The organism is Minwuia thermotolerans (genome assembly GCF_002924445.1).
Classification (GTDB): domain Bacteria; phylum Pseudomonadota; class Alphaproteobacteria; order Minwuiales; family Minwuiaceae; genus Minwuia; species Minwuia thermotolerans.
The window spans coordinates 54,905-110,183 of sequence record NZ_PIGG01000037.1 but is presented as its reverse complement, the minus strand read 5'-3'; the positions used below and the strand labels follow the sequence as shown (position 1 = coordinate 110,183).

Here is a 55,279-nt window from a genome sequence, read left to right as displayed (position 1 = left end):
GGCGGGGGCCGATCAGAACGATCCGCGCCTGGACGGCCTGTTCGGCGAGCTGCAGAGCATCGAGGGGCCGGAAGCCCTGAAGGTGCAGAACCGGATCTGGGGCGTCTGGCACGAATCCGGCTCCGACACCGTGGACCTGCTGATGGTCGACGCCGCCGAGGCGATGCAGCGCGGCCTGCACGAGCAGGCCGAGGCGCAGTACGACGCGGTGATCGATCTGGCCCCGGAATTCGCCGAGGGCTGGAACCGGCGCGCCACCCTGCGTTTCATCCGCGGCGATTATCGCGGCTCGATCGAGGACATCCAGCGCGTCCTGGATCTGGAGCCCCGCCATTTCGGCGCCTATTCGGGGCTCGGCATGATCTATGACCGGCTCGATCAGCCCGAAGCCGCCCTCAAGGCGTTCGAGCGGGCGCTGCTGATCAACCCGCACATGGATCAGGTGCGCAGCCGCGCCGACGCCATCGCCAAGGAACTCAAGGACAGGGAAATCTAGGCGCACCCCCTTGTGCCGCGGCGGCTGCCGTCCTTTGATGGCGCCATGACGGAACCCGCCGACACATTCGCGTTCGGCGCCGGCGCGGACCGCGACTGGCGCACGGCGGTGAGCGCCTGCCTCGACCAGCTGGAAGCCAGCGGCGCCGCCGGCTGCCGCCTCGGCTTCGTCTATCTCACCGACCATTTCTCGGCCCACGCCAGCGACATCCTGACCGTGCTGCGCGGCCGCACCGGCATCGACGACTGGGTCGGCACAACCGGCATCGGCGTGGTCGCCGGCCGCCGGCAACTGTTCGACGAACCCGGCGTGGCGGCGATGGCGATGGCCGCGCCGCGCGCGCACTACCGCCTGCTGCGCCGCGCCGAGGATGACATCGAGGGGATCGAACCCTGGTTCGGCGTCCTCCACGCCGACGCCCGCGCGCCCGACCTGCCCGAGGGCGTGGCGGAACTGGCGGAGCGGCTCGGCGGCTACTGGGTGGGCGGCATCGCCGCCTCCCGCGCCGCTTGGCCGATGATCGCGCGCGGACTGGCGGACACGCCGCTGAGCGGCGTCGCGCTTTCCGCCGACATCGGCGTCCGCACGGCGCTGAGCCAGGGCTGCTCGCCCATCGGCCCGCCGCGCGAAATCAACCGCGCCGAGAAGAACGTGGTCGTCGAACTGGACGGGCAGCCCGCCTTCGAGGTCTTCCGCGAGGAGGCCGGCGAGGTGCTGGCGCGCAATCTGGAGCGCGTGCCGGGCTTCATCTTCGCCGGCCTGCCGGTCAGCGGCGCCGACAGCGGCGACTATCTGGTGCGCGACATCACCGGCCTGGACCCGCAACACGGCCTGGTCGCCGTCGCCGAGGAAGTCGAGGTCGGCGGGCGGCTGATGTTCTGCCGCCGCGACGGGGCCAGCGCGGCCGAGGACATGACGCGGATGCTGGACAAGCTGGAGCGCTCGCTGGACGGCAGACGGCCGCGCGGCGGGCTGTACTATTCCTGCCTGGGCCGGGGGCCGAACATGTTCGACGCCGACCGCACGGAGCTGGACATGATCGCCGAGCGCTTCGGCGACTTCCCGCTGACGGGCTTCTTCTGCAACGGGGAAATCTCCAACGCCCGGCTCTACACCTATACGGGCGTGCTCTCGCTGTTCATGTGACCAGGTCGGCGCGCCTTCCGAATTAGGCTGACGTTGTCCCGCCGCCTGCGCGCCGGCCTCAGAGGTCCGGCAGTACCCGGTCGGGCGGGGCGTGGCCGTCGACGAAGGTCTTGATGTTGATCAGCACCTTCTCGCCCATGTCGACGCGTCCCTCGATGGTGGCCGAGCCCATGTGCGGCAGCAGGACGACGTTGTCCATCTCGATCAGCTTCGGATTCACCGCCGGCTCGTGCTCGAAGACGTCGAGGCCGGCGCCGGCGATGTCGCCGGCGCGCAGCATCCGCGTCAGCGCGTTCTCGTCGATCACCTCGCCGCGCGAGGTGTTGACGATGTAGGAGGTCGGCTGCATCAGCTTCAGCCGCCGGGCCGACAGAAGATGATAGGTCGCCGGGGTGTGCGGGCAGTTGACCGAAATGATGTCCATCCTGGCCAGCATCTGGTCCAGGCTTTCCCAGTAGGTCGCCTCCAGTTCCTGCTCGACGGATTCGTGCACGCGGCGACGGTTGTGATAATGGATCGAGAGGCCGAAGGCCTTGGCGCGGCGGGCGACGGCGGTGCCGATGCGCCCCATGCCGATGATGCCGAGGCGCTTGCCCCAGATGCGGTGACCCAGCATGTGGGTCGGCGACCAGCCGCTCCAGTCGCCCTCGCGCAGCTTCCGCTCGCCCTCGGTCAGCCGCCGCGGCACGGCGAGCATCAGCGCCATGGTCATGTCGGCGGTGTCCTCGGTCAGGACGCCCGGCGTGTTGCAGACGGTGATGCCGCGCTGGCGGGCGGCGGCGAGATCGATGTGGTCGACGCCGGTGCCGAAGCTGGCGATCAGCCTGAGATCCGGATTGGCCTGGCTGAGAATGCCCGCGTCGATGCGGTCCGTCACCGTGGGCACCAGCACGTCCGCGACCTTCACCGCCTCCATCAGTTCGGTCTTGGACATCGGCTTGTCGTCCAGGTTCAGCCGCGTGTCGAACAGCTCCATCATCCGCGTCTCGATCGCGTCTGGCAGCTTCCGGGTGACGATGACCAGCGGTTTCTTCTGCGAACTCATAGGCGGCTTCCCCTCGAAGGGACTCATGGACGTGTGAGGGTCAGTAGCAGCGGGCCCAGGCCTTGTCCAGCATGCGCCGCGGCCGGGTGCTGCGGGGCGGCGATTCGGCCTTTGCGGGGCATGGCGCTTGTGACTATGCTCCGCCGCCGCCAGGGCAATCAGGAGGAGAACGGTCGCAATGTCGGAGGAAGCGCCGGCAGGTCTGGACAAGCTGCGCGAGGACATCGACCGCATCGACCGGGAGCTGCACCAGCTCCTGCGCGAGCGGGCGGCGGTGGTGCGCCGCATCGGCCTGGCCAAGCGGACCGCCAGCGGCGAGCGGGCCGCATTCATCCGCCCGGGACGCGAGGCGGAGCTGATGCGCGGCCGGATCGGCGACCATGACGGCGCGCTGCCCGCCGCCTCGGTGGCGCGCATCTGGCGCGAGATTCTCTCCGGCGCCTGCCAGATGCAGGCCCCCTTCGGCGTCGCGCTCTATTCGCCGGAACGCTCGATCTCCCACTGGGATCTGGTGCGCAACCATTTCGGCAGCCTGACGCCGATCCGGCTCTGCGCCAGCGCCCAGCGCGTGCTGCAGGAGGTCGGCCAGCAGAACACCATCGGCGTGCTGCCCTGGCCCGACCACGAGGAGGCGCAGCCCTGGTGGCCGAACCTGGCCAGCGAGGACGCGCGGGCCGTCAACATCGTCAGCGCCCTGCCCTTCTACGAAAGCGCCACGGGCCGCTTCGAGAGCCGTCGCCTGATGGCGGTGGCGACCTATCCGCCCGAACCCTCCAGCGACGACGTCAGCTACATGATCGTCGACACCCACCCGGAGCTCAGCCGCACGCGCCTCGGCGCGCTGCTCAACCAGGCGGGGCTGAAGGGCGGCGTGATGGCCACCTATGGCCGGGAGGGCCTGATGAAGCAGTTGCTGGAGCTGGACGGCTTCATCGGCCGCCAGGACGAGCGGCTGGGCCGCCTGGTCGGCGGCAGCGACGGCGCGATCACCCGGGCCGCCGTCATCGGCGCCTCGGCGCGGCCGCTCGGCGTGCTGGACACCGAGTAGAGGACTTCCCATGACCAACCCGACGCCGCAGCCAGGCCTGATGGACATCACGCCCTACAAGGGCGGCGAATCCGAGATCGAGGGCCAGAGCCACGTGCGCAAGCTCTCCGCCAACGAGACGCCGCTCGGCCCCAGCCCGAAGGCGATCGAGGCGTTCCGCGCCATGGCCGACCGCATCGGCCAGTATCCGGACGGCGGCGCCACCCGGCTGCGCCGCGCGCTGGGCCGCCGCCATGGCCTGGACCCAGACCGGATCGTCTGCGGCAACGGCTCCGACGAACTGATCGGGCTGCTGGTCTCGTCCTATGCAGGTGCGGGCGACGAGGTGCTGTTCAGCCGCCACGGCTTCCTGATGTACGCCATCGCCGCCAAGGCAAACGGCGCCACGCCGGTGATGGCGCCGGAGACGGACTACACCGCCAGCGTCGACGCGCTGCTGGCCGCGGTGACCGAACGCACGCGGCTGGTCTTCCTGGCGAACCCCAACAATCCGACCGGCACCTTCGTCACAGCCGACGAGGTCGCGCGCCTGCGCGCGGGTCTGCGCGACAACATCCTGCTGGTGATCGACGCCGCCTATGCGGAATACGTTTCCCGCAACGACTACGAGCCCGGCGTGGAGTTGGTGAACGCGAACGACAATGTCGTCATGACCCGCACATTCTCGAAGATCTACGGGCTGGCGGGGCTGCGTGTCGGCTGGGCCTATGCGCCTGCGGCAGTCATCGACGTGCTGCAACGCGCCCGCGGTCCGTTCAACGTCAACCTGGCCGCGCAGGAGGCCGCCCTGGCGGCGCTGGACGACACCGCCCACATCGACGCCGCGCGCACCCACAACGACGTCTGGCTGCCGAAGCTGACCGCGGCGCTGAACGGGCTCGGCCTGGAGACCACCGCGTCGATCGGCAATTTCGCGCTGGCGCGTTTTCCCGGCGGCGCCGAGCAGGCGCTGGCGGCCGACGCCTTCCTGAAGGCGCGCGGCATCATCGTCCGCCCGGTCGGCGCCTATGGCCTCCCCGACTGCCTGCGCATCACCATCGGCACCGAGGACGACAACCTGGCCGTCATCGATGCGCTGAAGGCCTTCCTGGAAAGCTGATGGCCGACGCGCAACCCTTCCGCAGGCTGTGCCTGGTCGGCATCGGCCTGATCGCCTCTTCCATTGCCCGGGCGGCGCGCGAACACGGCCTGGCCGAGACCATCGTCTGCGCCTCGCCGGACCCGGCGCACCGCGCCGAGGCGCTGGCGCTGGGCCTCGCCGACGAAGCCTTCGCCTCGAACGCCGAAGCCGTGCGCGGCGCCGATCTGGTCATCCTGTGCACGCCAGTGGGCGTGATGGGTGCCGTGGCGCGCGAAATCAGCGGTGATCTGGACGAAGGCGCGATCCTCTCCGACGTGGGCTCGGTCAAGCAGGGCGTGATCGACGCCGTCGCGCCGCACCTGCCCGACCATGTGCGTTTCGTGCCCGCCCACCCCATCGCCGGCACCGAGAATTCCGGCCCCGCGGCGGGTTTCGCGTCGCTGTTCCGCGGGCGCTGGCTGGTCATCACGCCCAATGGCCTCTCCGACGACCAATCGGTGGCGCGGCTGACGGCCTTCTGGACCGCAATGGGCGCAGAAGTGGAAGTCATGGACGCCGGTCACCACGACCAGGTGCTGGCGATCACCAGCCACATCCCGCATCTGATCGCCTACAACATCGTCGGCACGGCCGACGACCTGGAGACGGTGACCAAGTCGGAGGTGATCAAGTTCTCCGCCGCCGGCTTCCGCGACTTCACGCGTATCGCCGCCTCGGATCCGACCATGTGGCGCGACGTCTTCCTCAACAACCGGGAAGCCGTGCTGGAGATGCTGGCGCGCTTTTCCGAGGATCTGACGGCGCTGCAGCGCGCCATACGCTGGGGCGACGGCGAGACGCTGTTCCAGCTTTTCACCCGCACCCGCGCCATCCGCCGCGCCATCATCGATGCCGGTCAGGACTCCGCGGCGCCGAACTTCGGCCGCGATGTCGACGGCGCTGGCGACGACTGACACAGGCGACCGATCGACCCGCCGGTGTCATGCCCGCCTGCGTGCGGGCATCCCGTCAATTCATTGATTCGCGGCGCAGCCGCACCGGGCCCCCGCACAAGGCGGGGGTGACAGGATGTGAAACTGAAATTCAATCGTGTCGAACGTCGGGCCTACTGGTTCCGCACGATGACCCTGATCGGCTCGGAGACCAGCGGCGGATCGTGGGGGATGTGATTGGCGTCGCCCATGATGAGCTGGAGCGTGTGCGGTCCGGACGGCAGCCTGAGCTCGACGGCGGTCTGGCCCTTGCCGAAATGCACCAGGCTGTCTTCGGCCGGCAGGGAATACTGCAGGTCCTCGCCGGCCGGCACGATGCGGTCGATCAACAGGTGATGATGGCCGGATCCCGGCGTCTCGTCGCCGGCGGGCCGGACGGCCACGCCCTTGACGCCGAACACCACACGGAACGGGCTGGAGACGGTGTCGCCGTCCTTCGGCGAGACGATGTAGAGTTCGGCGTCCGCCGGCCAGGGCGAGGACTCGGCCAGGGCCAGGGCAGGCGCGGCAAGGATGGCGAGCGCGGCGATCAGCGATTTCATTGTTGTTGGCCTCCTGGATGATCACTGCCGGTTGATATCAGGCTTCGGCGCGCGCGCGGCAAGCGACGGCCATCAATAAAGCGGCGGCGCCTCGAACAGGCCGAATTCGAGCAGGCGGATACGGCCATTCTGGATCGAGAAGGGCGCCCGCACGACAGCGCGCCCCTCCCTGTCGCGTTCTTCCAGCGCCTTGATGGCCAGCTTCAGGCCGAGTTGCGCACCGCCGGAAAGGTCGCCCGCCGCCGCCAGCGCGTCGACGAAGGCCTCGGCGCCGAAGACCTGCAGCACGCCCGCGCCCTCCGGACGGCGCGCCGCGTCGAGGGCGAAGGTGCCGTCGCCGGTGACCGCCAGCTCCCCGGTGCGGACATGCAGCGCGTTGACCTCCAGCACCCCGCCCCGGTCGCGCCAGGCGTCCAGCGCCGCCGGCGCGGTCGATTCCGGCATGGGCGCCAGGGTGACGGCGATCCGCGCCAGGTCGACGGCCTCGCCCAGGGGACTGACCGCCGGGTCTACCCGCATCTCGTCGCCCCGGAAGGTCAGCTCCAGCGCCGGCGGACCGCCATCCCCGGCGTCGGCCAGCCGGCCATGGCTCTGCAGCCGCGCCGCGCGCCTGAGCGCGAGATCGCCCGAGGCCTCCACCTGGACCAGATCGGCGTCATAGCGGGTGATCCGACCCCGGTCGGTGAAGCGCACGGAGGACAGCGCCCGTTCCGCCACCACGGTGGCGCGGCGCTGGACCCCGCCATCGATCCAGCCCAGCTTCTGCGGCCCGCGGATTTCGGCGATGGCATGACCGCGCTTCCAGGGCTGGAAGTAGATCACGGCCTCGTCGGCCGACCATTCCGGCGCCATGTTGAGGCGGGGCGCGGCGATCTCGGGCTGGGCGACATGCAGTTCCAGCCGATAGGGGAACCCGGTCACCTCTACGGCGCCATGGCGGACCGAGACGCCCTCGGCGCGGCGTTGCTCGACCCAGCGGCCGAAGCCGCGTTCCAGGCCATCGGCCAGCGCATTCCAGTAGAACCAGTAGCCCACGCCGGCGGCGACCACCGACAGCAGGATGATGGGACCGATCCAGCGCGCGACCTTGCTCATGAGGAACTCCGGGTTCGAATCAGGCCCCTTATATGAGGTCCGGCCTTGTCCGTCTGCCCCCGCCCGGCTATGGCAGACCGATGACCGCGCCCGCGCAGACCCCGTCGCCCGGATTCGTCGCCGCCGTGCTGATGCCGGCGGTGTTCGTCTTCCTGTGGTCGACCGGTTTCATCGGCGCCAAGCTCGGCCTGCCCTATGCCGAGCCCATGACCTTCCTGGCGCTGCGTTTCGCCCTCGTCGTGGCGATCCTGGCGCCGCTGGCGCTGCTGATGCGGGCGCCCTGGCCGGACCGCGCGGCCGACGTGGGCCATATCGCCATCGTCGGCGTGCTGCTGCACGGGGTCTATCTGGGCGGCGTCTTCGCCGCCATCAGCCTGGGCGTGGAGGCCGGCACCGCGGCGCTGATCGTCGCCCTGCAGCCGATCCTCACCGCCATCCTGGCCGGGCCGGTGCTGGGCGAGCGCGTCAGCCTGCGCCAGTGGATCGGCTTCTTTCTCGGCCTCGCCGGCGTCTTCCTGGTGGTCTACCGCAAGCTCGATCAGGGCCTCGGCACCCCGGAAGGCATGGCGCTGGCGGTGATGGCGCTGTTCGGCATCACCATCGGCACGCTCTACCAGAAACGCTTCTGCACCCAGATGGACCTGCGCACGGGCAACGCCATCCAGTTCGCCGCGGCCGCGGTCGCGCTCGGCGTCATCGCCTTCGCCATCGAGACCCGCGAGATCACCTGGTCGGGCGAGTTCGTCTTTGCGCTCGGCTGGCTGGTCCTGGTGATGTCCATCGGCGCCATCACACTGCTGATGATCCTGATCCGCCAGGGCGCGGCGTCGAAGGTCTCCAGCCTGTTCTTCCTCGTGCCCGCGTCCACGGCGCTGATCGCCTGGCCCCTGTTCGGCGAGACCTTCGGGCCGGCCGCCATCGCCGGCATGGTTCTGGTGACCGTGGGCGTGGCCATGGTAAATCTCGGCGGCCAGCGACCGGCACGGAGGGCGGCAGGATGACCAGCGGGACCGCGCGGATCTTTCCCGTGCTGCTCTCGGGCGGCGCGGGGACACGGCTCTGGCCGCTCTCGCGCAGCCTCTACCCCAAGCAGCTCCTGCCGCTGGCCGGCGAGGAGACCATGCTGCAGGCGACGGCGCTGCGTGTGCCCGGCGACCCCGCCTACGCAGCGCCGCTGGCGATCTGCAACAACGACCACCGCTTCATCATCGCCGAACAGCTCCGCGCCATCGGCCGCGAGCCGCTGGCCATCATGCTGGAGCCGGTTGGCCGCAACACCGCGCCGGCGGCGGCCGCGGCGGCGCTCTGGTGCCTCGCGCGCAACCCGGAGGCGGTGATCGCCCTGCTGCCCGCCGACCACGTCATCCGCGACGTCGAGGGCTTCCGCCGCCTGCTGGCGCGGGCGGTGGAGATGGCCGACGCCGGCCACATCGTCACCTTCGGCATCCGCCCGACCGAGCCGCACACGGGCTATGGCTATATCCGCCAGGGCCAGGCCATCGCCGATGGCGTCTTCCATGTCGACCGGTTCACCGAGAAGCCCGACGCGGCGACGGCGACCGGCTATCTCGCCGATGGCGGCTATTCCTGGAACTCCGGCATGTTCGTCGCCCGCGCGGACACGCTGGTCGAGGAGATGCGGCGCTTCCGTCCCGACATCGTCCAGGCCGTGGAGCGGTCGCTGGACGGCGCGAAGCGCGATCTCGACTTCCTGCGCCTGGACGAGGCCGCCTTCGCCGCCTGCCCGGCGCAGTCGATCGACTTCGCGGTGATGGAGAAGACCGAACACGCCGCCGTCATGCCCTGCGACATCGGCTGGTCGGACATCGGTTCCTGGACCGCGCTGTGGGACATCGCCGAGAAGGACGCCAACGGCAACGCCGTCCAGGGCGACGTCATCCTGCGCGACGTGAGCAACAGCTACATCCGCACCGAAAAGACGGTCGTCGCCGCCATCGGCGTCTCCGACCTCACCATCGTCGAGACCTCCGATGCGGTGCTGGTCGCCCGCCGCGACCGCACCCAGGAGGTCAAGGAGGTGGTCGAGATGCTGAAGGCGGACGGCCGCGCCGAGCACGAGAGCCATGTCCGCCATTACCGCCCCTGGGGCTACTACGAGCCGCTGGATTTCGGCGCCCGCTATCAGGTCAAGCGGCTGGTGGTGAACCCCGGCGCGCAGCTCTCCTACCAGCTTCACCACCACCGCGCGGAGCACTGGGTGGTGGTCTCCGGCACCGCGAAGGTAACGACCGGCGAGAACACCGTGCTGCTGTCGGAGAACGAATCCACCTACATCGCCATCGGCACGGCCCACCGCCTCGCCAATCCCGGCAAGGTGCCGCTGGAGGTCATCGAGATCCAGTCGGGCAGCTATCTGGGCGAGGACGACATCGTCCGCCTCGACGATCCCTACAACCGCGCCGACCACGAGACGAAATAGGCGCATTCGCCGGGGCTGTAGTGATGCAGGTCGCCCCTGCCCTCTCCTGCCGCCCTTGGACTTGATCCAAGGGCCCAGCCCTGCAGCACCGCCCCTCTGGGTCCTGGGGTCAAGCCCCAGGACGCCAACGGATCTAGTGTCGTTGCAGATCGTCGCGTCACGCGTAGGGCTTCGCCAGCGCGCGTTCGACCATCTCCAGACGGTCCTGGCCGTAGAACATGTCGCCGTCGACGAAATAGGTCGGCGAGCCGAAGATGCCGCGCTCGATCGCCTCGCGCGTGAAGCGGTCGTAGATCTCGCGCATGGCCGGGCTGTCGGCGGCCTCCAGCAGCGGTTGCGGCTCGACGCCCGCTTCCCGGCCGAGACGCAGCAGCGTCGCCGGGTCGGCGAGATCGGCGTCCTCCTTCCAGTGCGCTTCCAGCAGGCGATGCGCCAGTTCGTCGATCACCAGCCCCTGCTCCATGCCGGCGATGAGGAAACAGTTGGGCAGGCCGATGTCGTGGTGGTGAAAGGTGGGCGTCCGGCCCAGCACCGGCGCGCCGCGCTCCTCCGACCAGCGTTGTATCTCGCGGCCGAAGAAATACCGGACATGCGCCTTCGAGCGCTTCGGGAACGGCGTCGCGCCGGCTTCCGCCACCACCAGCCGCAGGTCCACCGGCCGGTGGACGATCCGCCGCCCGGCCTTCGCCGCGATCTCCATGAACCGCCTCGAGCCCAGATAGGCAAAGGCCGAATGGGCCGCATAGAAATATTCGATCACGCCATCAGCGGACATGGCCGCTCCTCCCCCTGTTTCATTCCGGCCGAGCTATAGACCGCCCGGCGCGGCAAATCGAATGCACAAAGCCTTGATCGGCGCACCCGCCGGAAAGCCTGCCCGCCCGGGGGAAATTCGTCTAGGTTCGGCTCATGAAGGGGGAAATGCGGGCGCTTGCCAGATGATCAACCGGGTGCGGCTCTATTCGGGGCTGGTGCTGTTCGCCTTCCTGGCCACGCATCTGGTCAATCACGCCCTGGGCATCGTCTCGCTGCAGGCGATGGACGGGGGCCGCGAGATATTCCTGTTCGTCTGGCGCTCCTGGGCCGGCACGGCGGTGCTGCTGACCGCGACCATGGCCCATGTCGCCACCGGCCTCGCCTCGATCTACCGCCGGCGGACCTGGCGCGGCATCACGGCGGCCGAGGTCGTGCAGTACATCACCGCGCTGGCGATCCCGCCGCTGCTGGTGCTCCACATCCTCGCCAACCGGGGCCTGCACGAACTGCACGGCCTGGAGGACACCTACAGCTGGGTGCTGATGGGACTGTGGCAGCTCGACCCCTTCGAGGGCCTGAAACAGGCCGCGCTGACGATCATCGCCTGGATCCATGGCTGTCTCGGCGTCCACATGTGGCTCAGGCTGAAACCCCGCTACCGCCCCTGCGCCCCGGCGCTCTACACCGCGGCGCTGATGGTGCTGGTGCTCGGCCTGGCCGGCTTCGTCAGCGGCGGCCAGGAAGTGAGCCTGCGCGCCCAGGATCCGGTCTGGCTGCAGGCCTATACGCAGCGCACCGCCCTGCCGGCCGAGGCGGCGGCCTGGGTCTACGAGACGCGCGACGCGACGTGGACGGCGATGATCGCCTTCATCGGCTTGCTGGGCGCGGCGCGCGGCGCGCACTACCTGTGGGAGCGGCGGCGCAACCTGGTCACCATCCGCTATCCCGACAACCGCCGCGCCATCGTCGAACCCGGCGTCACGGTGCTGGAGGCCAGCCGCCGCGCCGGCATCGCCCACGCCAGCGTCTGCGGCGGCCGCGGGCGCTGCTCCACCTGCCGTATCCGGGTGCTGGAAGGCTGGGAAAAGCTGCCGCCGCCGGAAGACGCAGAGCGCCGCGTGCTGCGCCGGATCGGCGCGCCGGAAGGGGTCCGGCTGGCCTGCCAGCTCCGGCCCGAGGCCGACCTGCGCGTCATCCCCCTGGTGGCGGAGCCGGCGGAGGTCCGCGACGCCTATGGCCGCAACGGCTACGCCCAGGGCGCGGAACGGCGAATCGCCATCCTGTTCGCCGACCTGCGCGACTTCACCCGCTTCGCCGAGGGCCGCCTGCCCTATGACGTGGTCTTTGTCATCAACCAGTATTGCCGCTATATGGGCCGCGCAGTCGAGGCCAATGGGGGCCGGCTCGACAAGTTCATCGGCGACGGGGTGATGGCGCTGTTCGGTATCGAATCGGGACCCGAGGACGGGGCAAGGCGGGCGCTCGCGGCGGCGCGCGACATCTCGGTGGCGCTCGATCGCATGAACCAGGCGCTGGCCGACGATCTGGGCCAGCCCATGCGCATCGGCATCGGCGTCCATGTCGGCGACGTCATCGTCGGCGAGATGGGCTACCGCGATACGGTCTCGCTGACCGCCATCGGCGACGCGGTGAACACCGCCAGCCGGCTGGAGGCGGCCAACAAGGAATTCGGCAGCCAGCTGGTGCTGTCGGCCGAAACCGCGGCGACTGCGGGGCTGGACATGAGCGGGCGGACCCGGCGGCAGGTCGCCATTCCCGGCCGCGACCGCACCGTCGACGCCTTCGTGCTCAACTCGGCCGCGGACCTGCCGGAGAGCGGGGGCGGGACGAAATCGTGAGCGGACCGACGGAGACGTTCCGCGGCGTGGTCCGCGCCGAGCAGTGCGACCATTTCGGCCACATGAACGTGCAGTTCTACGACGCCGCGCTGAGCGACGCCTTCCTGCACATGCTGTCGCTGATCGGGCTGGGACCGGCAGTGGTAAAGCAGCGCCGGCTCGGCCTCGCCGCCGTCTCCATGGAACTGAAGTTCCGCCGCGAGCTGCGGCCCGGCGATCTGTACATGGTCGAGACCGGCTTCCTGGAAGTGACGGAGCGGCAGGTCCACACCGCCCACCGCATGACGCGGCTGACCGACGGCGTGCTGGCGCTGAACGCCCATTCGCTGGGCTTCCCCTTCGATCTCGAGGCGCGCAAACGGACCATCATGCCCGATGACATTCTCGCCGCCGCCCGGACCTTCGTCGCCCCGAAGGAGGCGTTCGGCCTGTGAGCGGGGATGCGGTCTACTGGCGCGGGGTGTTCAACCAGTGGCAGCGCGGCCTGGGCGGCCACGTCAACATCCAGCACTACGCCAACGCCATCGAGGAAGCGCGCCGGGCGCACGCCTTCGAACTGGGCCATGACCCGATCGAGATGCGCGCGAAGGGCCTTGCCGTCCGCCCGCTGAAGGAACGCATCGACTTCCGCCGCGAGCTGGCGCCGGGCGACGCCGCCTTCATCGAGGGCGCAGGCGGGCTGGACATTGACGGGGAAACGACGCTGGCGGGCCGCATGCTGCGCCCGCATGACGACGCGCCGGTCATGCGCTTCGAGACGAGCTGGGCCATCCACGACGTCGACCGCCGGGTGTCGGTGGATGGGACAACGCCGGACCTGCCGCCGGTGGAAGCGGAGGCGCGGCTCCGGCCGATCCCGGAACCCTGGACGCCGGCGCACCCGCCCGAGCACGCGCTGCTCGCCTGGCGCGGCACGGTGGAGGTGCGCGACTGCGACGAGCACGAACTGCAGTCGCCCCGGGCGATCTTCGACATCGTCACCCGCGCGCTCTGGGCGGTGCAGGTCCCGCTGGGCGGCCATCGCCGCGAGATGGGCCAGCGCGGCGCGGCCGGCGCCATGACCGCCGTCCAGGTGCGCCACGGCCGGCCCGCGCGCATGGGCGACCTGCTTTCCGTGCGGGTGGCGACGCTCGGCTTCGGCGAGACCTCGGTCCGCTTTGGCCAGATCATCGCCGACGAGACCGACGGGGAGATCGTGGCCCGGGTCGAGTACGTCATGAGCTTCTTCGACCGCGCCAGCGGCCGGCGCAGCCCGCCCGATGCCGCCGCGATGGAGGGATTCCGGGCCCTGCTGGCCCTGTGACCGCGGTCCTGGAATCGGTCGTCCCGCTGTTCGCGCTGGTCCTGCTCGGCTTCGCGGCGATGCGCTTCCGGGTGCTCAGCGCCGAGGGCCTCGCGGGCCTCAACCGCTTCGTCTACTACTTCGCCCTGCCGGTGCTGCTGTTCTTCATCTTCGCCCGCGCGCCGATGGGTGCGCTGTCGGACTGGCGGCTGGTCGCGGCCTATTCCGGGGCCTCGGTGATCCTGTTCTTCGCCACCCTGCTGCTGGGCCGCGCCGTCTTTCCGGGGCGGAGCCTGGCCGAACGCACCGTGGTCGCCGGCGGCGCCGCCTTCTCCAACATCGCCTATCTCGGCGTGCCGCTGGTGATCGGCGCGCTGGGGCCCGCGGCGGGCGCGCCGGCGGGCCTGATCCTGCTGGCCGACAACCTGATCCTGATCACCCTGATCATGGGTTTCCTGGAGGCCGCCTCGGCGCCCAGCTTCCGCCCCGCGCGGCTGGCGCTGAACGTGCTGAAGGGCTTCGGGCGCAATCCCTTCATGCTGGGCATGGTGCTGGGCGTGGTCTGGGGCCTTCTGGCCCTGCCGCTGCCGGGACCGGTGGAACGCTTCGGCGACCTGCTGGGCGGCGCCGCCGGCCCCTGCGCCCTGTTCGCGCTGGGCGGCAGCCTCTACGGCCGCCCCATCGCCGAAGGCCGCGCCGAGGTGGGCTTCGCCACGCTCTGCAAGCTTGCCGTCCATCCGGCGCTGGCGGCGGTGCTGGCCTTCCTGGTGCTCGACCTGCCCCCCGACCTGGCGCTTCTGGTGGTGGTCATCGCCAGCCTGCCCACCGGCGCGAACATCTACGTGCTTGCGGCCCAGTACGACGCAGCGGTCGCCCGCGCCTCGACCATTGTGCTGCTGACCACCGGCCTCGCCGTGCTGAGCGTTTCCGGCCTGCTGATCGCCGCCAGCTGACGGAAAATGCGGTCGGCACTCAGGCTATGCGTCTGGCGCAGCCCAAGCGGGAACCATGGGCGCTGGTTCGCGACTGAATGTAGGACCATATTACCCTGACGTGCATCCTATACGGGATACCGCATGGTCCGAAAGGTCCGGGCATGAGTTACCGCGTTGCGTCCGCGTTCGAAGCGATCCGGCTGTTCCGGCGCCACTGGGTCGCGATACCCCTGATTATCCTGACCTTTGCCGGGGCCTGGCTGCTGGTGCACGCTGACGGCGGCACGAAATACGTCCACCTGCACGTCATCTACTTCCCGATCCTGCTGGCCGCCTTCCGTTACGACGAGCTCGGCGGCTTCGTCGCCGGTCTCGTCGGCATGATCCTCATGGGGCCGCTGATGCCGCTCGACGTCGCCACGGGCGAGATGCAGCCGGCCTCGAACTGGCTGTTCCGCGGCGTCTACCTCTGCGCCATCGGCGTTGTGATCGGCCTGCTCAACCGCATCGTCCTGCGGGGCCGGGAAGAGCGCTTCCGCCTTGCCAATTACGATGCGAGCACCGAACTGCCGCTCGCCGGACCGCTCCGGCGTCATATCGCCCAGACCCTGGAGGCGGAGGGCGGCTCCAGCGGCCAGCACGCCGTCATCCACCTGAGCCTGACCAATGGCGACGACATCCATTCCTCGTTCGGGGTCGACGCCTACGAGACGCTGATGCGCTCCTGCGCGCGGCGCATCGCCGGGGCCCTTCCCGACGACGGCTTCCTGGCGCGCGGCGGTCAGGCGCGTTTCCTCTGCTTCCTGATCAACACGCCGGAAACGGACGCGGTGGCGGTCGGCCAGGATCTGCGCTCGGCGCTGCGCGATCCGCTGGACATGGGCGGCCTGCCGGCGCTGGTGGACTGCGAGATCGGCATCGCGACCTATCCGGACCACGGCGATGAGCCGGAGGAATTGCTGCGGGCGTCCTTCGCCGCCATCGCCCGCGCCGGTCAGGCCCCGAACAGGTCGGTGCATCTGTTCGACTCCGGGCAGGACGGCGCACAGCGCGACAACCTGCGCCTGCTGTCGGACCTTCGCGGCGCCATCGACGGGCGGCTGCTGGTCTTCCACGCGCAGCCGAAATTCGCCGTGGACGGTTCGCTCCGGGGCGCCGAACTGCTTGTCCGCTGGGCGCATCCGGAAAACGGCTTCATTTCGCCCGCCCGTTTCATCCCGCTGGCGGAAAAATCACGGCTGATCTTCGACCTCACCCGCTTCGGCTTCGAGACCGCGAAGCGCCACGTCCTCGAGGTTCGCGGATTCGCGCCGCAGTCGGCGTTGCGGTTCTCTGTCAACGTCTCCGGCAGCGACGTCACCGATCCGCGCTTCCCGGACATGCTGCGCGAGGCCTTCGGCGACGATCCCGCCGATCTCGCCCTGCTCGAGCTCGAGATCACCGAAACCGCGATCATCGAGGATCTGGAGCGCCTCGTTCCCGTCCTGGAGCGCGTGCGCGAAACCGGCGTCCGCATCGCCATCGACGACTTCGGCACCGGCTATTCGTCGCTGGTCTATCTCAAGAGGATTCCGGCCGACACGCTGAAGATCGACCAGTCCTTCGTCCGCGACGTCATGAGCTCGGAACGCGATGCCATTCTGGTCCGCCGCACCATCCAGATCGGCAAGGACCTGGGCATGGACATCGTCGCCGAGGGCGTCGAGACGCAGGAGATCGCCGACTGGCTGGTCGCCAATGGCTGCGACCGCCTGCAGGGCTACTTCTTCTCCAGACCGTTGCCGCCGCCGCAATGGCGCGACCTGGCGATGGCGCGCCTGGGCGGCCCGCCGCCCTTCCCGGCCTCCAAGTAGCCGTCCCGGCCGGCCTCAGGCCTCGTTCACGATCGGGTTGATCAGCACGCCGACATTGGTGATCTCGACCTCGACCGTATCGCCATCCTTCATGAACACAGGGGGCGTCCGCTTCATGCCCACGCCGCCCGGCGTGCCGGAAACGATGACGTCGCCCGGCTCCAGTTCCATGAAGCTGGTGATGTAGGAGATCAGGAACGGCACGTTGAAGATGAGCTGATCAGTATTGGCGTGCTGCATGACCTCGCCGTTGAGGCGGGTGGTCAGCGTCAGCCGGGAGGGATCCGGGATCTCGTCGGAGGTGACCATCCAGGGCCCGAAGGCGCCGGTGGTGGTGAAGTTCTTGCCCGGCATGAACTGGTGGGTGTGGGCCTGCCAGTCGCGCACCGAGCCGTCATTGTAGCAGGCATAGCCCGCGATGTGCTTCAGCGCGTCGTCGCGGCCGACATGGCGGCCGGCCTTGCCGATGATCACGGCGAGTTCGCCCTCATAGTCGAACTGGTCGGAATTGCGCGGCTTCACCATGGCCTGGCCGTGCCCGACCTGGCAGTTGGCGTAACGCGGAAACAGCACCGGGTAGCCGGTCGGATCGCGGCCGGTCTCGATGCGGTGATCCTCGTAGTTCAGGCCGACGCAGACGATCTTGCGGGGATCGGGGATGACGGGCAGGAAGGTCACGTCCTTCAGCGCATGATCGGGCTTGCCCTCGGAGCCGGCCTGGATGGCCTTGCCAAGCGCGTCGTCGGCGAGCACCTCGCGCAGGCTGTGGTACTTCTGGCCCAGCAGCGGGAAGAGGTCGATCACCGCGTCGCCCTCGACGGCGCCGAAGCTCGTCTTCCCGTCGATCTCGAAGCTCATCAGCCGCATGACGTGTCCTTCCCCTTGCCCGATTGTTCGTTGGCCGAACCCTAGTGCGGAAATCCGGCTTCTTGAAGATACAAATTTCCCGCCGGTTCCCCGCGCTCAGCCGAGATAGCGGGCCGCCAGATGGGTCCGGAACGCCTCCGCCGAGAGCGGCGCGCCGGTGGCGTCGGCCAGCACTTCTTCCGTCGTCGCGGAAAGACCGCGGCGGTGGACCTTTTCCCTGAGCCAGCCGGTGAAGGCCGCGAAGTCCCCGCCGGCGACGCGTTCGTCCAGATCAGCGACATCGCGCCTGAGCGCCGCCATGAGCTGCGCCGCCGCCAGCGCGCCCAGCGTGTAGGTCGGGAAATAGCCCACCGCGCCGTCCATCCAGTGGATGTCCTGCAGGCAGCCGTCGCGGTCGTCGGGCGGGCGGATGCCGACAAGCTCCGCCATGCCGTCGTTCCATGCGCCGGGCAGGTCGCCGACGGCGAGATCGCCCGACAGCAGCGCCTTCTCCAGACGGTGCCGCAGCACGATATGCAGCGGATAGGTCGCCTCGTCGGCGTCGACGCGGATCAGGCCGCGCGCGACGCGGGTGACCAGCCGGTTCAGATTGTCAGGGTCGAATGCCGCCTGGGGCCCGAATGTTTCCGCCAGAAGGGGCGAGAGCCAGCGCAGGAAGGCCGGCCCGCGGGAAAGCTGCATCTCGCAGATCAGGGACTGGCTCTCGTGCAGCGCCATGCCGCCGGAGCGGCCAACCGGCTGGCCCCGCCACTCGACGGGCAGGCCCTGTTCGTAGAGGGCGTGGCCGGTTTCGTGGACAATGCCCATCAGCGCCTCGGCGAAGCCCTCGGGCGCGTAACGCGTGGTCAGGCGGACGTCGTCCTGCACGCCGCCGGTGAAGGGGTGAACGCTTTCGTCCAGCCGGCCCTGCGCGAAGCGGAAGCCGAGCGCCGCCATGACCCGCTGGCCCAGCGCTTTCTGGCCGGCGAGGGGAAAGGGGCCGCGCGGCGGCGCCGGTTCGGGGGCCTCGGCCTGACGGGACAGGATGTCATCGATCATGTCCGGCAGCCAGACGGCCAGATCCTCGAACACCGGCGCGACCGTGGCCTCTCTCAGGCCCGGCTCGAAGAGCTCGAGCTGGGCGTCATAGGGCGCGAGGCCGAGCGCCTCGCCCCGCGCCGCCGCGGCCTGGCGCACCAGGGCGAAGACCTTCTCCAGATGGGGCTGCTGGCGGGCGAAGTCGTTGGCGGGCCGCGTCTCGCGCCAGCACATCTCGGAGGCCGCGCCGGCCCGCTGCAGCGCCTCGACGAGGTCGGTGGGCACGGCGGTGGCGAGCAGGTATTCGCGGCGCATCAGTTCCAGATTCCGGGCCTGCCAGCTCTCCAGCCGGTTCCGGTCGGCCTCGGCGCAGTCCAGCAGCTCGGCCGTTTCCGGCGCGATCAGGATCTCGCGGGCGATCAGGCTGAGCTCGGCGATCTGGTCCGCGCGGCCCTCCGCCGACCCGGACGGCATCAGCGTCGCCCGGTCCCAGTAGAGGATGCCGAGCGCGTCCTCGACCCGGCCGCGCCGGCGGAAACGTGCGACCAGGGCCGCATAGGCGTCCATACCGTTCACCGGCGTCCCTCCCGTCCGCGCCTGAAACCCATGATCAGCCAGATGACCGCCAGCACTGCGGCCAGGGAAAACCAGGTCAGCGCGTAGTTCAGATGGGTGTTGCGCAGGTTGAGGTCGGGCCGTTCCGCGCGGGGCCATTCGCTGCCGTTCTCGGCGACCACGTACCATGCCGGCGCTTCCAGCCCGGACATCGCGGCCATGGCCGGGGGATCGACCGCGAACCAGGTGCGGCTCGCCGCGTCGGGTCCCGGCGTGAAGATGGTGTCGGGATCGGGCAGGCGCAGGACGCCGGTCACCGTCACCTCGCCGCGGGGCGGCTCGCCCGGCCGCGCCGCGGGATCGCGGAAGCGGCCCGGCACCCAGCCGCGCTCGACCATGACGACCTGGCCGTTGTCCCGCACCAGGGGTGTGAAGACGCGGTAGCCGATCTCGCCGTCTTCCGGCCTGCCGGCGCGATAGACCTCGCCCTCATGGCGGAACACGCCGCTCAGTTCGACGCGCCGGAAGCGCCATTCGGCCGGATCGGCGATCGCCTGGGGCAGGGGCCGTGCAGGCTGGCCCATGCGGGCGGCGATCTGCTCGATCAGGCCGGTCTTCCAGGCGCGCCGCTCCAGCTGCCAGTAGCCGAGACCGCAGAGCACGGCGAAGGCCATGGCGGCAAAGATCGTGAGCCAGAGAGAGGGACGAAAACGCAACGCGGCTGTCCTGCGGTTCTAGATATCGACGTCCTGCGTCGCCCGGTTGCGGAACTGCAGCGCGATCAGCAGCGCCTTGGCCGGACGCAGCAGGATGAGCGAGCCGCCGATCACGACCGGCAGCAGGTAGAGCGGATGGACCCAGACGGGCGGCGCGAAGCTGAACTCGACCCAGAGCGCCAGGGCCGCGGCGACCGCGCCGATGATGAAGATGATGAAGACCGCGGGGCCGTCGCCCGAATCGACCTTCGAATAATCCAGGTCGCAGACGTCGCAGGCCCGCGCCACCTGCAGGAAACCGCTGTACAGCCGACCCTCCCCGCAGCGCGGACAGCGGCAGCCGAAGCCGGCCCGGAATGGCGAGACAAAGCCTTCTTCCATCATTCCGGGCCGGCGATCAGGCGATCACTGGTGGATGACGCCGCCGGAGCCGCCCCACCAGTAGATGCAGACGAACAGGAACAGCCAGACCACGTCCACGAAGTGCCAGTACCAGGCCGCCGCCTCGAAACCGAAATGGTGGTCGGGGCTGAAGTGGCCCTTGATCGCCCGCACCAGACAGACCAGCAGGAAGATGGTGCCGATCAGCACGTGGAAGCCGTGGAAGCCCGTCGCCATGAAGAAGGTCGAGGCGTAGATGCCGTCCCGGAAACCGAAGGGCGCATAGGCGTATTCATAGGCCTGCACGCAGGAGAACAGCGCCCCAAGCAGGACGGTGCAGATCAGCCCGTTGACCAGGCCCTTGCGGTCGCCCTCCCTGAGCGCGTGATGCGCCCAGGTCACCGTGGTGCCGGAGAGCAGCAGGATGACGGTATTGACGAAGGGCAGATGCCAGGGATCGAAGACTTCGATGCCCTGCGGCGGCCACTGCCCGCCGATCCCCTCATTGGGATAGAGCGCGGCGCCGAAGAAGGCCCAGAACCAGGCCACGAAGAACATCACTTCGGAGGCGATGAACAGGATCATGCCGTAGCGGTGGTGCAACTGGACGACCGGCGTGTGGTGGCCCTTGTGCTCGGCCTCGTCGATCACGTCCCGCCACCACACGATCATGGTGTAGATCACGCCGAGGAAGCCCACGGCGAAGACGATGACCGGGATGATCGAGCCATCGGTGTTGTGGCGCGGGATCGAGAGGATTCCGCCCACCGCCATGAGAAAGGCGGCGATGGCGCCGATGATCGGCCAGGGGCTCGGATCGACGAGATGGTAATCGTGGTTCTTGGCGTGAGCGTCAGCCATGCTCTCACTCCCTCCTTGCCGCGCCGTCCCCACCGGCGGCGCTGACCCTGCTGTCCGGCTCGCCCTTGGCGGGCTTCGCCTCGAAGAACGTGTACGAGAGCGTGATGGTGCGCACCTCGTCCGCGTTGGGATCCTGCTCGATGGCGGGATCGACATAGAACTGTACCGGCATGTCCGCGGACTCGCCGGGCGCGAGCGTCTGCTCGGTGAAGCAGAAGCACTCGATCTTGACGAAATACTGCCCGGCCTTCAGCGGCGCGACGTTGAAGCTCGCCGTGCCCGTGATGGTCCGGTCGGTCGGGTTGGTGGCGCGATAGAAGGCGAGCCCGGTCTCTCCGGTGCGCACCGTCATGCTGCGCTGCACGGGCCGGAAGGTCCAGGGCATGCCGCGCGCCAGGGTTGAATCGAACTCCACCTTCATCGTGGTCTCGCCCAGCATCTCCGACCCGGCCTCGGCCTGCTGGGTGGTGCCGGCGAAGCCCGTGACCCGGCAGAACAGGTCGTAGAGCGGCACGGCGGCGTAGGACAGGCCGACCATGCCCGCCACCATGGCGAGGCAGACGACGACGACCCGTCCGTTGCTGCGGCCGCTAGCGCTGGACACCGACATCCCCATTCATGACGGGCAGATCGCCCTGGCTCATCTTCACCAGCGAGCCGGCGAAGACCAGTCCCACGAAGGCCGCCAGCGCCAGCGCGACGGCCAGGTTGCGGCCGCGGCGGCGTTTCGCCTCCTGCTCGTTCAGCGGCTCGAAGCGGTCCATCAGGCCCACCCCGCCGCATGCTCGATCCCCAGCGCGGCGAACAGCGTGAAGAGATGCACGATGGAATAGCCGAACAGCCGCTTCGCGCCCTCGTAATAGCCCGTGGGCTGCCGCCAGACGACGGCGGCGAGGGCAATGAATACCAGGCTGCTCACCACGGCGACGGCAAGGTAGAGCGCGCCGCCGACGCCCAGCACCCAGGGCAGGATCGCCACCGGCGCCAGCAGGACCGCATAGACCAGGATCTGCCGCCGCGTCGCCGGCTCCCCCGCCACGACCGGCATCATCGGCACGCCCGCGCGGGCGTAGTCGCCGCTGCGGTAGAGCGCGAGCGCCCAGAAGTGCGGCGGCGTCCACAGGAAGATGATGGCGAACAGCGCCCACGCGCCCGGCGCGGCGAGGTCGCCCGTCGCCGCGGCCCAGCCGATCACCGGCGGAAACGCGCCCGCCGCGCCGCCGATGACGATATTCTGGGGCGTCAGCCGCTTCAGCCACATGGTGTAGATGACGGCGTAGAAGAAGATGGTGAAGGCCAGCATCGCCGCGGCCGCCAGGTTGACCAGCAGGCCCATGGTGAAGACCGATGCTGCGGCCAGGAACAGGCCGAAGACCAGCGCGTCTCCGCGTCCGACGAGCCCCGCCGGCACGGGCCGGGCGGCGGTGCGGGACATGACGGCGTCGATGTCGGCGTCGAACCACATGTTGATGGCGCCGGAGGCGCCGGCGCCGACGGCGATGCAGATCACCGCGATCAGCGCCGTGACCGGATGCACCGAGCCGGGCGCGGCCAGCAGGCTGACGGCGCTGGTGAATACCACCAGCGACATCACCCGCGGCTTGAGCAGACGCATGAAGTCGACCGCCCGGGCTTCCGTGGCCCGGGCGGCTTCGTTCTTCGCAGCATATGCGGCGTCGCTCATGGCGTTGCGGTCCTCAGCCCTGCTGACGCTCGCGGACCACCGGCAGGTCCTCGTACTGGTGGAACGGCGGCGGCGACGGCAGTTTCCACTCCAGGGTGGTGGCGCCCTCGCCCCACGGATTGTCGCCAACGCGGCGCTTGGCCATGTAGGCCTCGATCACGCCGAACAGGAAGACCAGCACGCCGACGCCGGAGAGATAGGCGCCCCAGGACGATATCTCGTTCCACGGCGCGAACTCCGCAGGATAGTCGGGGATGCGCCGCGGCATGCCCTGCAGGCCCAGGAAGTGCTGCGGGAAGAACAGCAGGTTCACGCCGATGAAGGTGACCCAGAAGTGCAGCTTGCCGACGAACTCGGAGTACATGTAGCCGGTCATCTTCGGGAACCAGTAGTACCAGGCGCCGAAGATCGCGAACACCGCGCCCATGGACAGCACGTAATGGAAGTGGGCCACGACGTAGTAGGTGTCGTGCAGGTAGTTGTCGAGACCGGCATTGGCCAGCACCACGCCGGTGACGCCGCCCAGGGTGAACAGGAAGATGAACCCGATCGCCCAGATCATCGGCGTGCGGAAGCTCATCGACCCGCCCCACATGGTCGCGATCCACGAGAAGATCTTGATGCCCGTGGGCACCGCGATGACCATCGTCGCAGCCGTGAAGTAGGCGCGCGCGTCGAGGCTGAGGCCCACCGTGTACATGTGGTGGGCCCAGACGACGAAGCCGACGACACCGATGGCGACCATGGCGTAGGCCATGCCGAGATAGCCGAAGACCGGCTTCTTCGAGAAGGTCGAGACGATATGGCTGATGATGCCGAAGGCCGGCAGGATCAGGATGTAGACCTCCGGATGGCCGAAGAACCAGAACAGATGCTGGAACAGGATCGGGTCGCCGCCCATCGAGGCCTCGAAGAAGGCGGTGCCGAAATTGCGGTCCGTCAGCAGCATGGTAATGGCGCCGGCCAGCACGGGCAGCGACAGCAGCAGCAGGAACGCCGTCACCAGCACAGCCCAGGCGAAGAGCGGCATGCGGTGCAGGGTCATGCCCGGCGCGCGCATGTTGAAGATGGTGGTGATGAAGTTGATCGCGCCCAGGATCGACGACGCGCCGGCCAGGTGCAGCGACAGGATGGCGAAGTCCATGGCCATGCCCGGATGGCCGAGCGACGACGAGAGCGGCGGATAGATCACCCAGCCGGTGCCGACGCCGTCGCCGCCGGGACCGCCGGGAACGAACATCGACAGCACCAGCAGTCCGAAGGACGGCGGCAGCAGCCAGAACGAGATGTTGTTCATCCGCGGAAAGGCCATGTCCGGCGCGCCGATCATCAGCGGCACGAACCAGTTGCCGAAGCCGCCGATCAGTGCCGGCATCACCATGAAGAAGATCATGATCAGGCCGTGGCCGGTGATCAGCACGTTGTAGAAGTGATGGTCGCCGCCGAGGATGTCCGCGCCCGGGCTCTGCAGCTCCATGCGGATCAGCATGGACATCACGCCGCCGATGATGCCCGCGATGACCGCGAAGATCAGGTACAGCGTGCCGATGTCCTTGTGGTTGGTCGAATAGACGAAGCGCTTCCAGCCCTTCGGGTTGCCGTGGGCGTCGACCGATTTGCCGAGATAGCTCATGTCTGGCTCACTTTCCTGACGAGAGGTTTCAGCGACGGCCGGACTGCGCGACCTTCAGGTCGCCGCCGTCCAGGCCCGCGGATTGCTGCTGCGCCCAGGCTTCGAACTCGTCCTTGCTGACGACCTCGACCATGATCGGCATGAAGCCGTGCAGCATGCCGCACAGCTCCGAGCACTGGCCGAAATAGGTGCCTTCCTTTTCGAAGTAGATGGGCAGCTCGTTCAGATGGCCGGGCCAGCCGTCGACCTTGCCGCCCGCGGCGGGCATGGCCCAGCTGTGGCCCACGTCGGCGGCAGTGACCTGGACCTTGATGTTGGTCCGGGCCGGCAGCACGACGACATTGTCGGTCTTCAGCAGGCGCAGCGCGGGGTCGTAGCCCTCCTCGCCCTCGTTGATCATGTTGGCCACGAAGGAGAAGCCGCCGTGGTCGGGATACTCGTACTCCCAGTACCACTGGTAGCCGGTCGCCTTCAGCGTCATCTCCGCGTCCTCGACCTCGTGGGTGTTGATCAGCAGCTTGAAGGACGGCACGGCGATGACCAGCAGGATCAGGATCGGGACGATGGTCCAGACGACCTCGACCAGCGTGTTGTGGGACGTCCGCGACGGCGTCGGGTTGGAGCGCTCGTTGTAGCGCACCATGACCCAGATCAGCAGACCCAGCACGAGCAGGGTGATCAGCGTGATGATGACCAGCAGGAGGTTATGGAAATCGACCATTTCCTCCATCAGGGGAGAGGCCGCCCCCTGCATGTTGAGTCCCCAGGGTTCCCCCTGGCCCAGCCGCCCCTCCTGGCCGAAGCCCGCCGTCGTCATCGACAAGAACGCCGCGATCGCGAGAAAGATCCGCATCATTTCCGTTCCGATCCTCGATACCTGTAACCCGTCCGCGGCGCCCCGGCCGCAGACCCCCCTTATAGCTGCGCCGGAACCTACCCTCCAAGCGAGCCGCGCCACAGGGGCGATAATGTCGCAATTGAAGCTGTACTATCCGGTTCCGGGCGCCGCCGGACCGTCGAGCGCCGAGCGGCCGGCGGCGACATGACCCGCCGCTTCCGCGCGCCCGCGCAGTTCCTTCGCCCACTTCCGGCTCTTGGCCGCCATGACCTCCGGCGGCACGCCGAGCTGGACCATGGCCGCGGCGCCGTTCGCCGTCTCCCGGTAGCTCTCGATCAGGCCGTCCTCGCCGAAGATGAAGATCGAGGTGCCTTCCAGCAGCACGTGATTGCCCGCGAAGGCCGGCATGGTGGAGATGAAGCTGAACAGATAGCGGGCATAGCCGGTGCGCCCGTCGCAGACCGGATCGATCATCTGCCAGCTGAAATCCTTCGCATCGCCCCAGAAATGGTTCGACAGCATGTGGGCGATTCGCTCGCGGCCCTCGAAGGGTCCGTAGATATAGTCGTGATAGACGCCGTCTTCGGCGAACAGGGCCGCCAGCCCCGCGCCGTCATTGGACTCCACCGCGTCGGTGAAGCGCTTCAGCACCTTGTCGAAATCCACCATCTGGCATCTCCCCCGGTCTTTCGGCCCATGCTACAGCAGGGTGACGCTGCGCCGCGACCGGAACATTTCCGAGTCGCATTTCCGGAACAGGCGCGAACGAAAGGGGACAGGCCGGTGAAGGCGGAACGAATCGGGGGGCGCCGATTCGTTCCCGCGCCGGCGAGCGAGGCCGGGGAGGGCCCGAAACGATGATATTCCGCGATCCGGTCCACATGACCGAAGAACTCGGCATGCTGCGCGACACCGTACGCCGCTTCGTCGCTGAGGAAGTGACGGGCAAGGGCGACGCCTGGGAGAAGGAGGGGCGCACGCCGAAGTCGGTGCTGAAGAAGCTGGGCGATCTCGGTCTGCTGGGCGTGCGCTATCCGGCCGAATACGGCGGCTCCGAACTCGACACCCTGGCCACCGTGGCGCTGCACGAGGAACTCGGCCGCTCCACCTATGGCGGCTTTCACGCCATGGTCTCGGTCCACACCGACATGGCCTCGCCGCATCTGGCCCGCTACGGCACCGACGAACAGAAGCAGAAGTACATGCCCGCCATCGTCGCCGGCGACATCCTGACCGCGGTCGCGGTGACCGAGCCCGGCGCGGGTTCCGACGTCGCCGGCATATCGACCAAGGCCGTGCGCGACGGCAATGGCTGGCGGCTCAACGGGCGCAAGATCTTCATCACCAACGGCGCCACCGCCGACGTGCTGTTCGTCGCGGCCAAGACCGACAGCTCGGTCAAGGGCAGCCGCGGCATCTCCATCTTCATCGTCGAGCGCGACACGCCGGGCTTCGAGACCGCGCGCACGCTCGACAAGACCGGCTGGCGCTCCTCGGACACCGCGGAACTGGTCTTCGAGGACGCACGCCTGCCCGCCGACGCCCTTCTGGGGCAGGAGAACCGGGGCTTCTACGCCATCATGGACAATTTCCAGAACGAGCGTCTGACCCTCGGCGCGGCCTCGGTGGGCATGGCCATGGCCGGGATCGAGCAGACGCTCGACTGGGTCAAGCAGCGCCGCGCCTTCGGCAACCCGCTGTGGGATCTCGGCGCGGTGCGCCAGCGCATGGCGAAGGCCGCCGCCGAAGTCGAGGCAGCACGGCAGCTGACCTGGCACGCGGCCTGGCTGGACGCGCAGGGCCTCGACTGCACGCGCGAGGTCTCTATGGTGAAGGCGCTGACCGGCGACATGGTCAACCACGTGCTCTACGAGTGCACGCAGTTCTTCGGCGGCATGGGCTTCATGACCGAGAACCCGGTCGAGCGCATGTACCGGGATGCGCGGGTGATGTCGATCGGCGGCGGCGCTTCCGAGGTGATGCTGGAGGAGGTGGCGAAGCGGCTCTGATCAGCGCTCGCCGCCCAGTCCCAGCACGTCGACCATGCCATAGAGGCCGGGCGGGCGCCCTTCGGTCCACATCGCGGCCCGCACCGCGCCGGCGGCGAAGATGGCGCGATCGGTCGCGGTGTGGCTGAGCGTCACCCGTTCGTTGTCGGTGGCGAAGATGATCGAATGCTCGCCCACGACATTGCCGCCGCGCAGCGCCGCATAGCCGATCTGACCCTTCTTCCGCGCGCCCGTATGGCCGTAGCGCCCGCCCACGGCGACCTTGTCGTGGTCCTGTCCCCGGCCCTCGGCGGCGGCCCGGCCCAGCATCAGCGCGGTGCCGGAGGGCGCGTCGATCTTCCAGCGATGGTGCATCTCCACCACCTCCACGTCCCAGTCGAGGCCGAGGGCGGCGGCGACCTGCTTTGCGGTCTGCATCAGCAGGTTGACGCCGAGCGACATGTTGCCCGCCTGGACCACGGCGACCTTCTCCGCCGCGCGTTCGATCCCGGCCTGCTGGTCCTTCGACAGCCCTGTGGTGCCGATCACCATCGCGCAGCCGGTCTCGGCGGCGGCCTTCGCGTTGGCGACCGTCGCCTCGGGCACGGTGAAGTCGATGACCACGTCGGCGGCGCCGAAAACCGCGGCCGGGTCGTCGGAGACGGTGACGCCGACCGGCTCCAGCCCGGCCAGCCGCCCGAGGTCCTCGCCGACCGCGGCGGCGCCCTTCGCCTCCAGCCCGCCGGCGATTTCCGCGCCCTCGGTTTCGCTCACCTGCTTCAGCAGCATCCGTCCCATGCGCCCGGCGGCGCCCGCAATTGCGATCCTCATGCTTCCCTCCGGCTTCCGCCCTGACGTGAAAGGCCATAAACTCACGGCCATGCATTTGAAATCAAGCTGGATGGACGCGGCCGCCACCGGCCGCCTGCGCGAGCACGCGGCCCGCAACCTGGCGGGCTTCGAGCGGACGCCGCCGAACCGGGAGCCGGCCAAGCGCGCCGCAGTCGCCTGCCTCATCACCCATGACGATGACGGCATTCCCTGTTTCGTCATCACCCGGCGCTCCTCGAAGCTTTCCAGCCACAAGGGGCAATGGGCCCTGCCCGGCGGCCGGATCGACCCCGGCGAGAGCGTGATCGAGGCGGCGCTGCGCGAGGTGCGGGAGGAAATCGGCCTGCACATTCCCGATGCGGACGTGCTGGGCCGGCTCGACGACTACGTCACCCGCTCGGGCTACTGCATCGCCCCGGTCGTGGCCTGGGCGGGGGAGCGCCCGGCCTTCACGCTCAACCCGGCGGAGGTGCAGGAGCTGCACATGCTGCCGCTGGCGGACCTGGACCGGGAGGACTCGCCGCAGTTCGTGGAGATTCCCGAAAGCGACCGGCCGGTGATCCGCCTGCCGCTGATGGACAACCTGATCCACGCGCCGACGGCGGCCGTGCTCTACCAGTTCCGGGAGGCGGCGCTGCACGGGCGCCCCACCCGCGTCGCCCATTACGAACAGCCGGTCTTCGCCTGGAAATAGGAGGGCGGCGGACGGATGCCAGGCTCCCGGCGGGCCTTGCGCGCCCACTCCTCCGCTCTTGAACGCAGCCCGGTTCCGACACTAGATGATGTACGTACATTCTGGCGCTGCGCGCCGCGTTCCCCCGACCTCCACGAAATCAGGATCTTCATGCCCGACACCGCCCGCACCGCCGACGACGCCCTCGAACTGCTGGACGACCTGCTGAAACGGGCGCTGGCCCACGGGGCCGACGCCGCCGACGCGGTGATGATCCAGAGCGATTCGGTCGGCGCCTCCTGGCGCATGGGCAAGCCCGAAGACCTGGAGCGCTCCGAAAGCCGCGATGTCGGCCTGCGCGTGATCCGGGGGAAGAAGCAGGCGACCGTCGCCTCGACCGACCTGAAGCCGTCCATGCTGGAGGAACTGGCCGAGCGCGCCAACGCCATGGCCAGCGTCAGCCCCGACGACCAGTGGTGCGGGCTGGCCGACAGCGCGCTCTACGCCCGGGAGGTGCCGGACCTGGACCTGGACGACCATCCCGACCCCGATCCGGAAAGGCTGATCCAGCGCGCCCGCGCGGCGGAGGAGGCGGCGCTGGCCGTCGACGGCGTCAAGCAGTCGGAGGGCGGCAGCGCCGGCATGGCCCGCACGCGCATGGCGCTCGCCATCCGCGGCGGCGACCGGCCCTTCGCCGCCAGCTACACCACCTCCAGCCATTCGGTGTCATGCTCGGTCATCGCCGAGGATGCGCAGGGCCACATGGAGCGCGACTACGATTTCTCCTCGGCGCGCCATTTCGCGGACCTGGCGAGCCCCGAAGAGGTCGGCCGGCAGGCGGCGCTGAACACGGTGCGCCGGGTCGGCTCCCGCAAGATGGGCTCCAACAGGCTGCCCGTGGTCTTCGACCCGCGTGTCGCCAACGGCCTGCTGGGCCACTTCGCCGCCGCCATCAACGGCACGGCGATCGCGCGCGGCACGTCGTTCCTGAAGAACCGCATGGGCGAACGGGTCTTCGCCGAGGGCATCCGCGTGGTCGACGACCCGCTGCGCCCGCGGGGCCTGCGCTCCCGCCCGGTGGACGGGGAAGGCGTCGCCGTCCGCCGCACCGACCTGATCGAGGACGGGATACTGAAGACCTGGATGCTGGACAGCGCCACGGCGCGCCAGCTCGGCCTGCAGACCACCGGCCATGCCGGCCGCGGGGCGGGAAGCTCGCCCTCGCCCGGGCCCAGCAATCTCTACCTGGAGCCGGGCGAGGTCTCGCCCGAGGAACTGATCGCCGACATCACCGAAGGCTTCTACGTCACCGAGCTGATCGGCTTCGGCGTCAACGGGGTCACCGGCGACTACAGCCGGGGCGCCGCCGGGTTCTGGATCGAGAACGGCCGGATCGGCTTCCCGGTCTCGGAAATGACGGTCGCCGGCAATCTGAAGGACATGTTCCTGAAGCTCCGGCCCGCCAGCGACCTGGTCTTCCGCTATGGCGCCAACGCGCCCACCGTCCGCATCGACGGCATGACCGTGGCCGGGAACTGACGCGCGTGAGCAACCGGGAGCTACGGGCCGATCACAGCCTGCTGATGTCGACGGTCCGCCAGGCCGGCGCGCTGGCGCTCGAATTCTTCGATACCGATCTCAAGACCTGGGACAAGGGCGGCGACAACCCGGTCACCGAGGCCGACATCGCCGTCGACGACCTGCTGCGCACGAAACTGACCGCGGCCCGGCCCGACTATGGCTGGCTCTCCGAGGAGACCGCCGACGATCTCGGCCGGCTGGAGAAGCGCCGGGTCTGGATCGCCGATCCGATCGACGGCACCCGCGCCTTCATGCGCCGCGTGCCCGAGTTCACCGTCTGCGTCGCCCTGGTCGAGGACGGCCTGCCCATCCTCGGCGCCGTCTACAATCCGGCCAAGGACGAGTTCTTCGAGGCCGCCCTGGGCGGCGGGGCGCGCCTCAACGGCCGCCGCATCCGCCCCTCCGAACAGCACGACGCCGGCGAGGCGCACTTCCTCACCGCCCGGCGCAACATGACCTATTTCGACTGGCCGAAACACGGCGACGACATGAAGTGCACCTGGATGAACTCCATCGCCTACCGCATGGCGCTGGTGGCCTGCGGGCGCTTCGACGCGGCGATCTCCATGGCCGGCAAGCACGACTGGGACATCGCCGCCGCCGACCTGATCCTCACCGAGGCCGGCGCGCGCTGCACCACCACGAAGGACCTGACGTTCCGCTACAATCAGGAACGTCCGCGCCATCCCAACGTCATCGCCTCGGGGCCGAACCTCCACGACGAGCTGCTGCGCGTCCTGGGATAGGCTGCAACCACCCTCTCCCGACCCGCTGACGCGGGCCACCCTCCCCCTTCGGGAAGGGGGAGGACAGGGAGGGGGATGCGCCGGCGCCTGATTGAATCGCCACTGGAGGTTCGGTGTCATGCCCGCCTTCCTGCGGGCATCCGGTCAATCCATCGACTTGCGGCGAAGCCGCTCCGGCCCCCCGCACAGGGGCGGGCGCGAAAAGCCGGGTGGGCGGCGATTCCGTCAGAAAGCCGCGCTGTCTGGATCGGGCGCCGCACGGGCGCGCCCGGTGGCCGCGGCGTTCAGCCCTGCGGCTGCTTCACGTAGCGCAGATAGGGCTTCACCGTCTTCCAGCCGTCGGGGAACTTGTCCTTCGCCGCCTCGTCGGAGACCGCGGGGACGATGATGCAGTCCTCGCCGGACTTCCAGTCCACCGGGGTCGCGACCTGGTGTTTCGCGGTGAGCTGCATGGAATCGATGACCCGCAGGATCTCAGCGAAGTTCCGCCCCGTCGCCATGGGATAGGTCAGGACCAGCTTCACCTTCTTGTCGGGGCCGATGACGTAGACGGAGCGGATGGTCTGGTTGTCGGCGGCCGTACGGTCCTTCGCCGGCCCCGAGGCTTCCGGATGGATCATGTCGTAGAGCTTGGCGACCTTCATGTCCTCGTCGCCCAGCATCGGGAAGTTGGGCGCCGTGCCCTGGGTCTCCGCGATGTCCTTCGACCAGGCCTTGTGGTCGTCGACCGAATCCACGCTGAGGCCGATCAGCTTGACGTTGCGCTTGTCGAATTCCGGCTTCAGCCGCGCCGCCGCGCCGAGCTCGGTGGTGCAGACGGGCGTGAAGTCCTTCGGATGGGAGAACAGCACCGCCCAGCTGTCGCCGATCCAGTCGTGAAAGCTGATCTCGCCCTCGGTCGAGTTCTGCTTGAAGTCGGGGGCTTCCTCGCCAATGCGCAGGCCCATCGCGTTCCTCCACGTTCGTGATGTGTGAATTCGGAAGTTTAACACATAGAGCGCTGTCTTCCTGTGACAATACGGAAGGCGACCGGAATCTGCGGCGTGGTTTACGCGGGCTTAAGAATAGGCGGGTAGCTATGCTGGGTTCGCGCCAGACAGGGGAGCTCCCAGCTGCGATGACCAGCCAGAACGACCGCCCTGCGCCGGCGCCGGCCGAGAGCGCGTCCCGCTCCGCGGCCGAGGAGGCGCAGCGGTTCCGGGACTTCGCGGAGGCGGCGTCGAACTGGTTCTGGGAAATGGATTCCGGACTTCGCTTCTGCTGGTTCTCCGACAGTTTCGAACGGATCTCGGGCGTGCCGCAATCGCACCTGCTGGGCCGCTCGCGGCGCGACATGCTGGCGCTCGCCGATCCGGTCACCGACGAGATCACCAGCCTGCAGGACTGGTGGGACCACATCGCGGTGCTGGAAGCGCACCGGCCATTCCGCAATTTCATCCATCCGCGCATCCATCCGGACGGCCACAAGGTCTACCTGTCGATCAGCGGCAAGCCGATCTTCGACGCGGCGGGACGCTTCGCCGGCTATCGCGGCACCGGCGCCGACATCACCGACCGCATCGAGATCGAGCGCCGGCTGCGCGAGGCGAAGGAGATGGCGGAGGTCGCCGACCGCGCCAAGTCGCGCTTCCTGGCGACGATGAGCCACGAGCTGCGCACGCCGCTCAACGCCATCATCGGTTTTGCCGAGATCATGGACGGGCAGCGCTTCGGCCCGATGGGCGAGCCGCGCTATCAGGGCTATGCGCGCGACATCCTGTCGTCGGGCCGGCACCTGCTGGCGATCATCAATGACATCCTGGATCTCGCCCGTCTGGACGCCGCGCAGATGGAGCTGGACGACGCCTGGATGCCGGTGGAAGAGGTGATGGACGACGCCGGCCGCCACATTGCGCCGGTCGCGGCCGCCGCGGGGATCAGGCTGCGTCTGGTGGCTCCGGAAGCCGCCGCCGAAGTTCTGGCGGACCAGCGGCGCATGCGCCAGGTGCTGCTGAACCTGCTGTCGAACGCGGTCAAGTTCTCGCCGCGCGGCGGCGTCGTCACCCTGGCCTGGCGTCCGGACGGGCCGCGCGGGCCGGCCCTGGTGGTGACCGATCCGGGGCCCGGCATGACGGAAGACGAGATCCGTCAGGCGGTGGAGCCCTTCAGCCAGATCGCCCATCACCGCACCCGCCATCACGAGGGCACGGGGCTGGGCCTTTCGCTGGCGCGGCGGCTGTGCGAACTGCACGGCGCGCGCCTGGAGCTGGAGAGCGCGCCCGGCGAGGGCCTCACCGCGAGCATCGTGCTGCCCGGGAACCGGGTGCGGCGCGGCAACGCCTGAGCGGCGCCCCGGCCGGTTTCAGTTCAGCGCGGCGCCATGCGGATGGCGCCGTCCAGGCGGATGGTCTCGCCGTTCAGCATCTGGTTCTCGATGATGGTGCGGGCCATGTGGGCGTATTCCGACGGATCGCCGAGGCGCTTCGGGAACGGCACGGAGGCGGCCAGCGCGTCCTTGACGTTGTCCGGCAGGCTGGCCAGCAGCGGCGTCATGAACAGGCCCGGCGCGATGGTGCAAACGCGGATGCCGTCATTCATCAGGTCGCGCGCGATCGGCAGGGTCATCCCGACAATGCCGCCCTTCGAGGCCGAATAGGCCGCCTGGCCGATCTGGCCGTCGAAGGCCGCGACCGATGCGGTGTTGACGATGACGCCGCGGTCGCCGTTCTCGTCCGGCTCGCCGGCCGCCATCTCGGTGGCGGCCAGTCGGATGCAGTTGAAGGTGCCGATCAGGTTGACGTCGATGACCTTCCTGAAGGCGTCGAGCGGATGCGGCGTCCCCTTCGAGGTGGTCTTGGTCGCCGTGCCGATGCCGGCGCAGTTGATCAGCACCCGGCAGGGCCCGTGGGCATCGCTGGCGGTCTTGAACGCGGCCTCGGCGGAAGCCTCGTCGGCGACGTTGCACTTCGCGAACACGCCGCCGATCTCGCCGGCGATCTTGTTGCCCAGATCCTCGTTGAGATCGAAGATCGTCACCTTCGCGCCGGCGGAAGCCAGCTCGCGCGCCGTGGCGCCGCCAAGACCGGAAGCGCCGCCCGTGACGACGACCGCTGCACCCTTCAGTTTCATTGTCTCTCCCCCCGCGCCAGGACGGCGCCGCTGTCTGGAATGGTCGCCGTCATTAATCACAAGTCGCCGGGGCGCGCAAACCCCGCCGTGCGAGTGTCCCGGCCGCATCCGGGCCGAGTTCCCTTGCGGAATGCTCCGCCGCCGCGTAAAAGCGCGCGGTCGTAACGCAATCTCAACGCTCGGGCCGGTAGAACCGGCATTGGGGGGATCGGCGCCATCGGGCGCGGGCGAAGCCACCGGACATCGCGACCGGATGGCCTGGGCAGCATTGGAATCGAACCATGCCACTGGCATCGTGGAAGAGAAGCTCGGTTCGCTCGCTCTCCATCTGGTTCGTCGCGCTGAGCACCATCACCCTGGCTGTCGCGGTCACGCTGTCCTTCCTGCTGATCCACCTTCAGGATCGCAATTCCCGCTCCGTCTCGGAAAGCCTCGTGCGCGGCGACATCGACCGCCGGATGAGGGAGCTGAACCAGCTTCTGCTCGATTACGGCTACTGGGACCAGGCGGTCGCCAACATCGTCCACGACTTCGACCCGGAATGGATCGACAGCGAGTTCGGCGAGTATCTCCACCGCCAGGGCGGCATCGATGTCGTCCAGGTGGTGGACGGCCAGGACCGCACCGTGCTGCGCGTGACCGCCGGCGTGCGTCAGGATCCGGCCGCGGCGGCGGCCCCCGGACCGGACCGGATGGCGCTCGCGCGGGCGGCGCGGGCGAGCGCGGACGACGCCGAGCCCGAACCGGCCGCCGGCTTCACCTTCGAGGACGGCGCACTGTCGATGACGGCGGCGCTCAGGATGACAAGTTACGACGCCGAGAACGACTACAGCACCGACCACGTTCTGCTGTTCTCGCGCCTCGTGGACGAGGAGATGCTGGCGAGCCTGGAGGCCGCCAACCTGGTCCGGAACATGCGCATTTCCCGGCAACCGGCGGAAGGCGCCGAGACCTCCATCCCTCTCGCCCACTACGGCGCCGGCGCCGACCCCCATCTGATCTGGCGACCGGCCCTGCCCGGCCGGCGCATGATTCCGGCCGCAATCATCGGCCTGACGGTCTTCGCCTGCGTGCTGGCGGTCATCGGATTCGTCTTCGCCCGGCAGCTCGGCGCCCATGCGCGCCAGCTGACCGAGGCCCGCGCCGCCGCCGAAGCGGCCAACCGCATGAAGTCCGATTTCCTCGCCGGCATGAGTCACGAGCTGCGCACGCCGCTCAACGCCGTCATCGGCTTCTCCGACATCATCAGGAACCAGTATCTCGGGCCGGTCGGCAATCCGCGCTATCTGGAATATGCAGGCGACATCCGCGAATCGGGGGCGCATCTGCTCTCGCTGGTCGACGATCTGCTGGACCTCTCCAGGATCGAGGCCGGCAAACTGGAACTCCGCTCGGAACCGCTCGACCTGGAGGACCTGACCCGTCAGGCCATCCGCTTGGTCGGCCATCTGGCCGAAGAGAAGGACATCGAGCTGAGCTGGTCCGCCGACGACGACGCGAAGACGGGACAGGGCGACGCCAAGGCGGTGCGCCAGATCCTGGTGAACCTTCTCAACAATGCCCTGAAGTTCACGCCCGAGGGCGGCCGCGTGCGTTGCGCCATCACCCGCACCGGCCCCGCGGCGATCGAGATCGCCATCAGCGACAACGGCATCGGCATCGGCGAGACCGACATCCCGCGTGTCCTGGAGCCGTTCGTGCAGGTCGACGCCGTCGCCGACGGCAAGCTGCGCGGCACGGGGCTGGGGCTGCCGCTGGCGCAAAGGCTGGCCGTATTGATGGGCGGCACGCTGCGGCTGGAGAGCGAACTGGGCGCCGGCACGACGGTGCGGGTCGGCCTGCCCGCCGCCGAGGCCGGCTCCGGCGAACGCGGCCAGACAGCCGCCCACAGCGCCTGAACGCAGCCGCCGCCGTCAGCCGCCGCGGGCGGCCTGGGGCGGTCCCTCCCGCACCGTCTCCGGCGACGAGCCGCCGGCCGGCCCGTCGAAGGTCGCGGTCGTCGGGCGCGAGCCCGGTTTCAGACGGGCCTCGCGGCGGGCGATGTAGATGGTCGACGCCACGATGATCAGCGCGCCGGCGACGGTCCACAGATCCGGGATCTCGCCGAACACCAGGAAGCCGGCGACCCCGGCGTAGATCAGGCGGCTGTAGTCGAACGGCGTCACCGCGGTCGCCTCGCCGGCCGAGTAGCCCCGGATCAGCATGGACTGGCCGATGGTGCCGCAGACTGCCAACGCCACCAGCATCAGGAAGACCTCCAGGCTGGGCATGCGCCAGTAGACCAGCGCCGGGGCCAGCGTGACCACGCTCAGGATCAGGCTGGACCAGAACACCATGGTGTTCGGCGAATCCGTGCGCGAGAGGATCTTGATGAAGATCGTGATCACCGCGACCAGCGCCGCCGCGCCCAGGGCGATGAAGGCCACGGGATCGGTCTCTCCGCCGGGCCGGAGCATGACGATGACGCCGCCGAAGCCAACGATGGTGGCGACGGTGCGCCGGAGCCGGATCGTCTCCCCCAGGAACAGCACCGCCAGCGGGATCAGGAACAGCGGCTTGGTGAAGCTGAGTGCAGTGACGTCGGCCAGCGGCAGGTGCGCGACCGAGTAGAACATGGCGAGCAGCACCACGCCGCCGATCAGCCCGCGCACCAGGTGCATGCCCGGGCGGGTGGTGCGGACGCCGGACAGGCCGGTGCGGAGTGCGAAGGGCACGATCACCAGCAGGCCGAAGAAGGCGCGGAAGAAGGCGACCTGGAACGGGTGCAGTTCCTCACTGGCCAGCTTGATGAACACGCCCATGGCCGACAGGAACACGCCGGCCATCAGCAGCCAGAGCGCGCCGCGGACATTGTCGGGCAGCGAATTGAACTTGTCGGTCACGCGGACTCGCGGTGAAAGGGTAACGGTCGCTGACCCTTAAACCATGAAGCGGTTGAGGACACGTGAAGAAGCCGCATGGGGCCTGCGCGGTTCCGGCGGCGGAACGTCGTCTGTTCCGCCCGCCGGAGCGGCGGCCGCCGGGTCACAGACCGCGGGCAATGATCTCCTTCATGATCTCGTTGGTGCCGGCGTAGATGCGCTGGACGCGGGCGTCGGCGTACATGCGGCTGATCGGATATTCGGTCATGAAACCATAGCCGCCGAAGAGCTGCAGGCACTCGTCGATCATCCGGTTCTGCATGTCCGAGGTCCACCACTTGGCCATCGACGCGGTCTCGGCGTCGAGCTCCTCGCGCAGCAGCTTCGCCATGCAGTCGTCGACGAAGGCGCGGGCGACGCGGGCGTGGGTCTTCACCTCGGCCAGCTTGAAGCGGGTGTTCTGGAACTCGATCAGCGGCTGGCCGAAGGCCTTGCGCTCCTTGCAGTACTCGACCGTCAGATCCAGCGCGGTCTCGATCGCCTGGGCGGCCGAGATGGCGACCTGCAGCCGCTCCCAGGCCAGTTCCTGCATCAGGTACTGGAAGCCCTTGCCCTCCTCGCCGAGGATGCGGTCGGCGGGAATGCGGACATTGTCGAAGAACAGTTCCGAGGTGTCCTGCGCCTTCAGCCCCAGCTTCTTCAGCCGCCGGCCCTTGTCGAAGCCCTCGTCGCCGCGCTCCAGCATCACCAGCGAGGTGCCCTTGGCGCCCTTGCTGGGATCGGTCTTGGCGACGACGATGACCACGTCGGCGTGCCAGCCATTGGTGATGAAGGTCTTCTGGCCGTTGACCACCAGCTCGTTGCCGTCCTTCAGCGCCGTGGTCTTGACGCCCTGCAGGTCGGAGCCCGTACCCGGCTCCGACATGGCGATGGCGCCGATCATCTCGCCGCTCGCCATCTTCGGCAGGTACTTCTTCTTCTGCTCCTCGGAGCCGTAGCGCAGGATGTAGGGGGCGACGATCTCGTTGTGCAGGCCAAAGCCGAGGCCGGTCAGGTTCAGCTTCTGCACTTCCTCGAACAGGATCATCGAATAGAGCCTGTCCGCGCCGGAGCCGCCGTATTCCTCGGGCATCGACATGCACAGGAAGCCCAGCTCGCCCGCGCGCTCCCAGGCGTCGCGGTCGACATAGCCCTGCTCCTCCCACTTCTCGTGGCGCGGCGCCAGTTCCTCGGCCAGGAACCTGTGCATGGAGCGGCGGAAGATCTCGTGATCCTCGGTGAACAGCTCGCGCGGCTGGCCCATCGTCATCTCTCCCCGGTATGGCGTGGTCTCTGGCGTCCCGTTATAGCGCAGGCCGTCGGGCCGTCACTTGGCGAATTTCGTCTCGGGCCGCGCCTCGGTCTTGCCGTCGACGGCGATGTCGACCTTTTCATTGAAGAAGCAGAGCAGGCCGCGGATCGGCGCCGCCTCCCGCACCGGGCTCTCGTAGCTCCAGACCAGGTCCTCGTACCGGACCCCGCCGACATCGACGTGGTAATAGCTCGCCTCGCCCTTGTAGGGGCAGGCCGTGCGCCGGTTCGACGGCGTCAGCGCCGCGGTGACGTCGTCGCGCGGAATGTAGTACCGCGTCGGCAGGCCGGTCTCGAACAGGAACTGCGCGCGGTTCGTCTTCGCCAGCGTCTCGCCGTCCAGCGAAACCTCGACCGTGCGCGAGGACGGCAGGATGTCGACGCGGACATGCGGGTCGCGCGGATGGACGAAGATCTGCTCGTCCTCCTCGAACCAGCGGTCCATCTTCTTCCAGTAGAAGGCCCCGTAGCCGGCCAGCTCGGGCACCGCGCTGATCGGCTCCGGATAGGACCAGACGGCGTTTTCCGCGCGCTTCTCGCCGACCACCACGTCCCAGTAGACCGCATCGCCCTTGAACGGGCAGTGGGTCGAATGTTCGGAGCGGTGCAGGAACTCCGCCCGGATGTCCTCCAGGGGGATGTAGTAGACCGGCGGGATCGGCGGTTCGTAGAGGTAGATCGCGCCGGTGGTGTCGGCGACGGTCTCGCCGTTGAACTCGACGCGGATGCGCTTGCAGCAGGGCTCGGTGCTGACGCGGTGCGGCGCGGTGTCGGCCATGGCTCGCTCTCCCGGAATGGATGTCTTGCCGGAATGGTAGCGCAGCTGTGCGCGGGGTCGAGAGGGAGGTAGCGGCGCCGGCCTTGCCGCCTGGATTCCGGGCAGGTCCCGGCTCGCGCCCCACGCCGTTCGCCTTGGCGGGGATGACACCTTTGTTTGGGCGACCCCTGGTGTCATCCCGGGCGAAGCGCAGCGGAGACCCGGAACCTCAGCTCGGCCTCAGCGCCGCCTCTACCCCGGCGGCGATGTCGAACAGCTCCCGGTCCAGACCGTTGTGGCCCATCAGCATGAGCCCGACCGGGGCTTCGCCAGGTTCGTGGCAGGGCAGGCTGATCGACGGGCGGTCGAGGAAGTTGGCGACCGACGGGTTGCGCAGGCAGAGCAGGTTGAGCCGGGCATAACTCTCGTCGTCCTCGAATGCGGAGAAGGGCGGCGGGACGATGGGCACCGTCGGCATCAGCACGGCGTCGAAGCCGCCCATGGACTGGGCGCTGGCCGCCTGCATGGCGCTGCGCGCGTGCATCAGGTCGATATAGTCGGCCGCCGAGATCATCGCGCCCCGCTCGATCCGGGAGATGACGCGCGGGTCGTAGAGCCCGCCCTTGTCGGCGATCAGCGTCCGGTGCCAGGCCCAGGCGTCGGCGGCGGCGAAACCGCCGGCGGCGTTGAGCGCGGGCAGGGCGTCGATCTCGGGGAAGGCCGTCTCCACCACCGCCGCGCCGGCGTCGCGGAGCCGCTTCAGCGCGGCCTCGTAGCCGGCGGCGACGGTACCGTCCATGTCGACGGTGACATAGTTGGTCATGGCCGCCAGCCTGAGCCCGTCCGCCGGCCGCGCCATCGCCCCGGCGCCGGGACCGCCGGCCATGATGTCGTCCAGGATGGCGCAGCAGCCGACCGAGTTGCCCAGCGGGCCGACGGAATCCAGCGAATGCGAGAGCGGCGTCGCGCCGGCGCGCGGAATCCGCGCCATGGTCGGCTTGAAACCGGTGATGCCGCAGAACGCCGCGGGGATGCGGCAGGAGCCGCCGGTGTCGGTGCCGATGGTGGCCGCGGCCATGCGGTCGGCGACGCTCACCGCCCCGCCCGAGGTGGAGCCGCCGGGAATGCGGCCCGTCGCCCGGTCCCAGGGCGCGGCGGGCGTGCCGTAATGCGGGTTGAGCCCGAGGCCCGAATAGGCGAACTCGGTCATCACCGTGCGGCCGGTGATCACGAAACCCGCACGCCGCAGCCGGTCGACGATGGGCGCATCCAGGTCCGCAGGCGCCGCGTCGGCCAGCGCCTTCGATCCGGCGGTGGTGACGCGGCCGGCCTCGTCGAACAGGTCCTTGATCGAGATCGGAATGCCGGCGAAGGGCCTGGCCTCCCGCCCCGCCTTGCGCAGCCCGTCGAGGGCCGCCGCCTCGGCCCTGGCGCGGTCGGCATATACCTGCATGAAGGCCGTCGGCCCCTCGCCCTCGGCGCTCGCCGCCAGCGCCCGGCCGGTCAGTTCCGCGCTCGTCGTCCGCCCCGCCGCCAGCGCTTCGGCCAGCGCGGTCAATCCTGTCTCGAGCATGCGCGCGCCCCCTTCCCCTGAATGCCGCCTGCCCGGTACAATAGGCGGACGCTTGGGGAGAACAACATCATGGATCTGACACTGACACCGGAGGACCGGGCCTTCCGCGACGAGGTGCGGGCGTTCCTGGCCGAGAACCTGACCGAGGAGATGCGGGAGGCCGGGCGGCTGACCTGCGGTCCGTTCGCGGAGTTCGAATACGGCCAGCGCTGGTTCGAGACCCTGGCGAAGCGCGGCTGGTCGGCGCCGGCCTGGCCGAAGGAATATGGCGGGCCCGGCTGGACGGCGATCCAGCGCTACATCTTCGACGTCGAATCCGCCGCCGCCAGCGCCCCGGCCTTCTCCATCATGGGCACCCGCATGGTAGGCCCCGTGGTGATGAAATACGGCACCGACGAGCAGAAGCAGAAGTACCTGCCGCGCATCCTCTCCGGCGAGGACGTCTGGTGCCAGGGCTATTCCGAGCCGGGCTCCGGCTCCGACCTCGCCAGCCTGAAGACGCGCGCGGTGCGCGACGGCGACGACTACGTCATCAACGGCTCCAAGATCTGGACCACTTTCGCCCACCACGCCAACCGCATGTTCTGCCTGGTGCGCACCTCGAACGAGGGCAAGCCGCAGGAGGGCATCAGCTTCGTCCTGATCGACGATTTCGACGCGCCGGGGATCACCGTGGAGCCGATCATCCTGATGTCGGGCGACCACGACGTGAACCAGGTCTTCTTCGAGGATGTGCGCGTGCCGGTGGCCAACCGCGTCGGCCCGGAGAACGAGGGCTGGACGGTGGCCAAGTACCTGCTGGAGTTCGAGCGCGGCGGCGACACCTACAGCCCCGGTCTGCACGCCCACATCGCACACCTGAAGCGGGTCGCGGCGGCCGAGCGCGGCGATGACGGCGGCCGGCTGATCGACGATCCGGGCTTCCGCCGGCGCATCGCCGACGCCGAATGCGACATCATCGCGCTGGAGCATGTGGAGAAGCAGATCCTCTGCGATCTGGCCGCCGGCCGCCAGCCCGGTCCCGCCTCCTCGATGATGAAGGTGGTGGGCTCGGAGACGCTGCAGAAGGCCGCGGGGCTGACCGCGGAGGCCGTGGGCTACTACGCCTGGCCGGACCAGAAGCCGGCGCGCCATGTCGGCTCCAACGCGCCGGCCGTGGGCCCGGACCACGCCATGACCGCCCTGCCCTCGCACCTCAATCACCGCGCCGCGACGATCTATGGCGGCTCCAACGAGGTCCAGCGCAACATCATGGCCAAGCTGGTGCTGGGGCTTTAGGAACGCCTGCAGTCCGCGCGCCCTTCCGGGGTCAGACGAAGACCCCGTGCGGATCAGGCGGATCCTCGGCCTGGCTGGGCCAGAAGAACAGCGTGAGCATCGCCAGCAGCCCGATCACCGGCACGGCCATGGCGAAGGCCAGCGCCCGGCTGCCGATCGCGTCCCGGCTGCGCCGCGCGGCGATGCGGAAGTAGAACCAGCCCACCACCGCCATCAGCAGCAGTGAGACGATGGTGACGGTCAGGCCGATATTCGGCGCCCAGTGCGCTGCGGCATACTCGGCCAATCGCTCCAGCAACCCCCCGACGATCCACGCCGCCACGGTCAGCCCGAAGAACGCGGCCCGCGGCATGCGCTGGCCGGAGCGCTCCGTCGCCACCGCGACCACCGCGACTCCGATCAACGCCACGACCGGCGCCCAGATCCAGATCCCTTCCATCACTGCCTCCGTGAACACATCTTTTCCGTGAACATTGAAACATGAACGCTACCTGACGTCCAGTTTTGTTCATGGCGCGTTCACGCAGAGGGGAGGCAAGGGGATGGGCCCGTCGGTTGGTCCACTGGCCTGAAGGAGTCAGAAGACCCGCCGGCCGGCCGGACAGGTTGGCGCGCAGGGGATGGGCCGGTCGGCCTGCGCGCCTTCTGTCGAAGTTCTGTGCCGCGCCCCGTGCCGGCCGAGCCAACCCACGGGACAAGAGAGATATGGAGGACGGCGGGATGGCCGGCCCAGCCATCCCCATCCCGCCTGCTTCGACCTAGTTCTTCGACTTGTCGACCAGCGCCTTCTCGGAAATCCACGGCATCATGGCGCGGAGCTTCTCGCCCACATCTTCGATCGGGTGCTGGGCGTTCCTGGCGCGGGTCGCCTTGAAGCTGGTCTGGTTGACCTTGTTCTCCAGCATCCATTCGCGGGTGAACTTGCCCGACTGGATATCGTCCAGCACGCGGCGCATCTCGGCCCTGGTCTCGTCGGTGACGATGCGCGGGCCGGTGACGTACTCGCCATACTCCGCGGTGTTGGAGATCGAGTAGTTCATGTTGGCGATGCCGCCCTCGTAGATCAGGTCGACGATCAGCTTCACCTCGTGCAGGCACTCGAAATAGGCCATTTCCGGCGCGTAGCCGGCCTCGACCAGGGTCTCGAAGCCGCCGCGGATCAGCTCGACCAGGCCGCCGCAGAGCACCACCTGCTCGCCGAACAGGTCGGTCTCGCATTCCTCGCGGAAGGTGGTCTCGATGATGCCGGCGCGGCCGCCGCCGATGGCGCAGGCGTAGGACAGGCCCACGTCCAGCGCGTTGCCGGAGGCGTCCTGATGCACCGCGACCAGGCAGGGCACGCCGCCGCCGCGCTGATACTCGGAGCGCACCGTGTGGCCCGGGCCCTTGGGCGCGATCATGAAGACGTCGAGGTCCTTGCGCGGCTCGATCAGGTTGAAGTGGATGTTGAGGCCATGGGCGAAGATCATCGCCGAGCCTTCCTTCAGGTTCGGCTCCAGTTCGTCTCGGTAGAGTTCGCCCTGCAGTTCGTCCGGGGTCGCCACCATGACGACGTCGGCCCAGGCGGCGCCTTCGGCCGCGGTCATCACCCTGAAGCCGGCCTCCTCGGCCTTCTTCCGGGTCGACGAGCCCTCGCGCAGGCCGATCGCCACGTCCTTGACGCCGCTGTCGCGCATGTTCATTGCATGGGCGTGGCCCTGGCTGCCATAGCCGACGACCATGACCTTCTTCGACTTGATCAGGTTCAGATCCGCATCGCGGTCGTAGTAAACGCGCATTTCTTCTATCTCCCTCCGATTGGTATCTCGCGGCGCGACCGGGTCGACTCAGGTGCCGGCGACCGGTCGCTGAGTGTCACCCCCGATTCATTCGGGGGTCCGGTAGGGTGTTTCTTCCTGTTTGGCAAGTGCCGGAGGGAACGCCACCCCGGACCCCCGCACAGGGCGGGGGTGACGAGTGATGATCGACAGGCTCCTCAAAGTTCGTCCGGGCCGCGGCTGATGGCGGCGATGCCGGTGCGGCTGATGTCGATCAGACCGAGCGGCCGCATCAGGTCGGCGAAGGCGTCGATCTTCTTCGTCGAACCGGTGATCTCGAACACGAAGCTGCGGTCGGTGGCGTCCACCGCCTTGGCCTTGAAGATATCGGCGATGCGCAGCGACTCGACGCGCTTCTCGCCCGAGCAGCGCACCTTCAGAAGCGCCAGCTCGCGCTCGATGTGTTCCCCGTCGACGGTCAGGTCGGCCACCCGGTGCACCGGCACCAGGCGGTCGAGCTGCGCCTTGATCTGCTCGATCACCATGGGCGTGCCCGAGGTGACGACGTTGATGCGGGAGAGATTGTTCTCCCGGTCGACCTCGGAGACGGTCAGGCTCTCGATGTTGTAGCCACGGCCGGAAAAGAGACCGATCACGCGCGCCAGGACGCCGGCCTCGTTGTCGACCAGGACGGCGATGGTGTGGGTTTCGACTGTATCGTGCATGCTTCCCGCGGACCCGGCCGGGCCAGGTCCGCCCCTCCTTCGGAATGTCGGGGTGACGAAGGGGTCAGACCAGGGCGAAGCCCTTGTCCGTCACCTTCGGCGAATCCTCCGAATTGGCCTCGTTGCCCAGGATCATCTCGTTGTGGGCGGCGCCCGAAGGCACCATCGGGAAGCAGTTCTCCTCCCGGTCCACGCGAATGTCGGCGATCACCGGCCGGTCCACGGCCAGCATTTCGTCGATGACGCCGTCCAGATCGTCCGGCTTTTCGGCGATCAGCCCGACGGCGCCGAAGGCGTCGGCCAGCTTCACGAAGTCCGGCAGGCTGTCGACATAGCTCTCGGAATAGCGCTTGCCGTGCAGCAGTTCCTGCCACTGGCGGACCATCCCCATCCACTGGTTGTTGAGGATGAAGATCTTCACCGGCAGCCGGTACTGGGCCAGCGTCGACATTTCCTGAATGTTCATCAGGATCGAGGCCTCGCCGGCGATGTCGATGCAGAGCCGGCCGGGATGGGCCACCTGCGCGCCCATGGCGGCGGGCAGACCATAGCCCATGGTCCCCAGCCCGCCCGAGGTGAGCCAGCGGTTGGGCTGCTGGAAACCAAAGAACTGCGCCGCCCACATCTGGTGCTGGCCGACCTCGGTGGAGATGATCGGATCGCGGTCCTTGGTCTTCTCGTAGAGCGCCTGGATCGCCCGCTGCGGCTTGATGATGTCCGCCGTCTCCGCATAGGCGAAGCCGTTGCGGCCGCGCCAGCGTTCGATGTCCGCCCACCAGGGCGCCAGCCGCTTCCTGTCGGCCTGACGCGCCCCGGCCTTCCAGACCCGCATCATGTCCTCCAGCACATGGGCCACGTCGCCGATGATCGGCACGTCGACCGCCACGTTCTTGTTGATCGAGGAGGGGTCGATGTCGATGTGGATCTTCTTCGAATGCGGCGAGAAGGCGTCGAGGCGGCCCGTCACCCGGTCGTCGAAGCGCGCGCCGACACAGATCATGACGTCGCAGTCGTGCATCGCCATGTTGGCTTCGTAGGCCCCGTGCATGCCCAGCATGCCCAGGAACTGCGGATCCGCGGACGGATAGGCGCCGAGCCCCATCAGCGTGGAGGTCACGGGATAACCGGTCTGGCGCGCGAACTGGGTCAGCAGCATCGACGCCTTCGGCCCCGAATTGATGACCCCGCCGCCGGTGTAGAAGATCGGCCGCTCCGCTTTCGCGATCAGGTCGACCGCCTTGCGGATCGCCTCCAGGTCGCCCTTGACCTTCGGACGGTAGGACTTGTGCCGGCCCTGGTCGGGCCCGGCATAGACGCCGGTGTTGATCTGCACGTCCTTCGGAATGTCGATGACCACCGGGCCGGGCCGGCCGTTGGTGGCGACATAGAAGCCCTCGTGAACCACGCGCGCCAGGTCGTCCGTCGATTTCACCAGGTAGTTGTGCTTGGTGCAGGGCCGGGTGATGCCGGTGGTGTCGCACTCCTGGAAGGCGTCGTTGCCGATCATGTGCGTCGCCACCTGACCGGTCAGACAGACGACGGGAATGGAGTCCATCAGCGCGTCGGTCAGGCCGGTGACGGCGTTGGTCGCCCCGGGGCCGGACGTGACCAGCACGACGCCCGGCTTGCCGGTGGAGCGCGCATAGCCCTCGGCCGCATGCACTGCACCGCCCTCCTGACGGACCAGGATGTGGCGGATGGAGTTCTGCTGGAACAGCGCATCATAGATGGGTAGTACCGCGCCGCCCGGATATCCGAATACCGTGTCCACGCCCTGATCGACGAGTGCCTTGATCAGTATTTCAGCGCCGGTCATCGTCTTGGTCGACATTGGTCTGTCCCATCTGTCTTGCGTCTCGGGTTCACAAACGAAACGCCCCGCCGGGGCGGCCGCGAATTGACCGCCCGCCGGCGGCGGAAAGTCCGCGCTGGCAGCCGGAAAGGCCGGTCCCCCGGAGAGGGCCGGCTGACCATAGGGCAGGGTCAGGAACGGGTCAACAGGAATTCGCTTATTTTCGGAAAGATATCGGCCTTCATTCTTTCCATATGTTGCGCATCATGGGTGATGTCGGAAATTATCTGATGCCTGAGCCATGTCACCTGCCGCTTCGCGTAACGGCGGGTCAGGGTGCGGGCTTCCGTTACGGCAGTCTCCAGCCCGATCTCGCCCCTATCGGCGGCGATGAGCTGCGGCACGCCCAGCGCCTTCATGGCGGGCAGATCCGGGTCCAGGCCGCGCGCCGCCAGCGCGCGGACCTCCGCCATGGCGCCCTCCTCCAGCATCTCGCCGAAGCGGGCGTCGCAGCGTTCGTAGAGCATCTTCCGGTCGGGCAGCAGGACGACCTTCAGCAGGTCCAGATCCAGCGACGGCGGCTCCGGCGGCAGCGTCTGCCATTCGGAAAGCGGCCGGCCGGTGCCCAGCCAGACCTCCCAGGCGCGGATCAGCCGCTGGCTGTCGCCCGCATGCAGCCGCGCCGCCGTTTCCGCGTCGGCCTCGGCCAGCAAGGCGCGGAACCGTTCGCCGCCCAGTTCGGCCAGCTTCGCTGCCGCCGCCTTGCGGTGCGCCGGATCGATGTCGGGGATCGGCGAGAAGCCCTCCAGCAGGGCGCGGACATAGAGCCCCGAGCCGCCGACGACGATAGGCAGGCGCCCGGCCGCGCGGGCGGCCTGCACCTCTCCGGCGGCCAGGCCGGCCCAGCGGGCCGCCGAACAGATCTCCGCCGCGTCGAGAAAGCCGTAGAGCCGGTGCGGCGCGGCGGCCAGCGCCCGCTCGCCGGGCCGGGCGGTAATGATTCTCAGGTCGCGGTAGACCTGCATGGAATCGGCATTGATCACGACCCCGCCGAAATCCTGCGCGGCGGCCAGCGCCAGCGCGGACTTGCCGCTGGCCGTCGGGCCGAGTATCAGCAGGGCCTCGTTCCCCCCCTGCTTCCGCTCCGGAGACTCGTTCATGCAGACGGTTCTGACGCTCGTCGCCGCGCCTGGTCAAGAAATCCCTGAGCGCGCGCTGAGCGCCCTGGAGGCGGTCCTGCCCGCCGCCGCCACGGCAGAGGGCGCCGGCGGCGTCCGGCACCTGCGCTTCGACTGGGACAACCACGCCGAGTTGCGCGACCGGGTGGACCGCGCGCTGGAGGGCGAGGCGATCGACATCTGCGTGCAGCCGGCGGACATGCAGGGAAACAAGAGACTGCTCATCGCCGACATGGATTCGACCATGATCACGGTCGAATGCATCGACGAACTGGCCGACTTCGCCGGGGTGCGCGACCAGGTTCACGCGATCACCGAGCGGGCCATGCGCGGCGAGATCGACTTCGAGGGCGCGCTGACCGAGCGGGTGCGCCTGATGCAGGGCCTGAAGGAAAGCGCCCTGCAGCAGTGCTTCGACGAGCGCGTGCGCCTCAGCCCCGGCGCGCGGGAACTCATCGCCGGCTGCCGCGCGGCGGGCATGCACTGCGCCCTGGTCTCCGGCGGCTTCACCTACTTCACCCGCCGCGTCGCCGAGCTCTGCGGCTTCGACGAGAACCGCGCCAACACGCTGATCTTCGAGGACGGCGTACTCACCGGCGAGGTCACGCAGCCGATCCTGGGCCGCCAGGCCAAGACCGAGGCGCTGGACGAGATCTGCGCGAAGCTGGGCATCGGCCCGGCGCAGGCGGTCGCGATCGGCGACGGGGCCAACGATCTCGGCATGATCGTCAAGGCCGGACTCGGCGTCGCCTGGCGCGCCAAGCCCGTGACCGCAAAGGCCGCCGATGCGCGCATCGACCATGCCGACCTGACCGCCGTGCTGCGCTTCATGGGGCTGTGAGGGCCGGACGTTGCTCACTGATGGGTCACCCCCGCCCCCGTGCGGGGGTCCGGAGCGGCTGCGCCGCGAGTCGACACTTCGCCCGGATGCCCGCACGAGGCGGGCATGACAAGGATTTCTGAACGCCGTCCCTCGCTCAGCCGCCCAGCTTCGCCTTCAGCCAGCCGGCCATCCATCGCCCGGCCTCCGCGTTCGCCGGCGGCGCCGCCAGCGAGGCCAGCGCCGGCGCTGCGACCCTCTCCGGAATCGAGGAGCCGGCCCGGAGCCGGATCAGCGCCGCGCTGAAGGCGCGGTCGAACTCCGGGTGGAATTGCGCCGTCAGCACGGGCGCGTCCCGGTATTCGAGCACGCCGAAGGGGCAATGATCGCTGCCGCCCAGCACCTCGGCGCCCGGCGGCACCGCCGTCACCTGGTCCTGGTGGCTGACGATCATGGGAAATTCCCGCTCCGCCCCGTCCAGTGCGATGCGGTAGCGGTGCAGTCCCGCGCCCCAGCCCTTCGGCGACTTCTCCGCGCGCCCGCCCAGGGCCTCGGCGGCGAGCTGATGGCCGAAACAGATGCCGAGCTGCGGCACGCCGGCTTCGGCGGCGGCGCGGATGAAGTCCTTCAGGGGCGCGATCCAGGGCTCGTCATCATAGACGCCGAAGCGCGAGCCCGTATGCACCCAGGCGTCGCAGTCGCGGGGTCCGTCCGGCCATTCGCCGCGGATGACCGACCAGGTTCGGAAGTCCGCCGCGGGCAGATGCGGCGTCAGCCAGCGCCGGAACATGGCCGGAAAATCGCCGTACACGTCGACCAGGCCCTCATGGACCAGTCCCGCCTCCAGAATGCCGATCCGCATCGCTCTCCGCGCCCCTACAACGGCCAGACGATCAGCAGCATGGGCACCGAGACGGCGAGGACGACGATCTCCAGCGGCAGGCCCATGCGCCAGTAGTCGGAGAAGCGGAACCCGCCCGGCCCCATGATCAGCGTGTTGTTCTTGTGCCCGATGGGCGTGAGGAAGGCGCAGGAGGCAGAGATCGCCACCCCCATCAGGAAGGTGTCCGGATTGACCTCCAGCCGCAGGGCGAGATCGATGGCGATGGGCCCGGTGATCACCATCGTGGCGACGTTGTTGAGCACGTCCGACAGCGTCAGCGTCACCACCATGATCGCCACCAGGGCGACGACGGCCGAATGGCCCTCGGTCCAGCCGGCGATCGAGTTCGCGATCAGCGCCGTGCCGCCGACGTTCTCGAAGGCGGCGCCGAGCGGCAGCAGGCAGGCGAGCATGACCACGACAGGCCACTCGATGCGGCTGTAGAACTCCCGGGCCGGGACCAGGCCGAAGGCCGCGTAGCCGGCGACGGCGATGGCGATGGCCACGGTGAAGGACAGCAGGCCCGCGGTCGCGACGGCGATCGCGCCGGCGAACAGGCCCACCGCAAGCGCCGCATTGAAGGGCTTGAAACCGGCGACGCTGATGCGGTTGACGGCAACGAGGCCGAGCTGGTCGAGGGTCAGCGACAGGCCCGCCTGACGGCCGGTGATCAGCAGTTCGTCGCCGGCCTCGATGGTGCGCCGGCTGATCCCCTCCCGCGTCACCGTGCCGGCCCGGGCGATGCCGAGCAGGGTGATGCCGTAGCGCTGGCGCATGCTGATCGAGGTCGCGGTCTGCCCCACGAGACGCGAATCGGCCCGCACGACTGTCTCGATGATCTCCGGGCCGCGCGCCACCGGCTTGTCCTCCTTCTCCTCCTCGGTCTCGCTGTCCTCGCCGTTCTTCCGGGCGTCCGGCCCGGCGGTTTCATCGGCGGCCCCGCGGTTCTTCTCGCTGTCGTCGATCTCGGCCTTCTGCAGATCGGAGAGCTTGATGAAGGCGGCGATGGCGTCGGTCGAACCCTCCACCACCAGCCGGTCGCCCGCCCGGATGCGCAGGGCGCGGACCGCGCCGCGATGGGTCTCGCCGTCGCGTATGAGGCCGACGAGACGGACATCCGCCTCCTCGGCTTCCTCGTCCAGCTCGACCCCGACACGGCCGTCCAGCCGCGAATCCTCGGGCACCAGCAACTCGGCCACGAAGGAGGCCGGATCGATCTCCCCCGGCCGATCCTCGCGCCGCGGTACCAGCCGCCAGCCGACAAGGGCCACGAACAGCACGCCGGCGACCGCCACAGCCGCGCCGACGGGCGCGAAATCGAACATGGAATAGGGTTCGCCGAGCTGCTGCTCGCGGACCGCGGAGGCGATGATGTTGGGCGGCGTGCCGATCAGCGTGACCATGCCGCCCAGGATGGTGGCGAAGGAGAGCGGCATCAGCGTCTGGCCGGGCGGCCGCCCGGCCTTGCGCGCGGCCTGGACGTCCAGCGGCATCAGCATGGCTAGGGCGGCGACGTTGTTGATCACCGCAGACAGCGCCGCGGCGACGCCGCCGAAAATGGTGATATGCGCCCCCGCCGAGCGGTTCTCGCGCAGCGCCAGCCGGGCCAGCATGCCGAGCACCCCGGAATTCTCGAAGGCCCGCGAGGCGATCAGCACCAGGGCGACGATGATCACCGCCGGGTTGGAGAAGCCGCTGAAGGCCTCGTCCTGGGGCACCAGTCCCAGCGTCACGCCCAGCAGCAGACCGCCGGCAGCCACCAGGTCGTGGCGCAGCCGGCCCCACAGCAGCATCCCCAGAATGACGGCGAAGAGCGAGAAGAGAAGGACCTGGTCGGTCGTCATGCGTGCCCCGATGCGCGGAAGGTGATCGACAGCTTAGGCGACGCCTCCGAACCGCTGCAACAGACGCCTGCGCCGCATTGTCATCCCGATGGTGCCCCGCGCCACTCGGGGATCGGGCGAGGCCGGACGCCGCCGTGCTTCCGCCGCCCGATGCCCGCGCGCCTGCGGCGGCGGGCATGACAGGGGTTTCTGCGCGCGCCCGGCGTCATCCGGCATCCCCGTTCCGGTCGCGCGCCGCGCCTGCTATAGAGCGGGCGGACCGGAGCGACTGGAGGGGAGAGCGGCGATGGAGACGATCAACGAAGGCGCGCGGCTGGGATTCGACGCCGCACGGCTGGACCGGCTGGGGCCGTGGATGGCGCGCTGGGTCGAGAAGGGCCGGCTGCCGGGCTGTTCGGTCGCCGTGAGCCGGCGCGGCGAGATCGCCTGGCAGGGCGGGACCGGCCTACGCAACGTGGCGGCGGCGACGCCGTGGACGGAGGACACCATCGTCCGCGCCTACTCCATGTCCAAGCCGATCACCTCGGTGGCGCTGATGATGCTGTTCGAGGAAGGGTTGTTCCACCTCGACGATCCTGTTGCCGCCTTTCTGCCGGAACTGAAGGACCTCAAGGTCCTGAAGCCCGGCGCAGCGTCGATCGACCAGGTCGAGGACTGCCGCACGCCGCAGACCATCCATCATCTGCTGACCCACATGTCCGGCTTCACCTACGGCTTCCAGGGCGGCGTGCTGGGCGACGCCTACGAGGCCCGCAAGCTGGCCTTCGGCCCGAAGGCCGAGAGCCTGGAGGCGGAAGTGAAGCGTCTGGCGGAGCTGCCGCTCGCCTTCCAGCCCGGCGCACGCTGGAACTACGGCGTTTCCACCGACGTCGCCGGCCGGCTGGTCGAGGTGATTTCCGGCCAGCCGCTGGACCTGTTCCTGCGCGAGCGCATCCTCGATCCGCTGGGCATGGCCGACACGGATTTCTCGGTGCCCGACGACAAGCTGGACCGCTTCGCCGAGCTCTACACGCCCAACGAGGACCTGTCGCTGAAGCTGGCCGACACGGCCGAGCGCTCGGTCTACCGCGCGGCCAATGTCCGCACCTTCTCGGGCGGCGGCGGACTGATGACGACGCTGGGCGACTACTGCCGCTTCGCCGACATGGTCCGCCGCATCGGCGAATGCGAGGCGGGGCGGCTGCTGGGGCCGCGGACCATGCGCTTCATGGCCTCCAACCACCTGCGCGGGGACCTGGCGGCCAACGGCCAGCCGGTCTTCTCGGAGGTCTCCTACGAGGGCATCGGCTTCGGCCTGGGCTTCGCGGTGATGCTGGAGCCCGCGCTGTCGAAGAACCTGGGCAGCCCCGGCGATCATGGCTGGGGCGGCATGGCGAGCACCGTGTTCTGGGTCGACCCGGTCGAGGACATGACGGTGGTCTTTCTCACCCAGTTGATGCCGTCGAGCTTCTATCCCCTGCGCAAGGAACTGCGCGCGCTCGTCTATCAGGCGCTCGCCGATTGAGCGGGACGGCGGCCCGTTTCCTCTGGATCCGCCACGCGCCTTCAGCCGGCGCCGAAGGGCGCTGGACGGGACGGCGGAGCGATCCGCACGCCGTCCTGCCCGCGCCGGCCGAGCTGGGGCCGCTATGGGATGCATGCAGCGGCATCGATCATGTCGTGACCAGCCCGCTGCGCCGCGCCCGGGAGACCGCCGGGGCGCTGTTTCCCGAGCATGCGCCCCGTATCGTCGAGGCCCTGGCGGAGCAGGACTTCGGCGCTTGGGACGGCAGGGCATATGCAGATGCATCGATGCCGCCGGGCCTCGACGCCGCGGGCATTGCCGGCTTCCGCCCGCCGGGCGGCGAGAGCTTCGCCGACCTGCTGGAGCGCGTCCGTCCGGCCATCGCCGGCCTGGCGGAAACCCATGCGGACCGGCGCCTTGCCGTCGTCGCCCATGGCGGCGTCATCCGCGCGGCGCTGGCGATGGCAATGCATGCAGATGCATTTTCCGCCGTCGCCTTCGACATCGCGCCGCTTTCCCTCACTTCGATCACGCTGTTCGAAGACGGCGCCGCGCGCATCGACCATGTGAACAGGGTGGTCGTCTGAGCCGACAAGCGTGACACCGAAGGGATGCGCCGGCTCAACCCCCTCCCGCTCCCGCTGAAGCGGGTGTTAACCGACACTTGATTCTGGAGTGATCCGGGACTTTCCGGGACGAGGCGGGACTATGCGGGACGGCGCGGAAAACCGGGGCTCCTGCATGGGGAGGTGTCAGGCGTCGTTCATGGCGTCTGAATCCGGAGTGGCGGTCGATCCGAGGAATCTCGCCAGTTGAAACCGGAATCGCGCGGCAGGCAATGAGCGGCCTATCAGACGTCAATTAGAGCGCCCCGAGAGGGCCATTAGATGAGCCTGCCAATCCAGCGGACACGACCGGCGACGTGGACCTGGTCGAGCTCGCCCGCGCCGATGGTCTGCTCAACATAGGCGGGATTGTCGGACTTCACCGAAACGCCGCCGGTGAAGAAGCGCTGGATGCGCTTGACCACCAGATTGCCGGCCATGGCGATGACGTAGATGGCGTCGTCGCGGAAGTGGTCGATCGAGGTGTCGATCAGCAGCAGGTCTCCGGAGCGGATGACCGGCTCCATGGAATCGCCGGCGGCCGTGATCAGGACCAGGTGGTCCGGGTCGGCGCGGAGCGCCTGGCGCACCCATTTCCGCTGGAAGGCCATGTAATCCACGACGTTTTCCTGATCGGAGAACATGCCGGGCCCGGCCGAGGCCTCGACATCGTAGCGGGGAATCATGACGAATCCAGGTTCCAGGCCGTTGGCGCTGCCCACGCCGTTCTCGATCGCCTTCACGCGTTCCCGGATGTCGGCGAGCTGGGTTTGTGTGTGGTTCTGCTGCTGGGCTGGCGGCTCGTCTGGCCGCATGGGCCCTTCGCCATAGGTGAGCCATTCGAGCCGGAATCCTGTGGCCTTAGCAATCTCGCCCAGCGCAATTGCCGAGGGCGTCGTACCGGTCTTGTAGCTCTGGAGACTGCGGACCTTCACGCCAGACCGGTCGTTAACAGCCTTGTCGCCGCCTGCGCATGATATTGCGTACCGAATCCGCTCCTGCATTTCGGAGTTCGGCCCCGGAACTGCGAAATCCGCTTCGTTCTTAACAGACATTTTCGTTGTTCCCGCAAGTGAATGATATTGCGGAGAAAATCCAAAATTGCATGATCATGCGCTCTATCTTGAACTACGAAGCGCGAAATTATGTTGATAGAAGCCCATAATTTTGCGTACCCTCGTCTCAGTTGCGATGCGCATAGCGCGAACAAAGCCGGCCTGGCGGGGCCGGCGATCGGACAGAGAGACGGATGGCCCAGAAGGCAAGGAACGCAGACCCGAACGACATCATGGCCGAGATCCGCAAGCGGATCGGGTCCATGTCGGAACTCGCGCGCCGTCACGGCGTCTCGACCTCGACGATCCGCTGCGCCACCCGCAGGCCGCAGCCGACCGGCAACCGCATCATCGCCGAGTTCCTGGGCCGGAGCGTGCACGAACTCTGGCCCGAATGGTTCGACGCCGACGGCAACCGCCGTCTCTCCAGCCTGAACCGTAGCGCCGGGCGCGGCCGGAGTCAGTGTCAAAAGCGGGAGGCGGCGTAGACATGGGCGCCCGCACCAAGCTCCGCCCGACGACGCTATCCAAGCATGAAGCGCAGCTGGCCCAGTGCTCCGGCAAGAAGCGCTTTCCGAATGGCACCCTCGCGCACCGCGCCCTCAAGGGCCGCCGGAAGATCAAGGGCCGCGAGGCCTATCGCTGCGAATTCTGCGGCGGCTGGCACCTCGGCGTCTCGAGTACCGCGCCATGACCGGTCTCGTCCTGAAGCGCATCCCCGTCGCCGACATCCTTGTCGGGCGCCGCATCCGTCCCGTCGACCGGCGGGCGCTCGGGCCTCTCAAGGCGGACATCGAGGTCCACGGACTTCGCAACCCGATCGAAGTCGGCCAGGAGGAGGGAGGGCGCTGGCGCCTGGTTGCCGGCCTGCACCGGCTGACCGCGGTCCAGGAACTCGGCCACGAAGAGATCGACGTGCTCGTCTGCGAGGACGACGCCAATGCCCGGCGCGAGCGCGAGCTGATGGAGAACCTCTGCCGCATCGAGCTCTCCGCGCTGGAGCGGTGCCAGTTCCTGCACCAGCTGAAGTGTCTTTTCCAGGAGCGCACTCACGCCCGGCACGGCGGCGACCGGCGGAGCGATCACGCGACCAATGTGCCACGGTTGGCAGATTGGTATCGCTCCGTCGCGCTGCGGGCGAGTTGCAGCGCCAGAACCGTCCAGCGCCAGGCGCTGATCGGCCACGACCTGGACGAGCTCGCCGCCGACAGGCTGCGCGGCACCCCGTTCGAGGACAGCCAGCGGGAG

General features: G+C 68.7%; 55 protein-coding genes and 1 pseudogene (2 of these 56 cut by a window edge). 26 read left to right on the top strand and 30 right to left on the bottom strand.

Going from position 1 to position 55,279, the window contains the following annotated elements:
- Both CWC60_RS12385 and CWC60_RS12380 read left to right on the top strand, forming a co-directional pair.
- Positions 1-496 carry the 3' portion of a tetratricopeptide repeat protein gene (locus CWC60_RS12385; RefSeq protein ID WP_206419910.1) on the top strand. The gene continues 56 nt to the left of window position 1, outside the view, so 496 of the gene's 552 nt are visible here — the last part of the coding sequence; the start codon falls outside the window, past its left edge; its stop codon occupies positions 494-496.
- A gap of 45 nt (positions 497-541) precedes the next feature.
- On the top strand, positions 542-1,642 hold the full coding sequence (locus CWC60_RS12380) for an FIST signal transduction protein (RefSeq protein ID WP_125182775.1): 1,101 nt from the start codon (positions 542-544) through the stop codon (positions 1,640-1,642).
- 58 nt (positions 1,643-1,700) lie between these two features.
- Here the strand turns inward: CWC60_RS12380 and CWC60_RS12375 are convergent, their stop codons facing one another.
- A complete protein-coding gene (locus CWC60_RS12375; RefSeq protein ID WP_109794255.1) occupies positions 1,701-2,687 on the bottom strand; it encodes a 2-hydroxyacid dehydrogenase in 987 nt (328 codons plus the stop codon).
- A gap of 178 nt (positions 2,688-2,865) precedes the next feature.
- Between CWC60_RS12375 and CWC60_RS12370 the strand changes: the two genes are divergently transcribed.
- Genes CWC60_RS12370 through CWC60_RS12360 form a run of 3 tightly spaced genes read left to right on the top strand, consistent with a single transcriptional unit; the run spans position 2,866 to position 5,769 of the window.
- Positions 2,866-3,735, top strand: a complete 870-nt coding sequence (locus tag CWC60_RS12370) for a chorismate mutase (protein ID WP_109794254.1) — start codon at positions 2,866-2,868, stop codon at positions 3,733-3,735.
- Between the two features lie 10 nt (positions 3,736-3,745).
- The gene (gene hisC, locus CWC60_RS12365; RefSeq protein ID WP_109794253.1) at positions 3,746-4,834 is read left to right on the top strand and encodes a histidinol-phosphate transaminase; all 1,089 of its coding nucleotides are present in this window, start codon (positions 3,746-3,748) and stop codon (positions 4,832-4,834) included.
- On the top strand, positions 4,834-5,769 hold the full coding sequence (locus CWC60_RS12360; protein WP_109794252.1) for a prephenate/arogenate dehydrogenase family protein: 936 nt from the start codon (positions 4,834-4,836) through the stop codon (positions 5,767-5,769). The genes hisC and CWC60_RS12360 overlap by 1 nt, the downstream gene beginning before the upstream one ends.
- A 152-nt stretch (positions 5,770-5,921) precedes the next feature.
- Here CWC60_RS12360 and CWC60_RS12355 read toward each other — a convergent pair whose 3' ends face one another.
- A complete protein-coding gene (locus CWC60_RS12355) occupies positions 5,922-6,350 on the bottom strand; it encodes a DUF4399 domain-containing protein (RefSeq protein ID WP_109794251.1) in 429 nt (142 codons plus the stop codon).
- Between the two features lie 72 nt (positions 6,351-6,422).
- Entirely contained in the window at positions 6,423-7,445 is a 1,023-nt protein-coding gene (locus CWC60_RS12350) for a DUF2125 domain-containing protein (protein ID WP_109794250.1), read from the bottom strand.
- Between the two features lie 32 nt (positions 7,446-7,477).
- Between CWC60_RS12350 and CWC60_RS24395 the strand changes: the two are divergent.
- From CWC60_RS24395 to CWC60_RS12340, 3 genes and pseudogenes are all read left to right on the top strand, one after another.
- Positions 7,478-7,957 (top strand): annotated as a pseudogene (locus tag CWC60_RS24395) (DMT family transporter); the annotation flags it as partial.
- A gap of 51 nt (positions 7,958-8,008) precedes the next feature.
- A complete protein-coding gene (locus tag CWC60_RS24390; RefSeq protein ID WP_420891158.1) occupies positions 8,009-8,446 on the top strand; it encodes a DMT family transporter in 438 nt (145 codons plus the stop codon).
- Positions 8,443-9,885 (top strand): mannose-1-phosphate guanylyltransferase/mannose-6-phosphate isomerase, encoded by a 1,443-nt coding sequence (locus CWC60_RS12340; RefSeq protein ID WP_109794249.1) that lies wholly within the window; start codon positions 8,443-8,445, stop codon positions 9,883-9,885. The genes CWC60_RS24390 and CWC60_RS12340 overlap by 4 nt, the downstream gene beginning before the upstream one ends.
- Positions 9,886-10,042: 157 nt before the next feature.
- On the opposite strand, the gene CWC60_RS12335 is transcribed toward CWC60_RS12340, so the two are convergent.
- Complete coding sequence (locus CWC60_RS12335; RefSeq protein ID WP_109794248.1) at positions 10,043-10,660, bottom strand: 2-hydroxychromene-2-carboxylate isomerase; 618 nt, start codon at positions 10,658-10,660, stop codon at positions 10,043-10,045.
- Positions 10,661-10,823: 163 nt separating this feature from the next.
- Between CWC60_RS12335 and CWC60_RS12330 the strand changes: the two genes are divergently transcribed.
- The 5 genes from CWC60_RS12330 to CWC60_RS12310 all read left to right on the top strand — a co-directional run bounded on the left by CWC60_RS12330 (position 10,824) and on the right by CWC60_RS12310 (position 16,570).
- Complete coding sequence (locus CWC60_RS12330) at positions 10,824-12,500, top strand: adenylate/guanylate cyclase domain-containing protein (RefSeq protein WP_164516513.1); 1,677 nt, start codon at positions 10,824-10,826, stop codon at positions 12,498-12,500.
- On the top strand, positions 12,497-12,934 hold the full coding sequence (locus CWC60_RS12325; RefSeq protein WP_109796331.1) for an acyl-CoA thioesterase: 438 nt from the start codon (positions 12,497-12,499) through the stop codon (positions 12,932-12,934). Before CWC60_RS12330 ends, CWC60_RS12325 begins: the two co-directional genes overlap by 4 nt.
- Positions 12,931-13,803 (top strand): acyl-CoA thioesterase, encoded by an 873-nt coding sequence (locus tag CWC60_RS12320; RefSeq protein ID WP_109794245.1) that lies wholly within the window; start codon positions 12,931-12,933, stop codon positions 13,801-13,803. Before CWC60_RS12325 ends, CWC60_RS12320 begins: the two co-directional genes overlap by 4 nt.
- Complete coding sequence (locus CWC60_RS12315) at positions 13,800-14,735, top strand: AEC family transporter (protein WP_109794244.1); 936 nt, start codon at positions 13,800-13,802, stop codon at positions 14,733-14,735. Before CWC60_RS12320 ends, CWC60_RS12315 begins: the two co-directional genes overlap by 4 nt.
- A gap of 143 nt (positions 14,736-14,878) precedes the next feature.
- Positions 14,879-16,570: a putative bifunctional diguanylate cyclase/phosphodiesterase gene (locus CWC60_RS12310; protein WP_109794243.1), complete on the top strand. Its 1,692-nt coding sequence runs from the start codon at positions 14,879-14,881 to the stop codon at positions 16,568-16,570.
- Positions 16,571-16,585: 15 nt separating this feature from the next.
- Here CWC60_RS12310 and CWC60_RS12305 read toward each other — a convergent pair whose 3' ends face one another.
- From CWC60_RS12305 to CWC60_RS23645, 11 genes are all read right to left on the bottom strand, one after another.
- A complete protein-coding gene (locus CWC60_RS12305; RefSeq protein ID WP_109794242.1) occupies positions 16,586-17,437 on the bottom strand; it encodes a fumarylacetoacetate hydrolase family protein in 852 nt (283 codons plus the stop codon).
- A 96-nt stretch (positions 17,438-17,533) separates the two neighbouring features.
- On the bottom strand, positions 17,534-19,021 hold the full coding sequence (locus CWC60_RS12300; RefSeq protein ID WP_109794241.1) for a carboxypeptidase M32: 1,488 nt from the start codon (positions 19,019-19,021) through the stop codon (positions 17,534-17,536).
- Positions 19,022-19,026: 5 nt separating this feature from the next.
- Entirely contained in the window at positions 19,027-19,725 is a 699-nt protein-coding gene (locus CWC60_RS12295) for an SURF1 family protein (RefSeq protein ID WP_125182774.1), read from the bottom strand.
- An 18-nt stretch (positions 19,726-19,743) separates the two neighbouring features.
- A complete protein-coding gene (locus CWC60_RS12290) occupies positions 19,744-20,106 on the bottom strand; it encodes a DUF983 domain-containing protein (RefSeq protein WP_109794299.1) in 363 nt (120 codons plus the stop codon).
- 24 nt (positions 20,107-20,130) lie between these two features.
- The gene (locus CWC60_RS12285) at positions 20,131-20,967 is read right to left on the bottom strand and encodes a cytochrome c oxidase subunit 3 (RefSeq protein WP_109794239.1); all 837 of its coding nucleotides are present in this window, start codon (positions 20,965-20,967) and stop codon (positions 20,131-20,133) included.
- Positions 20,968-20,971: 4 nt separating this feature from the next.
- On the bottom strand, positions 20,972-21,505 hold the full coding sequence (locus CWC60_RS12280) for a cytochrome c oxidase assembly protein (RefSeq protein ID WP_420891157.1): 534 nt from the start codon (positions 21,503-21,505) through the stop codon (positions 20,972-20,974).
- 52 nt (positions 21,506-21,557) lie between these two features.
- Positions 21,558-21,731 (bottom strand): hypothetical protein, encoded by a 174-nt coding sequence (locus CWC60_RS23650; RefSeq protein WP_164516512.1) that lies wholly within the window; start codon positions 21,729-21,731, stop codon positions 21,558-21,560.
- A complete protein-coding gene (locus CWC60_RS12270) occupies positions 21,731-22,651 on the bottom strand; it encodes a heme o synthase (protein ID WP_109794236.1) in 921 nt (306 codons plus the stop codon). Before CWC60_RS12270 ends, CWC60_RS23650 begins: the two co-directional genes overlap by 1 nt.
- Before the next feature lie 13 nt (positions 22,652-22,664).
- A complete protein-coding gene (gene ctaD, locus CWC60_RS12265) occupies positions 22,665-24,284 on the bottom strand; it encodes a cytochrome c oxidase subunit I (protein ID WP_109794235.1) in 1,620 nt (539 codons plus the stop codon).
- 28 nt (positions 24,285-24,312) lie between these two features.
- Complete coding sequence (coxB, locus tag CWC60_RS12260) at positions 24,313-25,137, bottom strand: cytochrome c oxidase subunit II (protein WP_164516511.1); 825 nt, start codon at positions 25,135-25,137, stop codon at positions 24,313-24,315.
- Positions 25,138-25,272: 135 nt separating this feature from the next.
- Entirely contained in the window at positions 25,273-25,791 is a 519-nt protein-coding gene (locus CWC60_RS23645; protein ID WP_164516510.1) for a nuclear transport factor 2 family protein, read from the bottom strand.
- A 188-nt stretch (positions 25,792-25,979) separates the two neighbouring features.
- On the opposite strand from CWC60_RS23645, the gene CWC60_RS12250 reads away from it, so the two are divergent.
- A complete protein-coding gene (locus tag CWC60_RS12250; RefSeq protein ID WP_109794233.1) occupies positions 25,980-27,131 on the top strand; it encodes an acyl-CoA dehydrogenase family protein in 1,152 nt (383 codons plus the stop codon).
- On the opposite strand, the gene dapB is transcribed toward CWC60_RS12250, so the two are convergent.
- Positions 27,132-27,941 carry a 4-hydroxy-tetrahydrodipicolinate reductase gene (gene dapB, locus CWC60_RS12245; protein WP_109794232.1) on the bottom strand — a complete coding sequence of 270 codons (810 nt, stop codon included), beginning with the start codon at positions 27,939-27,941 and terminating at the stop codon, positions 27,132-27,134.
- 49 nt (positions 27,942-27,990) lie between these two features.
- On the opposite strand from dapB, the gene CWC60_RS24280 reads away from it, so the two are divergent.
- The 3 genes from CWC60_RS24280 (at position 27,991) to CWC60_RS12230 (ending at position 30,941) form a co-directional block, all read left to right on the top strand.
- Positions 27,991-28,635: an NUDIX hydrolase gene (locus tag CWC60_RS24280; protein WP_277422327.1), complete on the top strand. Its 645-nt coding sequence runs from the start codon at positions 27,991-27,993 to the stop codon at positions 28,633-28,635.
- A gap of 150 nt (positions 28,636-28,785) precedes the next feature.
- Positions 28,786-30,153 (top strand): TldD/PmbA family protein, encoded by a 1,368-nt coding sequence (locus CWC60_RS12235; protein ID WP_109794230.1) that lies wholly within the window; start codon positions 28,786-28,788, stop codon positions 30,151-30,153.
- 5 nt (positions 30,154-30,158) lie between these two features.
- On the top strand, positions 30,159-30,941 hold the full coding sequence (locus CWC60_RS12230; RefSeq protein WP_109794229.1) for a 3'(2'),5'-bisphosphate nucleotidase CysQ: 783 nt from the start codon (positions 30,159-30,161) through the stop codon (positions 30,939-30,941).
- Between the two features lie 284 nt (positions 30,942-31,225).
- Here CWC60_RS12230 and CWC60_RS12225 read toward each other — a convergent pair whose 3' ends face one another.
- The gene (locus tag CWC60_RS12225; RefSeq protein ID WP_109794228.1) at positions 31,226-31,888 is read right to left on the bottom strand and encodes a peroxiredoxin; all 663 of its coding nucleotides are present in this window, start codon (positions 31,886-31,888) and stop codon (positions 31,226-31,228) included.
- 170 nt (positions 31,889-32,058) lie between these two features.
- Here CWC60_RS12225 and CWC60_RS12220 point away from each other — a divergent pair, with 170 nt between their 5' ends.
- Positions 32,059-33,264 carry a sensor histidine kinase gene (locus tag CWC60_RS12220; protein WP_164516509.1) on the top strand — a complete coding sequence of 402 codons (1,206 nt, stop codon included), beginning with the start codon at positions 32,059-32,061 and terminating at the stop codon, positions 33,262-33,264.
- A gap of 23 nt (positions 33,265-33,287) precedes the next feature.
- Here CWC60_RS12220 and CWC60_RS12215 read toward each other — a convergent pair whose 3' ends face one another.
- Positions 33,288-34,049 (bottom strand): 3-hydroxyacyl-CoA dehydrogenase, encoded by a 762-nt coding sequence (locus tag CWC60_RS12215; RefSeq protein ID WP_109794226.1) that lies wholly within the window; start codon positions 34,047-34,049, stop codon positions 33,288-33,290.
- A 281-nt stretch (positions 34,050-34,330) separates the two neighbouring features.
- Here CWC60_RS12215 and CWC60_RS12210 point away from each other — a divergent pair, with 281 nt between their 5' ends.
- Complete coding sequence (locus tag CWC60_RS12210; RefSeq protein WP_109794225.1) at positions 34,331-35,947, top strand: sensor histidine kinase; 1,617 nt, start codon at positions 34,331-34,333, stop codon at positions 35,945-35,947.
- Positions 35,948-35,962: 15 nt separating this feature from the next.
- Here the strand turns inward: CWC60_RS12210 and CWC60_RS12205 are convergent, their stop codons facing one another.
- The 4 genes from CWC60_RS12205 to CWC60_RS12190 all read right to left on the bottom strand — a co-directional run bounded on the left by CWC60_RS12205 (position 35,963) and on the right by CWC60_RS12190 (position 40,590).
- Entirely contained in the window at positions 35,963-36,931 is a 969-nt protein-coding gene (locus tag CWC60_RS12205) for a DMT family transporter (RefSeq protein ID WP_109794224.1), read from the bottom strand.
- 142 nt (positions 36,932-37,073) lie between these two features.
- On the bottom strand, positions 37,074-38,213 hold the full coding sequence (locus CWC60_RS12200; protein WP_109794223.1) for an acyl-CoA dehydrogenase family protein: 1,140 nt from the start codon (positions 38,211-38,213) through the stop codon (positions 37,074-37,076).
- 63 nt (positions 38,214-38,276) lie between these two features.
- A complete protein-coding gene (locus CWC60_RS12195; protein WP_109794222.1) occupies positions 38,277-39,038 on the bottom strand; it encodes a DUF427 domain-containing protein in 762 nt (253 codons plus the stop codon).
- A gap of 208 nt (positions 39,039-39,246) precedes the next feature.
- On the bottom strand, positions 39,247-40,590 hold the full coding sequence (locus tag CWC60_RS12190) for an amidase (RefSeq protein WP_109794221.1): 1,344 nt from the start codon (positions 40,588-40,590) through the stop codon (positions 39,247-39,249).
- Positions 40,591-40,659: 69 nt separating this feature from the next.
- Here CWC60_RS12190 and CWC60_RS12185 point away from each other — a divergent pair, with 69 nt between their 5' ends.
- A complete protein-coding gene (locus CWC60_RS12185; RefSeq protein ID WP_109794220.1) occupies positions 40,660-41,868 on the top strand; it encodes an acyl-CoA dehydrogenase family protein in 1,209 nt (402 codons plus the stop codon).
- 31 nt (positions 41,869-41,899) lie between these two features.
- Here CWC60_RS12185 and CWC60_RS12180 read toward each other — a convergent pair whose 3' ends face one another.
- The 5 genes from CWC60_RS12180 to miaA all read right to left on the bottom strand — a co-directional run bounded on the left by CWC60_RS12180 (position 41,900) and on the right by miaA (position 47,302).
- Positions 41,900-42,307 carry a DUF805 domain-containing protein gene (locus tag CWC60_RS12180; protein ID WP_109794219.1) on the bottom strand — a complete coding sequence of 136 codons (408 nt, stop codon included), beginning with the start codon at positions 42,305-42,307 and terminating at the stop codon, positions 41,900-41,902.
- 319 nt (positions 42,308-42,626) lie between these two features.
- Positions 42,627-43,646 (bottom strand): ketol-acid reductoisomerase, encoded by a 1,020-nt coding sequence (ilvC, locus tag CWC60_RS12175; protein ID WP_109794218.1) that lies wholly within the window; start codon positions 43,644-43,646, stop codon positions 42,627-42,629.
- Positions 43,647-43,843: 197 nt separating this feature from the next.
- Positions 43,844-44,350 carry an acetolactate synthase small subunit gene (ilvN, locus tag CWC60_RS12170; RefSeq protein WP_109794217.1) on the bottom strand — a complete coding sequence of 169 codons (507 nt, stop codon included), beginning with the start codon at positions 44,348-44,350 and terminating at the stop codon, positions 43,844-43,846.
- Between the two features lie 64 nt (positions 44,351-44,414).
- Positions 44,415-46,181, bottom strand: coding sequence for an acetolactate synthase 3 large subunit (locus CWC60_RS12165; protein ID WP_109794216.1), 1,767 nt, complete (start codon positions 46,179-46,181; stop codon positions 44,415-44,417).
- Positions 46,182-46,333: 152 nt separating this feature from the next.
- A complete protein-coding gene (gene miaA, locus CWC60_RS12160) occupies positions 46,334-47,302 on the bottom strand; it encodes a tRNA (adenosine(37)-N6)-dimethylallyltransferase MiaA (protein ID WP_206419907.1) in 969 nt (322 codons plus the stop codon).
- Here miaA and serB point away from each other — a divergent pair.
- On the top strand, positions 47,301-48,161 hold the full coding sequence (serB, locus tag CWC60_RS12155) for a phosphoserine phosphatase SerB (RefSeq protein WP_206419906.1): 861 nt from the start codon (positions 47,301-47,303) through the stop codon (positions 48,159-48,161). The two genes, miaA and serB, sit on opposite strands and share 2 nt — an antisense overlap.
- A gap of 136 nt (positions 48,162-48,297) precedes the next feature.
- Here the strand turns inward: serB and CWC60_RS12150 are convergent, their stop codons facing one another.
- Both CWC60_RS12150 and CWC60_RS12145 read right to left on the bottom strand, forming a co-directional pair.
- Positions 48,298-49,002 carry a glutamine amidotransferase-related protein gene (locus tag CWC60_RS12150; protein ID WP_109794214.1) on the bottom strand — a complete coding sequence of 235 codons (705 nt, stop codon included), beginning with the start codon at positions 49,000-49,002 and terminating at the stop codon, positions 48,298-48,300.
- A gap of 14 nt (positions 49,003-49,016) precedes the next feature.
- A complete protein-coding gene (locus CWC60_RS12145; RefSeq protein WP_109794213.1) occupies positions 49,017-50,867 on the bottom strand; it encodes an SLC13 family permease in 1,851 nt (616 codons plus the stop codon).
- Between the two features lie 286 nt (positions 50,868-51,153).
- Here CWC60_RS12145 and CWC60_RS12140 point away from each other — a divergent pair, with 286 nt between their 5' ends.
- Both CWC60_RS12140 and CWC60_RS12135 read left to right on the top strand, forming a co-directional pair.
- Positions 51,154-52,371 carry a serine hydrolase domain-containing protein gene (locus CWC60_RS12140; RefSeq protein ID WP_109794212.1) on the top strand — a complete coding sequence of 406 codons (1,218 nt, stop codon included), beginning with the start codon at positions 51,154-51,156 and terminating at the stop codon, positions 52,369-52,371.
- A complete protein-coding gene (locus CWC60_RS12135) occupies positions 52,368-52,958 on the top strand; it encodes a histidine phosphatase family protein (RefSeq protein ID WP_109794211.1) in 591 nt (196 codons plus the stop codon). The genes CWC60_RS12140 and CWC60_RS12135 overlap by 4 nt, the downstream gene beginning before the upstream one ends.
- 296 nt (positions 52,959-53,254) lie before the next feature.
- Here the strand turns inward: CWC60_RS12135 and CWC60_RS12130 are convergent, their stop codons facing one another.
- A complete protein-coding gene (locus CWC60_RS12130) occupies positions 53,255-53,911 on the bottom strand; it encodes a S24 family peptidase (RefSeq protein WP_164516296.1) in 657 nt (218 codons plus the stop codon).
- A gap of 314 nt (positions 53,912-54,225) precedes the next feature.
- On the opposite strand from CWC60_RS12130, the gene CWC60_RS12125 reads away from it, so the two are divergent.
- The 3 genes in view from CWC60_RS12125 to CWC60_RS12115 are tightly spaced (at most 2 nt apart) and all read left to right on the top strand, a layout consistent with a single transcriptional unit that may run on beyond the window.
- Positions 54,226-54,519, top strand: coding sequence for a helix-turn-helix domain-containing protein (locus CWC60_RS12125; protein WP_109792156.1), 294 nt, complete (start codon positions 54,226-54,228; stop codon positions 54,517-54,519).
- Between the two features lie 2 nt (positions 54,520-54,521).
- Positions 54,522-54,725, top strand: a complete 204-nt coding sequence (locus tag CWC60_RS12120) for a hypothetical protein (RefSeq protein WP_109792155.1) — start codon at positions 54,522-54,524, stop codon at positions 54,723-54,725.
- Positions 54,722-55,279: the 5' portion of a ParB/RepB/Spo0J family partition protein gene (locus CWC60_RS12115; RefSeq protein ID WP_109792154.1), read on the top strand. 279 nt of this gene lie beyond the right edge of the window; only the first 558 of its 837 coding nucleotides appear in the window; its start codon is at positions 54,722-54,724; the stop codon falls past the right edge of the window. The genes CWC60_RS12120 and CWC60_RS12115 overlap by 4 nt, the downstream gene beginning before the upstream one ends.

Excerpts from the sequence above, each read along its gene's own strand:
- CWC60_RS24280 (WP_277422327.1), top strand. The coding sequence starts at position 27,991 with ATGCATTTGAAATCAAGCTGGATGGACGCGGCCGCCACCGGCCGCCTG.
- CWC60_RS12120 (WP_109792155.1), top strand. The coding sequence starts at position 54,522 with ATGGGCGCCCGCACCAAGCTCCGCCCGACGACGCTATCCAAGCATGAA.
- CWC60_RS12340 (WP_109794249.1), top strand. The coding sequence starts at position 8,443 with ATGACCAGCGGGACCGCGCGGATCTTTCCCGTGCTGCTCTCGGGCGGC.
- CWC60_RS12375 (WP_109794255.1), bottom strand. The coding sequence starts at position 2,687 with ATGAGTTCGCAGAAGAAACCGCTGGTCATCGTCACCCGGAAGCTGCCA.
- CWC60_RS12220 (WP_164516509.1), top strand. The coding sequence starts at position 32,059 with ATGACCAGCCAGAACGACCGCCCTGCGCCGGCGCCGGCCGAGAGCGCG.
- CWC60_RS12270 (WP_109794236.1), bottom strand. The coding sequence starts at position 22,651 with ATGAGCGACGCCGCATATGCTGCGAAGAACGAAGCCGCCCGGGCCACG.
- CWC60_RS12305 (WP_109794242.1), bottom strand. The coding sequence starts at position 17,437 with ATGCGGCTGATGAGCTTCGAGATCGACGGGAAGACGAGCTTCGGCGCC.
- serB (WP_206419906.1), top strand. The coding sequence starts at position 47,301 with ATGCAGACGGTTCTGACGCTCGTCGCCGCGCCTGGTCAAGAAATCCCT.
- CWC60_RS12280 (WP_420891157.1), bottom strand. The coding sequence starts at position 21,505 with ATGGTCGGCCTGTCCTACGCCGCCGTGCCGCTCTACGACCTGTTCTGC.
- CWC60_RS12210 (WP_109794225.1), top strand. The coding sequence starts at position 34,331 with ATGCCACTGGCATCGTGGAAGAGAAGCTCGGTTCGCTCGCTCTCCATC.
- CWC60_RS12200 (WP_109794223.1), bottom strand. The coding sequence starts at position 38,213 with ATGGGCCAGCCGCGCGAGCTGTTCACCGAGGATCACGAGATCTTCCGC.
- CWC60_RS12290 (WP_109794299.1), bottom strand. The coding sequence starts at position 20,106 with ATGGAAGAAGGCTTTGTCTCGCCATTCCGGGCCGGCTTCGGCTGCCGC.
- CWC60_RS12185 (WP_109794220.1), top strand. The coding sequence starts at position 40,660 with ATGGATCTGACACTGACACCGGAGGACCGGGCCTTCCGCGACGAGGTG.
- CWC60_RS12330 (WP_164516513.1), top strand. The coding sequence starts at position 10,824 with ATGATCAACCGGGTGCGGCTCTATTCGGGGCTGGTGCTGTTCGCCTTC.
- CWC60_RS23645 (WP_164516510.1), bottom strand. The coding sequence starts at position 25,791 with ATGGTGGATTTCGACAAGGTGCTGAAGCGCTTCACCGACGCGGTGGAG.
- CWC60_RS12145 (WP_109794213.1), bottom strand. The coding sequence starts at position 50,867 with ATGACGACCGACCAGGTCCTTCTCTTCTCGCTCTTCGCCGTCATTCTG.
- CWC60_RS12140 (WP_109794212.1), top strand. The coding sequence starts at position 51,154 with ATGGAGACGATCAACGAAGGCGCGCGGCTGGGATTCGACGCCGCACGG.
- CWC60_RS12235 (WP_109794230.1), top strand. The coding sequence starts at position 28,786 with ATGCCCGACACCGCCCGCACCGCCGACGACGCCCTCGAACTGCTGGAC.
- CWC60_RS12350 (WP_109794250.1), bottom strand. The coding sequence starts at position 7,445 with ATGAGCAAGGTCGCGCGCTGGATCGGTCCCATCATCCTGCTGTCGGTG.
- hisC (WP_109794253.1), top strand. The coding sequence starts at position 3,746 with ATGACCAACCCGACGCCGCAGCCAGGCCTGATGGACATCACGCCCTAC.
- CWC60_RS12195 (WP_109794222.1), bottom strand. The coding sequence starts at position 39,038 with ATGGCCGACACCGCGCCGCACCGCGTCAGCACCGAGCCCTGCTGCAAG.
- CWC60_RS12125 (WP_109792156.1), top strand. The coding sequence starts at position 54,226 with ATGGCCCAGAAGGCAAGGAACGCAGACCCGAACGACATCATGGCCGAG.
- CWC60_RS12310 (WP_109794243.1), top strand. The coding sequence starts at position 14,879 with ATGAGTTACCGCGTTGCGTCCGCGTTCGAAGCGATCCGGCTGTTCCGG.
- CWC60_RS12150 (WP_109794214.1), bottom strand. The coding sequence starts at position 49,002 with ATGCGGATCGGCATTCTGGAGGCGGGACTGGTCCATGAGGGCCTGGTC.
- CWC60_RS12225 (WP_109794228.1), bottom strand. The coding sequence starts at position 31,888 with ATGGGCCTGCGCATTGGCGAGGAAGCCCCCGACTTCAAGCAGAACTCG.
- CWC60_RS23650 (WP_164516512.1), bottom strand. The coding sequence starts at position 21,731 with ATGGACCGCTTCGAGCCGCTGAACGAGCAGGAGGCGAAACGCCGCCGC.
- CWC60_RS12360 (WP_109794252.1), top strand. The coding sequence starts at position 4,834 with ATGGCCGACGCGCAACCCTTCCGCAGGCTGTGCCTGGTCGGCATCGGC.
- CWC60_RS12355 (WP_109794251.1), bottom strand. The coding sequence starts at position 6,350 with ATGAAATCGCTGATCGCCGCGCTCGCCATCCTTGCCGCGCCTGCCCTG.
- dapB (WP_109794232.1), bottom strand. The coding sequence starts at position 27,941 with ATGAGGATCGCAATTGCGGGCGCCGCCGGGCGCATGGGACGGATGCTG.
- CWC60_RS12285 (WP_109794239.1), bottom strand. The coding sequence starts at position 20,967 with ATGGCTGACGCTCACGCCAAGAACCACGATTACCATCTCGTCGATCCG.
- CWC60_RS12380 (WP_125182775.1), top strand. The coding sequence starts at position 542 with ATGACGGAACCCGCCGACACATTCGCGTTCGGCGCCGGCGCGGACCGC.
- CWC60_RS12215 (WP_109794226.1), bottom strand. The coding sequence starts at position 34,049 with ATGAAACTGAAGGGTGCAGCGGTCGTCGTCACGGGCGGCGCTTCCGGT.
- CWC60_RS12190 (WP_109794221.1), bottom strand. The coding sequence starts at position 40,590 with ATGCTCGAGACAGGATTGACCGCGCTGGCCGAAGCGCTGGCGGCGGGG.
- miaA (WP_206419907.1), bottom strand. The coding sequence starts at position 47,302 with ATGAACGAGTCTCCGGAGCGGAAGCAGGGGGGGAACGAGGCCCTGCTG.
- CWC60_RS12370 (WP_109794254.1), top strand. The coding sequence starts at position 2,866 with ATGTCGGAGGAAGCGCCGGCAGGTCTGGACAAGCTGCGCGAGGACATC.
- CWC60_RS12300 (WP_109794241.1), bottom strand. The coding sequence starts at position 19,021 with ATGGACGCCTATGCGGCCCTGGTCGCACGTTTCCGCCGGCGCGGCCGG.
- CWC60_RS12335 (WP_109794248.1), bottom strand. The coding sequence starts at position 10,660 with ATGTCCGCTGATGGCGTGATCGAATATTTCTATGCGGCCCATTCGGCC.
- CWC60_RS12250 (WP_109794233.1), top strand. The coding sequence starts at position 25,980 with ATGATATTCCGCGATCCGGTCCACATGACCGAAGAACTCGGCATGCTG.
- CWC60_RS12180 (WP_109794219.1), bottom strand. The coding sequence starts at position 42,307 with ATGGAAGGGATCTGGATCTGGGCGCCGGTCGTGGCGTTGATCGGAGTC.
- CWC60_RS24390 (WP_420891158.1), top strand. The coding sequence starts at position 8,009 with ATGGCGCTGGCGGTGATGGCGCTGTTCGGCATCACCATCGGCACGCTC.
- ilvC (WP_109794218.1), bottom strand. The coding sequence starts at position 43,646 with ATGCGCGTTTACTACGACCGCGATGCGGATCTGAACCTGATCAAGTCG.
- CWC60_RS12165 (WP_109794216.1), bottom strand. The coding sequence starts at position 46,181 with ATGTCGACCAAGACGATGACCGGCGCTGAAATACTGATCAAGGCACTC.
- ilvN (WP_109794217.1), bottom strand. The coding sequence starts at position 44,350 with ATGCACGATACAGTCGAAACCCACACCATCGCCGTCCTGGTCGACAAC.
- ctaD (WP_109794235.1), bottom strand. The coding sequence starts at position 24,284 with ATGAGCTATCTCGGCAAATCGGTCGACGCCCACGGCAACCCGAAGGGC.
- coxB (WP_164516511.1), bottom strand. The coding sequence starts at position 25,137 with ATGCGGATCTTTCTCGCGATCGCGGCGTTCTTGTCGATGACGACGGCG.